Genomic DNA, 55,416 nt, shown 5'->3' with positions numbered 1-55,416 from the left:
GACCCGCGCGGCGAGCTCGTCGGCGACGGTGCCGACGACGTCGCCGTCGTAGTCGCGTGACGCCGCGGCGGGTGCCTGGCCCGAGCCGTCGAGTCGACCTCGCCAGTGCATGACCACGAAGGTGCGGCCGCTCTCGGCGGCGACCCGGGCCATGTCGACGTCGGCGAGGCCCCCCGACACGTCGTTGACGATCTCGGCACCGGCCTCGAGCGCGGCGGCGGCGGTCGACGCGTTCATCGTGTCGATGCTGACGCGCACCCCCTCGGCCGCGAGTTCTCGCACGACCGGCAGCACCCGGCGCAGCTCGTCGGCGGGCTCGACCCGAGAGGCACCGGGCCGGGTCGATTCGCCGCCCACGTCGACGATGTCGGCCCCCTGCGCGACGAGGGCGCGGGCATGGGCCAGGGCGGCGTCCATGTCGAGGTGACGACCGCCGTCGCTGAACGAGTCGGGCGTGACGTTGAGCACGCCCATCACCTGCGGGCCGGGCCGGCGAGCACCGGATCGGTCGCGCGACCGGCGGAGAACCGGTGCAGGAGGCGCGGCGTGCGACCCCGGGCCGGTCGCGACCCGGTCACGCACCGCGGGTGCCGCGTGCGAACCGGCGCGCTGCCGATCGGGTCGTGGCCGCGCCTCGAGCACGGGGTCGGCGTCGTCGAACGAGCGCTCGTGCAGCGGCCCCTCGAACCGACCGCCGGCCACGAGCCGACGTCCGGAGCGGACTGCGGGAACCGGCGCCTCGGCGGGGAGGCTCGTCGCGGACGTGGTCGCCGGCGTGTGCGTGACGGGCGGCAGCTGGGCCGGGGGACGGACGGCCGCGGTCTCGTTCTGCGCCAGGACGAGACGTCCTTGCGTGATCGGGCCCACGGCGAGCTCGTCGGCGGCTGCCCGGGCGGAGGCCGGGGGCGCGTCCACGACGACGTCGGCCGGGTAGCGCTCCCGACCGCGAGGTCGCTTCGACGGCACGGCGCCGACCTCGTGAGCCGCAGCGGGCGGACGTCCGTCGCCACCGGACGTGGCGGGGGTGCCGCGGGACGGGTCGGTCACGAAGCGGTACCTCCGTTCGGTGCTCGGGACGAGCCCTCAGGCTATCGACCGGCTGCGCCTGGGCGCAGCCGGTCGGGCCGATCGTGCGTCAGGCCGTGGCGATGCCGGGCGTCGTGCGGGGTGGGCGCGTGCGGGCCGGCTTGGTCGTCGGCTCGGAGTCGACGCCCCCGTCGACGGCTTCGGCGTCGACGGGCGACTTCGTCGGCATCGGGATCGCCGGGCGGTCGGACACCGGACGCTTGTCGCTCGAGAGCCACTGCGGGCGCTCGGGCAGCTTGCGGACGTCCTTGAAGATCTTCGCGAGCTCGTCGTGGTCGAGGGTCTCTTTCTCGAGCAACTCGCGGGCGAGGAAGTCGAGCACGTCGCGGTTGTCGTTGATGACCTCCCACGCCTCGTCGTGCGCCTGCTCGAGCAGCACGCGGACCTCGGCGTCGACCGTCTCGGCGATGTTCTCCGAGTAGTCGCGCGAGCTTCCGTCGCGGCCCATCATCATCTCGCCGGAGGCCTGGCCGAGCTTGACCGAGCCCACCTTGTTGCTCATGCCGTACTCGGTGACCATCTTGCGGGCGGTCGCCGTGGCCTTCTCGATGTCGTTCGAGGCACCGGTGGTCGGGTCGTGGAAGACCAGCTCTTCGGCGACACGGCCGCCCATGGCGTACGTGAGCTGGTCGAGCAGCTCGTTGCGGGTGACCGAGTACTTGTCCTCGAGGGGCAGGACCATCGTGTAGCCCAGGGCCCGACCGCGGGGCAGGATCGTGATCTTGGTCACGGGGTCGGTGTGGCGCATGGCCGCGGCGGCGAGGGCGTGGCCACCCTCGTGGTACGCGGTGATGAGCTTCTCGTGGTCGTTCATGATGCGGCTGCGGCGCTGCGGGCCGGCCATGACGCGGTCGACCGCCTCGTCGAGGGCACGGTTGTCGATCAGCTGCGCGTTGGAGCGGGCGGTGAGCAGGGCGGCCTCGTTGAGGACGTTGGCCAGGTCGGCACCCGTGAACCCGGGGGTCTTGCGGGCCAGCACCTCGAGGTTGACCGAGGCGGCGAGGGGCTTGCCCTTGCCGTGGACCTCGAGGATCTGCCGGCGGCCGTCGAGACCCGGAGCGTCGACGCCGATCTGGCGGTCGAAGCGGCCGGGGCGCAGCAGGGCCGGGTCGAGCACGTCGGGGCGGTTGGTCGCCGCGATCAGGATGACGTTGGTCTTGACGTCGAAGCCGTCCATCTCGACCAGCAGCTGGTTGAGGGTCTGCTCGCGCTCGTCGTTGCCGCCGCCGATGCCGGCGCCGCGGTGACGACCGACGGCGTCGATCTCGTCGACGAAGATGATCGCCGGGCTGTTCTGCTTGGCCTGCTCGAAGAGGTCGCGGACGCGGCTGGCGCCGACGCCGACGAACATCTCGACGAAGTCGGACCCCGAGATAGAGAAGAAGGGGACGCCGGCCTCGCCGGCGACGGCGCGGGCGAGCAGGGTCTTGCCGGTGCCGGGAGGGCCGTAGAGCAGCACGCCCTTCGGGATGCGGGCGCCGACGGCCTGGAACTTGGCGGGCTCTTTCAGGAACTCTTTGATCTCTTCGAGCTCTTCGATGGCCTCGTCGGCCCCGGCGACGTCGGTGAACATCACCTGCGGGGTCTCTTTCGAGGCGAGCTTGGCCTTGGACTTGCCGAACTGCATGACCTTGCTGCCGCCGCCCTGCATGGACGAGAGCAAGAACCAGAAGATGACGCCGATGATCAAGAACGGCAGCAGGATGCTGAGCAGCGACATGAACCAGCTGGTCTGCGTGACGGTGTCGTCGAAGTTCTCGAGGTTCGCGTCGGTGACGGCGTCGACGACCTCGGAGCCACGCGGCGTCGCGTAGTAGAACTGCTCGGCCTTGTCGCCGTCCTTCAGGACGAGGTCGACGCGCTGCTCGTTGCTGAAGATCGTCGCCGACTTGACCTTGTCGGCCTGGATCGCCTCGAGGCCCTTCTGGGTCGAGATCTGCGTCGTGCCCGCCCCGCTGATGAGGCTCCACCCGATGCCGATGCCGATGACCGCGATCACGATGTAGATGATCGGACCGCGGAAGAGTTTCTTGAAGTCCATGTCAGTACGGGCGACGCCCGACACCTTTCTGCAGGAAGAACGTGAGCAAAAGGGTACATCGGGGCTGCTATGCCCTGGATGGGTGTTCGCCGAGGGCTTGATCGGCCCCGCCCGGGAGCGGACCGCTAGCTGTAGACGTGCGGGGCGAGCACCCCGACACCGCGGAGGTTGCGGTACTTCTCGTCGTAGTCGAGGCCGTAGCCGATGACGAAGTCGTTCGGGATCTCGAAGCCGACGTACTTGACGTCGACGGCGACCTTGGCGGCGGCCGGCTTGCGGAAGAGCGCGAAGATCTCGACCGACGCCGCGCCGCGCTTCTGCAGGTTCTCGAGCAGCCACGACAGCGTGAGGCCCGAGTCGATGATGTCCTCGACGATGATGACGTCGCGGCCGTGCAGGTCGCTGTCGAGGTCTTTGAGGATGCGCACGACGCCCGACGACTTGGTGCCGGAGCCGTACGACGAGACGGCCATCCAGTCCATCGCCGAGGCCAGCTTGAGCTCGCGCGAGAAGTCGGCCATGACCATGACCGCGCCCTTGAGGACGCCCACCAGAAGCGGCTCGCGACCGGCGTAGTCGGCCTCGACCTGCCGGGCGACCTCGGCGATCTTGGCGTGGATCTGCTCTTCGGTGTAGAGCACGCTGGTCAGGTCGGCCTCGATGTCGCTGAGTTCCATGGTGGTGTCGTGCTCCAGGGGTCGTGGGGTGCCGAGGGGGATCTCAGGAGGCGCCGGTCGCCGAGAAGTGCAGCGCGCCTCCGGTGCGTTCCACTGTAATGCCCGGCAGCGACACCGCCCCCTGCCCGTGCCAGTCGGTCACCAGCCGGGCGACCTCGAGGGTCTGGACGCGGCTCAGCGAGACGCCGAACTCGCTCTGCACCGCGAGCCGGATCAGTCGCTGACGCAGGGCCGCCGGGTTCGCGGCGAGCCCCCGGACGTCGAGCGAGATGCCCGCCTCGGCGTGGTCGGCCAGCTCCTCGGCCAGTTCGTCGGCGAAGTGGTCGAGGGCGGACGAGTCCTCGCGCAGCGCGTCCGCCGTCCGCGCGAGCGCCTCGGTGATGCCCGGGCCCAGCTCGCGCTCGAGCATCGGCAGGACGGTCCGCCGCAGTCGCACCCGCGTGAAGGTCGGGTCGTCGTTGTGCGGATCGGCCCAGGCCTCGAGGCCGGCGTCGGTGCAGGCCGCCGCCGTGGTCGAGCGACCGACGACCAACAGGGGGCGGGCGTACAGGCCCGAGCGCGCCTCCATGCCGCTCAGGCTCGTCGCACCGCTGCCCCGGGTGAGGCCGAGCAGCACCGTCTCGGCCTGGTCGTCGCGGGTGTGGCCGAGCAGCACGGTGCGGGCACCCTGCTCGGAGGCGACGGACGAAAGCCCGTCGTAGCGGGCCGTGCGGGCCGCCGCCTCGGGACCGCCCTCGGTGCCCACCGAGACCCGGACGACGACGACGGGGTCGAGCCCCAGGCCGCGAGCCTGCTCGGCCGCGCGGGCCGCGACGCTGCGCGAGTCGCCCTGCAGGTCGTGGTCGACGACGACCGCCCCGGCGCGCAGCCCCGCACGCGGCGCCTCGAACGCGAGCCCCGCGGCGAGCGCGAGGGAGTCCGGCCCGCCGCTGAGGGCCACGAGCACGAGGTCGCCCTCGTCGTGACCGGACAAGGAGGCGCGCAGGGCTCGTCGGACGTCGGCCGTCGCGGGGGTCAGGCGGGGTCTGTCGGGCATCTTGTAACGTTAGCGACACCGCCGACCCGTCGGGTCGGACCCCCCAACGACGCATCGCAAGGAGCACACCCATGGCCGCGTACGACGCCGTGATCGAGATCCCCAAAGGCAGCCGCAACAAGTACGAGGTCGACCACGAGACCGGTCGCGTCTACCTCGACCGCGTCCTGTTCACCGGGTTCGTCTACCCGACCGACTACGGCTTCTTCGAGAACACGCTCGGCCTCGACGGCGACCCCGTCGACGTGCTCGTGCTGCTCGACTACCCGCTCTTCCCGGGCGTCGGGGTCAAGGTGCGCCCGGTCGGCGTCTTCAACATGACCGACGACGGCGGCAGCGACGCCAAGGTCATCGCCGTCCCCGCGAAGGACCCGCGCTGGGAGCACATCCAGGACGTCACCGACGTGCCCGAGTACCTCCGCCAGGAGATCGAGCACTTCTTCGAGCACTACAAGGACCTCGAGCCCGGCAAGTGGGTCAAGACCGAGGGCTGGGGCGACGCCGCCGAGGCCGAGGCCATCGTCGAGGCCGGCATCACGAAGCTGGCCGACGAGGGGCACTGACCTCCCCGGACCCCGGTACGACGAAGGGCCCGACACCACGTGGTGTCGGGCCCTTCGTCGTGCCGGGGTGCGGAGACGGCGCCTAGAGGCGGATGCCGCGGTCCGCCATGAACGGCTGCGGGTTCTGCGCGACGCCGCCGACGCGGGTCTCGAAGTGCAGGTGGCAGCCGGTCGAGTTGCCGGTCGAGCCGACGTGCCCGATCTGCTGGCCGGTGCCGACCGCCTGCCCGACGCTGACCATGATGCCGCCGTTCGGCTGGTGGCCGTACCCGGTCGTGACGCCGTTGCCGTGGTCGATCAGCACGAAGTTGCCGTAGCCGCCGTACCAGCCGGCGTAGCTGACGACGCCCGCGGTGGCGGCGTAGATGGGCGTGTTGCAGCCTGCGGCGAGGTCGGTGCCGGCGTGAAGGATGTACGCGTGCGTCACGGGGTTGACGCGCATGCCGAAGCCGCTCGAGATGTTGCCGCCGGCGGGGCGCGTCCAGCCCTGGGGCGAGACGACCCCGAGGGCCGTGCCGTTGGTCGCCGCCGCCGCGGCGGCCGCGGCGGCCCGTGACTCCTCGACGCCCTTCTGGTACTCGGCCTCGGTGTGGTCGACGTTGGTCTTCAGGGTCTCGAGCTGGGCCTGGAGCCGCGCCTGGTTCTCCTGCTGTGCGGCGAGGGCGTCGCTCGCGGCCTGGGCGGCGTCGTTCGCGTCGGCGAGGGCCTGCTGTGCCTCGTCGGCCAGCACGGCGAGGGCGGCCTCGGCGACGGCGGCCTGGTCGCTGAGCCCCTGTGCGGTGTTGCGGTCCTGCGTGGCCTGCGCGTAGATGCCGTCGGCCTGCTCGGTGAGCTTGCTCATCGCACCGAGCTTGTAGAGCAGCTGCCCGGCCTCCCCCGGGTCGGCGATCAGGGTGCCGCTGACGCCGTTGGTGCCACCGGAGCGACCGAGCTGCGCGGCGAGTTGACCCGCCCGCTCCTCGCTGGCCGCGGCCACCTGGTCGGCGGAGTCGGCCTGCGACTGCAGCTGGGCGGTCTTGTACTGGGCGTCGTCGTAGGCGGACTGGGCCTTCTGCAGCTCGTCACCGCGCTTCTCGGCCTCGGTGTTCGCGGCGTCGAGGTCGGCCTGCATCTGGGTGAGGATGCCCTCGAGGTTGGTGATCTCGGCCTGCTTCGCGGTCTCGTCGCCGCGAGCCTTCTGGACGTCCTCCCACGACGGGTAGGACGCGGCCGTGGCCGACGACGCGGGCAGTCCGACGACGCCGGCGGTGAGCAGCAGGGACGCGGCCGCCACGGTCACGACGATGCGGGCCAGGCGCGACGACGGAGCGAGCGGGCCCGAGGTGAGGCTCACGAGGCGCGGGCGCCCGGTGCGGCGGGTGGAGGTCATCGAGTGGTTCCGATTCATCGTGACGGCATCGAGCCCGGCCGGTCGCGCCGGGGTCGCCGTGCAGGACACGGTATCGCCGACGCCCGGTCCCGTACAGCGCCGCGGACGCGACGCCGCCGGACGGTCGACCGGCGGTCGACCCCGAACTCTCAAGAACGACTTGAAACTAGCCGTCGAGTCGGTGAACGCGGGGCAGCCGAGACGGAGTGGCGAGCGTGTCGCCCGACCACGACAGGGGACGAGGAGGCGCGCGCAGCACCCGCCGTCGCCCTCGTTTTGCTTTTCCCCGCGATCATCCGTATGCTCTGTGATCGGTTGCTATGACGTCCTCGGACACGGCCCCATCGTTTAGTGGCCTAGGACACCGCCCTTTCACGGCGGCAGCACGGGTTCGAATCCCGTTGGGGTCACCAGCACCACTGCAAGACAGCACCGAGGCATCACCTGCACCAATCACAACAGAACATCGAGTACGCTGTGTCACAGCAGCAAGTTTGGCCCTGTAGCGCAGTTGGTTAGCGCGCCGCCCTGTCACGGCGGAGGTCGCCGGTTCAAGTCCGGTCAGGGTCGCCAAGGCGAGTTCATCGCCTGGGGGCTTCGGGCCCTCACGGCTGGGTAGCTCAGTTGGTAGAGCGTTCGACTGAAAATCGAAAGGTCCACGGATCGATGCCGTGTCCAGCCACAGAAGGCCCCGCTCAGGCGGGGCCTGACTCGTTTAACGGCATGGCCGGTGGTGGGCACCGCGGCATGGCCGGTGATGGGCACCGCGGCATCGCCACTGGTGGGACCGTCTCGTGAGCATCGGCCACGACCCCGCGGTCGTCTCCCTCCGCAGCCGGTGGCTCGACCCGCTCGTCGCCGGACTCGCGGCCCTGCTGCTCGGGGCCGCGTTCAGCTGGGTGCCCTCGTACTGGAGCGACGAGGCCACGACGCTGCAGGTGGCGCGCCTCCCCCTCGGCGAGTTGCTGGCGTTCGTGTACCAGCGCGACGCGGTGCACACGGTCTACTACCTCTTCATGCACTTCTGGGTCGGCGCCTTCGGCGAGGCCGAGGTGGCCACGAGGTTCCCGTCGGCCGTCTTCGTCGGGGCCGGGGCGGCCGGGGTGCTCGTCCTGACGCGGATGCTGACGACCCGTCGCACCGCGCTGCTGGCCGCCGCGGTCTTCGCGGTGCTGCCCCGCTTCACGCTCGAGGCCGCCGAGGCCCGGCCCTACGCCCTGTCGGTCGCCCTGGCCGTCTGGGTCACCGTGCTGCTGCTCGTGGCCTCCCGGCGTCACCGCCGACGCTGGTGGATCGGGTACGGCGCGGTCCTCGCCGGGTCGATCGCGACCTTCGTCCCCCTCGGCCTGATCATCGTGGTGCACGGCGTGTTCCTGCTGCTGGCGCCGGCACAGCGCCGGCGACGCGGAGCCCGCCACCGCCTCCTCGGCTGGTCCGTCTCGACCGGGGCGGCGTTGTTCGTGACCTCGCCGGTCATCGGGACGGTCCTCGCCGAGCGCTCGCGCCTCCTGGGGGTGGCCGATCCGTCGACGGGAGCCGACGTCACCTGGTGGACGGTCCTGGTCGAACCGTGGTTCGTCACGGGCCTGGCCTTCGCCGTGGTCTCGGCGGTCCTGCTCATCCTGCTCGGCACCCGTCTCCGCGACCGCTCGCGGACGCCCGGCAGCGTGGTCTTGCTCGGCGCGCTCTGGGTCGCGCTGCCCGCCGGACTGCTGCTCGCACTGGGGCTCGTGCTGTCGCCCGTGTACACGTCGAGGCTGGTGACCTTCTCGGCACCCGGCATGTGCCTGCTGCTGGCCGTGGCCGTCACCGGCTTCCGACGGCGCTGGATCAGCATCGCCCTCGTCGCCCTGCTGGTGGCGGCCTCGGTGCCGACGTACGTGCTGCAGCGACTGCCCACCGGCAAGGGCGGCGGCAGCGACCTCTCGCAGCTCTCGAGCTACATCGAGAGCCAGGCGCGCCCGGGCGACGCGTTCCTGCTCGACGCGACCGGCACCGTGTCGACGCGACCCCGCCAGGCGATGTACGCCTACCCGGATCGATTCGCCGAGCTCGACGACGTGGCCTACGTCCGCTCGGGCCTGCCGTCGGGCTCGTACTCGGACGTCACCCTGCGCCTCGACGACGAGGACGACGCCGTCGAACTGGCCGACCGGCTGTCGTCGGTCGACCGCCTCTGGATCGCGCGGCTCTCCGTCGACGTCCTCAGCGAGGCCGACCTGCGGCAGCTCCGCGACCAGGGGTACGAGATCCGACAGGAGCACCGCACCGGTCGGAGCGTCGTCTACCTCTTCGCGCGACCGCCGGCCTGACGGCCAGGCCTGGTGGTCAGGCTCGACGGTCAGGCCTGGTGGTCATGCTCGACCCTCAGCGACGCAGCTCGAGGGTGCAGCACTTGACGCCGCCGCCGCCGAGCAGCAGCTCGGAGAGGTCGACGCCGATCGGGTTGTAGCCGCGCTCGCGCAGCTGACGCTCGAAGCCGGTCGCCCGGGCGGCGATCACGACGTTGTGGCCGTCCGAGTACGAGTTCAGTCCGAGGATGGCGGCGTCCTCCTCGCTGACGAGGATCGCGTCGGGGAAGCGCTGCCGCAGGATCGCGAGCGACGCGTCGTCGAAGGCGCTCTCGAGGTACGCGATGGTGTGGCGGCCGTCCACCGGCTCGGGGTCGAGCACGGCGATGGCGGTGTCGAGGTGGTAGAAGCTCGGGTTCACCAGGGTGAGGCTGACGACCTCGCGCCCGAAGACGCGACCGATCTCGTCGTGCGAACTCGAGTCGCTGCGGAAGCCCGTGCCGGCCAGGATGACGTCGCCGACCAGCAGGAAGTCCCCTTCGCCCTCGTTGGTCTCGGAGGGCTCGGCGACCTCGAAGCCCGCCGAGGCGAACCACCGCATGTAGGCCGGGCCCTCGGCCTGGCGCTCGGGGTAGGTGAAGCGCGCGCCGTAGGCGACGCCGTCGAGGACGAAGCCGCCGTTGGCCGCGTAGACCATGTCCGGCAGACCCGGTTCGGGGTCGATAAGCTCGACGTCGAACCCCAGGCCGACGTAGGTGTCGTAGAGGGTCTGCCACTGGGCCAGCGCCAGCGAGGTGTCGGTCGGCGTGGTGGGGTCCATCCACGGGTTGATCTTGTAGCTGACGGTGAAGTGCTCGGGCCGACACATCAAGATGGTGCGGTGGCTGGCCACGCGGGTCGAGTCCCCCACGGCGGTCGCATCGGGCAGGTCGGTGGGTTCGATCGTCAGGCTCACCGGATCAGTGTCACATCGTGGGCGCGCACGAGGCCGAGCTCTGACGCACTTTTCTTGCGTATTTGTCAGCCCTGGTGCAGCATTCGGGCGTACGATGCCGTGGTGGACAATCTCGACTACGGCATCATCGACCTCCTGCGCCAGAACGCCCGCGCAGGGTACGGCGACATCGGCGCCTCGGTCGGCCTCAGCGCCTCGGCGGTGAAGCGCCGCGTCGACCGCCTCGTCGCCGACGGCGTCATCAAGGGGTTCACCGTCCAGGTCGACCCCGCCGTCGACGGGCTCGGCACCGAGGCCTACGTCGAGCTGTTCTGCCGTGGCACCGTCTCGCCCCAAGAACTGCAGCGCATCCTCGGCACGGTCCCCGAGGTCGTCGACGCCGGTACGGTGACCGGCAGCGCCGACGCCATCGTCCACATGCGCAGCCGCGACATCCCGTCGCTCGAGGAGGCCCTCGAACGCGTGCGCAACGCCCCGAACGTCGACCACACCCGCAGCGCGATCGTGCTCTCGAAACTCATCAGCCGCCGCTCGGCCTGAGGCACGGCCCTGCGGTCGGAGGCTCAGGTCGGCCGGCTCGCAGGCCGGTTTGTGTCGCGGGCCGGCCCGACCCGCAGCTCGGTGCCGCAGATTGGTCCGACCCGCAGATCGGCCCGACCCGCAAGCCGGTCAGAGTCGCAGGTCGGCCAGCGTGGGGTCGAGGCGTCCGTACCGGTGTGCCGTCAGCGCGACCGACTGCTCTCGCAGGAACGTCAGCAGTTCGATCCGCCCCTCCTCGGTCACCTCGCCCGAGGAGATCGTGACGTCGGGGCTGCCCCGCAGGGCCCGGGCCAGCTCGGTGGGGTCTCCGCCGATCGTCCGGATGCGCAGGCCGCGGTAGGCCGCGACCGCCTCGGGTGACGGAGCCGGTCTCGAGTCGTCGACCCGCGCCTCCTCGGTGGAGGCCCGCTCGCCCCCGGCGGCCTCGGCCAGCAGGTCGAGCACGTCCGGGCCGGCCACCTCGGCCGTGGGGCCCTGCAGCGCCCCCGCGGCCGCCCGCGCGACGAACGCCTCGTCGCTCTCGACGACGACGTCTCGCACCCGCACCGGCGACGAGGAGGCGCGCCACAGGTGCACGAGACCCGCCGGCAGCGGCACGGCCGAACTGATGGTCAGGGTCGACCCCGCCCGTGCCCCGGCGGCGACGAGCCGGACGAGAGCCGTCGGATCGGCCCCCGCGGAGAGTCGCAGCGTGACGGGGTGCGGACGGTAGCGGAGCACGTTGCGCTGGACGACGAGGCCGGTGACGTCACGGGCCAGGCCGAACTCGGACTGCCAGGCGCGCTGGTCGCTCTCGACGGCCGTCCGCAGCGAGTCGAACTGCTCGAACGACAGGGTGGGTCGGGCCGCGTCGACGAGACGGGTGACCCCCTCGGAGACGTCGTGCAGGCGCAGGGAGGGGCGCGGCTCGTGGGGACGGTGGCGCCAGGCCCCCTGGCCGATCAGGGCGTTCGGGCCGCCGGGCTTGAGACCCCGACCGATCGCCCGTCGACCCCACCCGCCGGGGGGCCTGCGCCGGACCCGGGCGCCCGTCGTCGGACCGCCGACGACGAGGTCTCCGGCCCGCACGGTGTGCAGCCACTCGTCGATCTCGTCGACGTCGAGGGAGTGCAGACCCGCCACGTCACCGCCGTTCTCGGCGTTCTGCACCGCGATCGCCTCGGCCAGGGTCTCGACCGGGACGAGGCCGACGACGGGGACCTCGTGCGAGCGGGAGGCGAAGGCACCGCGGGCGTCGACGCCGTCGCGCACGCCCGGCGAGCAGAGGGCCCCGGTCTCGTCGAGGGGACGCGGCTCGAGCAGCCACGACTCGCCGGGGCCGAGCACGGTCAGGACGTCGAGCTCGGACCCGGTCGGGGTGGAGGCGAGCGGGCCCATCACGGTGGCGACGTCGTCGGCCGGACCCACGACGACCGCCTCGAAGGCCTCGCGCAGCAGGCGACGGAAGGCCTCACCGTGACCGACGGACCCGACGGCCAGCACCAGGTCGAGGGCTCCGTGACCACGGCCGGCGTGGTCGACGACGCTGGCGACGACGTCGGCGGCGGCGAGCTCGAGGTCGGCCGACGGGGTGACGACGAGCGAGGTGACCCCCCGGGTCCGCACGGCGAGGTCGAGGTCGGGGCGCGCTTCACGGAGGCCGACGGCCGTCTCGACCGCCCCGTGCGCGACCACCCGGTCGACCAACGGGTGCGTCAGCAGGGCGCGTTCGTGGTCGGGGTCGTCCGCGACGACGAGGGCCAGGAGCGAGTCCGGGACGCCGACCGCCCAGAGCGCCTCCGCGACGACGGCGACCGCCCGCCGCCGGCTCCGGGGCAACAAGACGACGACCGCGCTGCCGGCGCCGAACGCCGCGAGCACCCCTTCGACCGTTCCGGCGACGGGCGTGACGAGGTCGGGCACGACGACCGTCAGCCGCGGGGGCCGGTGCTCGGCCGTGTCGACCGCCGCGAGCCCTCGGGTCAGGACGGCCAGACGGTGGGCCGAGTCGACGGCCGCACCGACCTCGTGGTCGGCCTCGGACAGGGTCGAACCGGACTCGCTGACGGACACCTCGACCAGGCGCGAACGCCGCAGGGCGAGCTCGCGGCCCGCCAGGTCGAGCAGCTCGGCGCGGGTCTCGGGGTCTTGGCCGCCCCAGGCCCCGCCGGCCGAGGAGGCGCGGGTCACCATCGCCACGAGGGAGTCGTCGTCGAGGGCGCCGGCGTCCGAGGAGGCGGCCCCGAGGGAGGGGGCCGTGTCGGCGGTCTCGATGCCGGCGACCGACCGACGGGCGCGCCCGAGCACACCTCGGGCCCACCTCCGGTTGCCGTCGAGCGAAGGATCGGTGTCGGCCTCGGCCACGAAGTCGACGACGTGGTCGGGGCCCTCGTCGAGCGGGCCCGACCGGTCTCGACGGCGCCGGGGCACGGAGGGCAGATCGCCGACGGCCGCCACGGCGCGGTCGTGCCGGCGAGCCTCTCGCGCGAACGCCGCCTCGTGGTCGACGTCGAGGGCGCTCGAGAGGAATCCCTCGGGGTCGGCGAGCGCGTCGAGCCGGCCCACCAGGTGTCGCACGGCGGAGTCGAACTCGCCGGAGACGGTCACCGGCACCAGGAGGACGAGCGACCCGAGCTCGGAGCGGACGACCTCGGCGAGCCCGGGTGCGGCCCCCAGCCACATCTCGACGTCGAGCAGGTGGTCGGTGCCGTGGCGACGGGCGACCGTGACGGCATGGGCCAGGTCGAAGACGTCGTGCCCGGCGAGGCCGACCCGGGCGACCGCGGCGTTCTCGGGCCTCAGCGCGAACTCGACCAGCCGGAGGTGGCTCGCGTCGGTCTCGTGCTTGGCCTCGAAGGTGACGACGGGCCAGTCGTGCAGGCGGGCGTCGACGATCTCGTCGAGTCGCGACCCGCCCTTCACCAGCCGGACCGAGATCGGCGCGCCGCCCCGGTCGACGCGGTCACGGGCCCAGTCGGTGAGCAACCTCAGCGAGTCGAGCGCCTCGGGGACGTACGACTGGACGACGATGCCCGCCGTCACCGCCTCGAGCCCGGGTCGGTCGAGCAGTCGCGTGAAGACGTCGATCGTGAGGTCGACGTCGGCGTGCCGGTCGACGCCGAGGGTGAGGAGCGTGCCCGTCGACGCCGCCAGCTCGACCAGGGGCCGGAGCCTCGACTCGGCGAGGTCGCTCGTCTCGTCGAAGGCCCAGGGCGAGGTCGGGCCGACGAGCTCGCGGACGGTCGTCGTGACGCGCTCGACGTCGGGCCGCTCGATCAGGGCCCGGACCGCGGCGACCCGGCGCTCGGCCTGGGTCGGCCCCGACACCGTGGGCCCCCAGGCGGTGACGTCGAGCCGGACGCCGTCGCCGCGCAGACCCGTGAGGGCCTGCGCGAGCTTCTCGGGTGGCGCGTCGACGAGCAGGTGCCCGACCATGTGGCGCAGCGTCCGCCGCGCGACCGGCATGATCGGCTTGGGTGCGATCGGGCCGAAGCCCCCACCGAACGAGATGGCCGCCCGGAGGTGCCAGGGCAGCAGGGCCGGCGTGCGTCGGCTGAGCGACTCGAGGGCCGATGCGCCCGCCCGGTCGTCCCCGGGGCGGACGACGCGGTCGGCGAAGTCGCGGGCGAAGTCGAGGCCGCGGGGGTCGCGCAGCACGTCGGTCAGACGGGCGGCCGGACCCTGCACGGGGACGGCACGCGCGGCGTCCCACCAGCGGCGGGCTGTCTCGACGGTCTGCTGCGTGACTTCGTCGGCGTGCACATCGGACATGGGTCGAGGATATGCCGCGCCACCGTCCCTACACTGGGCGAATGGCCGACGAACTCACCGACGAGGAGTGGGTCGTCTGGGACTCCTTCTACGCCATGAGACGGCGCCTCGACCGGGCCCTCGAGCTCCGTCTGCAGAGCGATTCGGGCGTGTCCGCCCCCGAGTACGAGATCCTCGTCGGCCTGGGCCGGAGCAGCGACCGACGCTCGCGCGTACGGGACATCGCCGAGCAGATCGGTTGGGAGAAGAGCCGGGTCAGCCACCAGGTCACCCGCATGGAGCGCCGAGGGCTGGTGCGCCGCACCGAGTGCGCGTCCGATGCGCGGGGCACCTGGGTCGAGCTGACGACTGACGGCCGCCGGGCCATGCTCGCGGCGACCCGGGGGCACACGGCCGCCATCAAGAGGTACTTCGCGGACGTGCTCGAGACGGACGCCGAGGTCGTCCGGGCGTTCTCGGGTCGCGTGCTCGAGGCGATCGGCACGGACGCGTCGCCCGACGCCCAGGCCTGACCCGCGCCTCCTCTGCGTCCCGACGCGGACGCGCGGTCGTCGCGGCCACCTCGGCCGTGCCGGCCGTCTCGGCCGTCTCGGCCGTCTGCCGCGTCAGTGGAAGCGGTGGTCCTGGATGGTCATGCGCGGGCCGAACCTCGGCTTCGAGAAGCCGCTGCCCGTGATCAACCGCATGACGCGTTCACGGTGGCCGCGCCACGGCTCGAGCAGCTCGAGCATGCCGTCGTCGTCCACGGGACGGCCGATGAGCGCCCATCCGACCACGGCGGGCAGGTGGTAGTCGCCCACGCTGGGGCTGTCGGGGTCGCCGTGCGCACGCTGCGTCGTCTCGGCGGCGGTCCAGACGCCCACGCCGGGGATCGACCGGAGGCGCGTCGCGACCTCGTCGCCACCCCGACCGACGGCGAGCGTGCGTTCTAGTGCGGGCGCCACCGCACAAACCCTCATGACGGTCGCCGATCGCTGCGGCCCGACGCCGGCCCGGTGCCACTCCCAGCTGGGGATGCGGCGCCAGCCCTGGGCGTCCGGCGGGACGACGAGCCCCTCGGGTGCCGGACCCGGTGCCGGCGTGCCGTGTCGACGCACGAGCTGCCGCCACGCACGCCAGGCCTCGACGCTCGTGACCTTCTGCTCGAGGATCGCCGGGACGACGGCCTGCAGCACGAGGTTGGTGCGGGTCAGCCGGAGCCCCGGTTGCCGCCGGCGGGCGTCGGCCAGGAACGCGTTCGTCGTGACGTCGAGCCCCGACCAGTCGTCGCCGCGGCCCAGCAGCTCGGGCACGTGCTCGATCGCCCAGGCGGCTCCCGGCCCCCACGCGTCGGCGCGGACGGACGAGGAGGCGCGGCTCGCCGACACGCAGAGCGTCACCTCGCCCGCCGGGGTGCGCAGGGCGAGCCACGTCCGGTCGCCGTCGACCCGGAACGAGGGATCGCCCGAGCCGCGACCCAGGGGCCGCAGGGTGGCCCGGACGTCCACCGGGCGTGCCGACGAGTAGACCGTCCCGAGCCGTCGGTCGTCCGCGTCGGGAGCGGCCCCCGTGCGCTCGAGCTGATCCATGTCGCGATGGTAGACGCTCCCGCCGACAACACCTCTTGCGTCATGGTTCATGTCTGTGTGATATTTTATGCGTCGGCCATCCGCCGCCCGTGCACGAGACGAGAGACACCGAGCAGACCCGATGACGATCACCACGAGACCCCTGTCCGCACCCGCAGGTGCCCGCGTCACCTCCTCCGCGCCCGGCCGACCGAACCGCCACCACCAGGGCGATGCCCATGGTCCCGACGTCGCCCCGGCCGCTCCCCCGGTCCGGCGGGCCGCCGCCCGTCGGGCCAAGCGGGCGATCGACCTCGTCGGGGCCGTCGCCGCTCTGACCACCCTCGCTCCCGCGCTCGCCCTCGTCGCCCTGGCGGTGCGACTCGACAGCCGTGGCCCGGTCCTCTACCGCCAAGAACGCTGTGGGCTCGACGGCCGGACCTTCGAGATGCTGAAGTTCCGATCGATGGCCGACTCCGATCGGGCCGTCGCGATCATGCCCGAGGCGAACGACGCCGACGGGCCGCTCTTCAAGCTCCGCGTGGATCCGCGTGTGACCCGGGTCGGCCGCGTGCTCCGCAGGCACTCGCTCGACGAGCTGCCGCAGCTGGTGAACGTGCTGCGGGGCGAGATGAGCCTGGTCGGGCCGCGCCCGGCCCTGCCGCGAGAGGTCGCCCAGTACTGCAGCCGCGCCCGCCAGCGCTTGACGGTGCTGCCGGGGCTGACCGGCCCGTGGCAGGTGGGGGGCCGCTCCGACCTCGACTGGGACGCCGGGCTCGACCTCGACCTCGGCTACGTCCACGGCTGGACGCCGACGACCGATGCGCGGCTGCTCGTGCAGACGATCGGCGCCGTCGTCCGGCCCTCCGGCGCGTACTGAGCGAGACGCGGCACGCGTTCCCCGGACCCGACCGCCGACCAGACCCCCGAAGCGGAGCCACCATGACCGACCACCGTGTCCGCAGACGACGACGCTCGTTCTTCCGACGCCACCGTCTCGCCATGACGAGCCTGCTCGTGCTGGTCGGCGTCGTGACCACGGGGGTCGGGGCCCTGGCGATCTTCGGTCTCACCACGATCCGGTCGGCCGAGGACGCCCTCGACGACGTCGGCACCCTGACCGACTACGCGGGCCGCCCCGCCCCCGCCACCGACGGCTCCGTCAACCTGCTGCTCCTCGGGTCGGACAGCCGCGAGCCCGTCGACGAACGCGATCTCGCGGGCTCCGGGCCCCGACGGGCGGACACGATCATGGTCGCCCACATCGCCGCGGACCGTCACTCCGTCGAGCTCGTGTCGATCCCTCGCGACACCTGGGTCGAGGTGCCGGACCACGGCCAGGCCAAGGTCAACGCCGCCCTGGCCTGGGGCGGCGTCCCGCTCCAGACCCGGACGATCGAGGCGTTGACGGGCGCACGCATCGACCACGCCGTCGTCGTCGACTTCGGTGGCGTCGAGTCGATGGTCGCGACGTTAGGTGCCGTGACCGTGCAGAACGACGTCGAGTTCCGCCGAGGAGATCGCGTCTTCGCCGAGGGAGCCGTCACCCTCGACGGTCCGAGCGCTCTCGAGTACGTGCGCGAGCGCTACGCCTTCGCCGATGGCGACTTCCAGCGCATGCGCAATCAACGCGCCCTGGTGGCCGGCATCACCGACCGCCTGGTCAGCACGCGCACCCTGACCGATCCGGCGCGCGTCTCGGCGTTCGTCGAGACCACCGCCGGTCACGTCGGGGTGGACAGCTCGTGGACCACGAGCGACATGATCGGCCTCGGCCTCTCGCTGAGGCAGCTCCGACCGTCCGACGTGACATCCTTCACGATGCCCGTCTCGGGCACCGGCACGTCACCCGACGGGCAGTCGATCGTCATCGTCGACGACTCGATGCTCGACGACCTCCGCCGCGCGTTCGCCGACGACGACCTCGAGTCGCTCAGCCCCCCTGCGGGCTGAGCGAACGGATCAGAGCGGCTGCTGCCGGGCCCCAGCCCCCGCCCGTCGCGCCGGGCGACACCCGCACGGCATCCGAAAACGTCCGCCACGAGCTCGGCGGCAGTCCGAATCCGCACGAGATCACCCCGTGGGCCAGACGGGGCTCGAGGATGTCGAGTTCGCGGGACAGCGCCGGTGATCGTTCGACCGAGGCGAGTCGTCTGACCACGGTGGCCAAGCAGGTGAGGATCGTCAGGGTCGCCGGGGCCCCTTCGGACCTCGTCGCCAAGGGGAGCAGTCGGCTCGTCACCGCCGCGATCTCGGCCCGGTCGGCGCCGCCGCCCGTCGGGTGTCGATCGGCCGACCACGACACGAGCCGGGCGTACAGATCGCGGGCGGCGACGACGTCGGCGACCTCGGGGCGAGCGACCCGCGTGTAGCGGTTCGGAGCCATGTCAACGAGGCCCCTCTCGTCGAGCCGCTCGAGAGCGGAACGGACGGGAGTCCGCGAGACGCCCAGCCAGGTGGTGAGTTCGTCGTCGGCGAGCCTCTCGCCGGGCGTCAGGGTGCCCTCCAGGATCGCGACGAGGATCATCCGGTAGACGTCGTCGCTCAGGCGTGGTCGGACGAGGGTCGCGCGGGCGCCGGCCCTCGTGACGTCGTCACCCCGGGCGAGGACGCGACGGCCCTCGACGACGGCGGACGCCCCGCGCGGATCGGACGACCCGACCCGGGCGACGTCGGGCGGGTCGAGCCTCGAGGTGACCCGCTCGCACGCCTCGGCCGCGGCGTCGACCAGCCCGCCGCCGAGTGACCGACGAACCTCGACGAACACGTCGGCGACGACGTCGAGATCGTCGGCGGACAGCTCTCGGAGGTGATGGCGCAGGGGCAGCGTCAGACGTCGCGCGTGTCGGACGGCGAGGCGGCCGAACACGTGGTCGTCGACGGCCGACCACACCGCCGCCCAGGAGTCGCCGACCGCGTCGACCTCCTCGACGGAACCGTCGGCCGAGGAGGAACGGGCGCGGCAGTCGTCGACGAGGCCCGACAGGCGTCGATCGAGCCCGGTTCGTTCGTCGTGACCCGCCGACGCGACGACGGCCGCGAGCAGGGCGCACCCGACCGCCAGGAGGTCGACGGCGACCTCGCGGCGAGGGACCACGACGCTCGTCGCCCTACGGGCCGAGATCTCGGCCAGTCGCACCTGCTCGAGCTTCGCGATGGCGACCCGGATCGGCGTCCGCGAGACACCGAGCCACGTCTCGCAGTCGGCGTCTCGCAGGCGCTCGCCCGGTCGCAGCGTGCCGTCGAGGATCGCCTCGACCAGGTACTCGAAGACGGCGTCCTTCTGGAGGCGCCGAGGGATGACCGGACGGGCGGGGGTCGGGACGGGCATCGTCGCCTTTCGTCGGTGTCTGGAATTCCGGGTACCAGCATAAGGCATTTATGCCTCAGGCGTACGGCGCTCCCCCACCGGCCTGCCCCTAGGATCTCCTGGTGGCGACCCCGAAGATCGTGTTGTTCTATGCCTTCACACCGCTCGGCGATCCCGAGGCGATGCGTCTGTGGCAGCGCGACCTCGCCGAGTCCCTGAACCTGCGCGGGCGCGTCCTCGTGTCCCACCAGGGCCTCAACGGCACGCTCGGAGGCGACCTGCCCGACGTCAAGCGCTGGCTCAAGAAGACCCGGCAGCACCCGGCCCTGGCCGAGCTCGACGTCAAGTGGAGCGAGGGCACGGGCGACGACTTCCCCCGCCTGTCGATCAAGGTGCGCGACGAGATCGTGACGTTCGGCGCCCCCGACGAACTGCAGGTCGACGGGTCCGGCGTGGTGGGCACCGGTGAGCGGCTGTCCCCCGACGAACTCCACGAACTCGTCGCCCGTGAGCAGGTCACCTTCTTCGACGGTCGCAACGAGTACGAGTCACGCATCGGTCGGTTCCGAGGCGCCGTGGTGCCCGACGTGGCCACGACCCGCGACTTCGTGGCCGAACTCGACAGCGGGCGCTACGACCACCTCAAGGACGAGCCCGTCGTCACGTACTGCACGGGTGGCGTGCGCTGCGAGGTGCTGTCGTCCCTCATGACGTCGCGGGGGTTCTCGCGGGTCTACCAACTCGACGGGGGTGTCGTGCGGTACGGCGAGCGCTTCGGCGACGACGGCCTGTGGGACGGTTCGCTCTACGTCTTCGACGGTCGCGGGTCGGTCGAGTTCAGCGACCACGCGGCCGTGATCGGTCGCTGCGAGGTCTGCGGCACCGCGACCAGCCGCATGCAGAACTGCGTCGAGGTGCAGTGCCGACGGCAACTGGTCGCCTGCGACGGGTGCGGTGCACGAGGCGACGTGACCTGCGACCGGCACCGCGCCTCCTCGTCCGTGACCGGCGACGGACCTCCGGTGCTGTGACCTCGGTCGAGGCTCCGGCGTAGGGTCCCCGGCATGACTGAGACCAACGACATCAAGAAGATCGGCGAGGTCCTCGACGCGGGCCGCATCGGCATCCTCACCACGCAGAGCAGCCACGGCCACCTCGTGAGCCGACCCCTCGCGATCGTCGATCGCGACTTCGACGGCAAGGTGTACTTCTTCACGCGCGACCCCTCCCCCAAGGTCGACGACGTCAAGGCGCACCCGCAGGTGAACGTCGCCGTCGAGACCGGCAAGGGCTACCTGTCGCTCGCGGGCAAGGCCTCGATCGTCAAGGACTCCGGGCTGATCGACGAACTGTGGACGACCGGGGCCGAGGCCTGGTTCGACAAGGGCCGCGAGGACCCGACCGTCGCACTGCTCGAGGTCGACGTCGACACGGCCGAGTACTGGGTCAGCAACGAGCCCAAGGCCGTCACCCTGTTCAAGTACGCCAAGGCCGCCGTGACCGGCGGACACCCGAAGAACGTCGCCGACACCGGCACCGTCTCGCTCTAGCCGAGGAGGCGCGGCGCGGGTCGTCCTCGACGGCCCGCGCCCCCGGCGGTTCGCGTCCTGTGATGGTCCGTGCCCGCCCCGGTCACCCGCAGGTGACGGTCCGACCGTCGCCGTTCACGTAGTCGCCGGGACCGAGCTGGGCACAGGTCGTCGCGAGTTGCGAGTAGTAGTCGAGTGCCGCGATCGCGTACACGAGGCTCAGGACGATGACGATCGAGGCGACGACCATGCCGGTCAGCGCGAGGGTGGCCGGGCGGCCGGCGGCACGGGCGCGTCGCGCGGCCACGATGCCGAACACCAGGCCGAGGGGCGCGAAGAAGACGCCGAAGACGATCGAGGCGATCGCGAGACCGCGGCCCTCGTCGTCGGTGCGGGGCGGCGCCGACGACCAGTCGTCGTCGGCGGGGAAGAAGTACGAGCCGAGGCCTGCGTTCTCGGCCCGGGCGTCGGGCGCGGAGCCGGTCTCGGGCACGGGACCGGGCGGCGGCGCCCAGACCTGACGACCGTCGGAGTCCCACGTCGGCGCGGCGGCCTGCTGGCCGACGGGCTGCGACGAGGGGGGCTGCGACGCCGCGGGCTGGGGGAAGAACGGCTGCTGCTGTCGCGCGGCGGGCATCGACGATGCGCCGGAGGGGTCGAGCGGCCAACCGCGATCGGCCACGCCCGCCTCGGGGTGCACCGGGCGAGGCGGACCGAACGGGAACTCGCCCCGGTCGGGCTCGGTCGGCGCTGGCCGGGCGAACCGGGCCCACGGCGACGGCGGACGCCCCGGCTGCTCGTTGCTCATGCAGGCGAGGGTAGTACGGCCGCCTGCGCGACCGGCAGGGCGGTGACCGGGCCCGTGGACAGGTGCCGCGCCTCCTCGTGGTCCATGATGGGTCTCGACCTCGGCCCGTCGATCGGGCCCTTCGATGCGATGGAGCCCCTCGATGCGAATCGGAATCCTCACCAGCGGTGGCGACTGCCCCGGTCTCAACGCGGTCATCCGCGGTGCCGTGCTCAAGGGCACGCAGATCCACGGACAAGAATTCGTCGGCTTCCGCGACGGCTGGCGAGGCGTCGTCGACGGCGACGTGATGCCCCTCACCCGCAAAGAGATCCAGGGCATCGCGAAACAGGGCGGCACGATCCTCGGGACGAGCCGCACGAACCCGTTCGAGGGCGACGGCGGCGTCGACCGCATCGCCGAGAACATGGAGCGCTTCGGCATCGACGCCATGATCGCGATCGGCGGCGAGGGCACCCTGGCCGCGGCCAAGCGCCTGACGGACGCGGGACTCAAGATCGTCGGCGTGCCCAAGACCGTCGACAACGACCTCGGGGCGACCGACTACACCTTCGGCTTCGACACCGCGGTCCAGATCGCCACCGACGCCATGGACCGCCTGCGCACCACCGGCGACTCGCACAGCCGCTGCATGGTCGCCGAGGTCATGGGCCGACACGTGGGCTGGATCGCCCTGCACTCGGGCATGGCCGCCGGTGCCCACGCGATCCTCATCCCCGAGCAGGCGACCAGCATGGACCAGATCGTCGAATGGGTGCAGTCGGCCTACGACCGGGGTCGCGCCCCGCTGGTGGTCGTCGCCGAGGGCTTCGTGCCCGACCACGAGAGCGACGTGCACTCCGAGCGCGGCCTGGACGCCTTCGGCCGCCCGCGCCTCGGCGGGATCGGCGAGCGACTCGCCCCCGTCATCGAGGAGCGCACGGGCATCGAGACCCGCGCCACGACGTTGGGGCACATCCAACGCGGCGGCACGCCCACGTCCTACGACCGCGTGCTCGCCACACGACTCGGCATGGCGGCGAGCGACGCGGTGGTCGAGGGTCGCTGGGGGCGCATGGTCGCCCTGCGGGGCACCGAGATCGTCCACGTCTCGTTCGAGGAGGCCCTCGACAGCCTCAAGGTCGTCCCGCAGCACCGCTACGACGAGGCCGCGATCCTCTTCGGCTGAGGGGCGGCCACCGGTGGGCGGTGGCGCGGGGTCCGTCGCACAGGCGATGTGCGCCCGGCCGGAGTCTGACAGGCTCGACGCATGATCACGTTCATCGTGGTGGGGGCGATCGGACTCCTGCTCCTGCTCGTCAGCATCGTCGTGGGCGACCTGCTCGACGTCGTCGACGTCGGCGACGGGCTCGTCTCGGGCGTCGCCCTGGGCGCGGCCCTGGCCATCTTCGGGCTCGCCGGGGTCGTCACGTCGCAGACCGACCTCGCCGCGGGGTGGACCTACGCCGTCGCCGTCGGCATGGCCCTCGTCGCCCTCGTGCTGATCCAGCTCGTCGTCCGCCGCGTGACGCGCCGCGAGAGCGGGGGGCACTGGTCGCCCGTCGGGTTCGTCGGCGTCACGACCGAGGCCACCGGCCCGGCCGGCGGCGAGGTCCGGCTCGACGACGTCCGCGAGCTCGAGCGGCGGCTCGCGACCAGCGACGCGCGCATCGAGCGCGGCGTCCGCGTCCGCGTCGTGGCCGAGAACGGCCCGCGCGTGCAGGTCGAGGCGCTCGACGCCGGCGAGACCTCCGCGTCACGTGATCCCCAGACCAACTGAAAGGAAGCCCCGTGGACTTCATCTCCTCGAACGTCAGCGTCGTCGCCATCGTCGTCGCCGTCGTCATCGTGCTCGCCCTGCTGTCGTTCGTCGCCAGCCGCGTCCGTCGCGTCCCGCCGAACGAGGCCCTGATCGTGGTCGGCCGTGGCGCCGAACGGTCCGAGGGCGGGGGCATCTCCAGCCCGCAGAAGGTCATCATCGGTGGCCGCACCTTCGTCTGGCCGATCTTCCAAGAGGGCTTCAAGCTGTCGCTCGAGCAGTACCAGACCCCGGTCGAGGTGCAGGCGATCGACGCCAACTACATCCGCACCGCCGTGAAGGCCACGGTCAACTTCAAGGTGACGGGCACCGAAGACGGGGTGCGCCGCGCCGCCCAGCGCTACCTGCTGCAGCAGCAGCAGCTCCCGGTCATCGTGCAGCAGTCGCTCGAGGGGTCGATCCGCGGTCTCATCGGCGGCCAACCGGTCGACGACCTGGTCAAGAACTTCTCGCGCCTCGCGGCCGACGCCGTGAACGAGACGAAGGGCGAGCTCGCCGAGCTCGGCCTCCAGATCGAGACCATGAACATCCGCGAGATCGAGACGCCGGGCAGCACCTACCTCGCCGACCGTGGTCGCGCCGAGGCGGCCGTCGCCAAGCAGAACGCCGACGTGGCCGAGGCCGAGGCCGAGCGCATCGCCGCCCTGGCCCGCATCGGCAACACGCAGCAGACGGCCGAGCGTCAGCTGCAGCTCGACGTCCGCCAGGCCCAGATCAAGGCCGAGACCGACCGGGCCCAGGCCGAGGCCGCCGCCGCCGGTGAGCTCGCCCGGGCCATGCAAGACAAGCTGGTCGCCGAACAAGAGAGCATCGCCGTGGCCGAGCAGGCCAAGGTCAACCAGGAGCGACTCAACATCGAGGTGCGCCAGCCCGCCGAGGCCGCGGCCTACGCGTCCGTGCAGAACGCCGAGGCCGAGCGCGACGCCGCCAACGCCGCCGTCGAGGCCGAGGCGTTCCGCCGCACGCAGCTCGCCGACGCCGCCCGCAACGCGGCCGAGAACGAGGCCGCGGCCGTCGAGGCCGCCGGTCGCGCCGAGGCCGCGGCGATCAAGGCCAAGGGTCTCGCCGAGGCCGAGGCCGTGGACGCGCTGGCCGAGGCTCAGGGCAAGTTCGGCCAGGCGGCACTCGCCTCGCAAGTCATCTCGCGCCTGCCCGAGATCGCCCGCGAGATGGCGGCGCCGATGGGCAACATCGACGCCCTGACGGTGGTGTCGACCGACGGTGCCAACGAGCTGACGAAGTCGGTCGCCAACAACATGACGCAGCTGCAGGACGTCGTGAAGGCCACGACGGGGCTCGACCTCGTCAGTGCGCTGGGCGGGTTCCTCGGGGGCAAGGCGGGGGCGTCCGGCCCCGTCGATCGCGTCTGACCGCACCCGCGTAACCTCGATCGCATGCGTGCGATCGTGGTCGAGAAGGGCAGGGCCGCCGAGCTCCGAGAGCTCGACGAGCCGGTCGCCGGGCCGGGTGACGTCGTCGTCGACGTCACCTGGTCCGGCGTCAACTACAAGGACGGTCTCGCCCTGCGCGGTGACCCCGGGGTCGCCCGCGTCGATCCTCTCGTGCCCGGCATCGACCTGGTCGGCGTCGTGGCGTCCTCGGGGTCGTCACGTTTCGCACCGGGCGACGAGGTGCTGGTCAACGGTGCGGGCCACGGCGAGACGAAGGCGGGCGGCTTCGCCGAACGCGTCGTGGTCAACCCGGGCAGCGCCGTCCTGGTCCCCCCGGGCATCGACGGGCGGCGCGCCGCCGCCATCGGCACGGCGGGTTTCACGGCGATGCTGAGCGTCCTCCGGCTCGAACGCGACGTCGGCCCCGACGACGGTGACGTCGTGGTGACCGGTGCGGCCGGAGGCGTCGGGTCGGTGGCGATCGCGGTGTTGAGCCGCCTCGGGTACTCGGTCAGCGCCTCCTCGGGTCGCCTCGCCGAGCAGGGCGACTACCTCCGCTCGCTCGGGGCCTCGGCCCTGGTCGACCGCGACGAACTGTCCGGGGCGGGGAAGCCGATGCAGCGGGCCCGCTGGGCCGGCGGCGTCGACTCGGTCGGGAGCCACACCCTCGCGACCGTCCTGGCCCAGACCCGCTGGGGTGGCACCGTCACGGCCTGCGGGCTCGCCCAGGGCGCCGACCTGCCGACGACGGTGCTGCCGTTCATCCTGCGGGGCGTGACCCTGGCCGGCGTGAACTCGGTGGAGGCACCGCTCGACCTGCGCCAGCGCGCCTGGGAGCGACTGGCTCGGGACCTCGACCTCGACCTCCTCGACTCGATGACCGGCGAGGTCGCCCTGGCCGACGTGGTGGGCGCCGGCGAGGCGATCCTGGCGGGCCGGACCCGGGGGCGGACGGTCGTGCGCGTCGGCGGATCGCACATCTAGAACTCCGGATCACCCATACGTACTCAGCCCTCGGGTTTATGCTCGACATGTCGGCGACCGGTTCAGGGCCGGGTCGACGAACCGACCGACCGCGGTGCCGAGCGCCGTCGACCGTCGGCACCTGACCGCAGACACGACGGAGGCCCCCGATGCCGATCCCCCAGAACGACGACCAGACGCCCGCCCCGCGCCGCCTGTTGCGCGACGTCGTCTACGACAAGATGTTCGCCGCGATCATCGACGGCACCCTCGAGTTCGGTGAGCGCCTGAACGACGACCAGCTCGTGGCCTGGCTGGGCGTCAGCCGCACGCCCGTCCGCGAGGCGATCGCCAAGCTCGCCGACCAGGCCCTGGTCGACATCGAGGCCAACCGCTACACGCGCATCGTCGACCCGTCCTACGGCGAGTTCGTCGACACCGTCGACGTCGGTTACGCCGTCTGGTCCCTCTTCGTCGAGCGGGCCGTGCCCAAGCTCGACAAGGCTCAGCGTGCCGAGGTCGTCGGCCTCCTCGACACCCGGGCCAAGGCCTTCAAGGCGAAGAAGGAAGAAGACATCGCGGGCCTCGCGCGGGCCAACGAGATCCTGCTGGCCGCGGCCGACAGCGAGTCCCTGACGCGACTGTGGTCGAACACCGGCCCGCGCCTCCTGCTGCTCCTGCGTCGTCCGTCGGCCAACGGCATCTTCGACTTCCCGCAGGCGCACGCCTTCACCGTGGCGTTCCGCGACGCCGTGAAGGCGGACGACGCCGCGGCGGCCGCCGCCGTCGTGCGCGAGCAGCCCGCACGCCTGCAGGGCCTGTTCGACCAGGTGCGCGAGGCGGGCATCTACCGCGAGTGACCGTCGCCCCCTCCGTGGCCGCCCCGGTGCCGCCCGTGCTCGACGTCGTCGCTGCACGGGTGACCCGGGGCGGTCGTGATCTGCTGCACGACGTGTCGTTGCGCGTCGACTCCGGCCAGCACTGGGCGCTGATCGGCCCCAACGGAGCCGGCAAGACGACGCTGCTCACGTTGTGCGGTGCGCTCGGTCACCCGACCGCGGGCACGGTCGACGTCCTCGGCCGCCGCCTCGGGCGGGTCGAACTGAGCGAGCTGCGTCACCACATCGGCCACGTCGATCCCCGCCACCGCATGGTCGGCGACGCCACCGTCCGTGAGGTCGCACTGACCGGCTTCACGGGCAGCAGCGACCCGGTGCCCCGCTGGGTGCCCACCGACGAGCAGGAGGCGCGGGTCGTCGACCTCGTCGCGAGCGTCGGTCTCTCGTCCCGCCTCTCGGCACGGTGGAGCGTGCTGTCCCAGGGCGAACGCGGTCGGGCGCTGATCGCCCGTGCCCTGGTGTCGCAGCCTGCCCTGCTGCTGCTCGACGAACCGGCGACGGGACTCGACGTCGCGGCGCGGGAGCACCTGCTCGACACCGTCGACGAGCTGCGCACGACCCACCGCGCGATGTCCTCCGTGACGGTGACCCATCACCTCGAGGACCTGCCGAGCAGCACGTCGCACGCCCTGCTGCTGCGCGACGGCATGGTCTTCGCCACCGGACGGGCCGACGACGTGCTGACGTCCGACCTCGTGTCGGGCGCGTTCGACCACCCGCTCGTCGTCGATCGGGCCGACGGCCGCTGGTCGGCCCGCGCCCGCCGCCGCTGACCTCCGGCCGTGCCGGCGGGCCGGGCCGGGCCGGGCCCAGCCGGCCCGGCACTGGCGGGCCGGCACTGGCGGGCCGGCCGGGGTGGCTAGTGCGGCGCCTCGGCTGCTGCGGCAGCCTTGGCCGCGGCGGGCACGGCGTCGAGGATGCGCGACACCACGTCGTCGTCGTGGGCCGCCGTGACGAACCACGCCTCGAACACCGACGGGGGCAGGTTGACCCCGGCGTCGAGCATGGCGTGGAAGAACGGCGGGTAGCGCCAGGACTGCTGGGCGCGGACGTCGTCGTAGTCGTTCGGTGCCGTCGGCGTGAAGGCGAACGAGAAGAGCGACCCGGCGCGCTGGACGCTGTGCTCGACGCCCTCGGCGGACAGGGCGGCCGAGACGCCGGCCGACAACTGGTCGGCGACGGTGTCGAGCCGGGCGTAGACCTCGGGCGTGGCGAGCCTGAGCGTGGCGATGCCGGCGGCGACGGCCACCGGGTTGCCGCTGAGCGTGCCCGCCTGGTAGACCGGCCCCAGTGGGGCGAGGAAGTCCATCACCTCGGCGCGACCGCCCAGGGCGGCGAGCGGCATGCCCCCGCCGATGACCTTGCCGAACGTGATGAGGTCGGGCTCCCAGCCAGCGCCGTCCGGGACGACCCGAGCGGCCTCGAGACCCCACCAGCCCGCGCGTCCCACGCGGAAGCCGGTGAGCACCTCGTCGACGATCAGCAGCGAGCCGTGGCGTCGCGTGATCTCGGACAGGCTGCGGTTGAAGCCCCGCTGCGGCGCGAGCACGCCCATGTTGGCGGCGGCGGCCTCGACGATGACGGCGGCGATGCGCGGGCCGTGCTCGTCGAAGGCCGCACGCACGGCGTCGAGGTCGTTGTAGGGAAGGACGAGCGTCTGGGCGGCGGTCTCGGCCGTGATGCCGGCCGAACCGGGCATCGACAGGGTCGCGACGCCCGAGCCGGCCTCCGCCAGCAGCGAGTCGGAGTGCCCGTGGTAGTGCCCGGCGAACTTCACGAGCAGGTCGCGACCGGTGTAGCCGCGGGCGAGGCGGATGGCCGTCATGGTCGCCTCGGTGCCGGTGGACACCATGCGCAGCTTGCCGATCGGCCGCTGGTCGCCGACGGCGACGCGTTCGCGGACCAGCTCGGCGAGTTCGGTCTCGGCGGGCGTCGACGCCCCGAACGACAGACCGCGCGCGGCCGCCTGCTGGACGGCCTCGAGCACCTCGGGGTGCGTGTGCCCGAGGATCGCGGGACCCCACGAGGCGACGAGGTCGACGTAGTCGCGTCCCTCGGCGTCGGTGACGTAGGCGCCCTTGGCACCCACGAGGAACCGTGGCGTCCCGCCGACGGAGCCGTACGCACGGACGGGCGAGTTGACGCCGCCCGGGATGGACCGCTTGGCCCGGGTGAAGTAGGTGTCGTTGCTCTGCTCGGTCATCAGAACCGCTCCTTCTGGAGGCGCGTGGCCAGTTCGGTGGCCCAGTACGTCAGGATCGCGTCCGCACCCGCCCGCTTGATCGACAGGACGCTCTCGTACGAGGCCGCGTCGAGGTCGATCCAGCCGTTCGCGGCGGCCGCGTGGATCATCGCGTACTCACCGCTGATCTGGTACGCCCACACCGGGACGGTGCTCGTCGCGGCCGTCTCGGCGAGGACGTCGAGGTAGCTCATCGCCGGCTTGACCATGACGACGTCGGCACCCTCGGCGATGTCGAGGTCGACCTCGCGCAGGCCCTCGCGTCCGTTGGCGGCGTCCATCTGGTACGTCCGGCGGTCTCCGACCAGCGTCGACTGGACGGCCTCGCGGAAGGGGCCGTAGAAGGCCGACGCGTACTTGGCGGCGTAGGCGAGCAGCGCGGTGCCGCCGAAGCCGGCCGCGTCGAGGGCGTCGCGGGCCGAGCCGATCTGACCGTCCATCATGCCGCTCATGCCGATCAGCTGGGACCCGGCCTCGGCCTGGACGACCGCCATCTCGTCGTAGCGGACCAGGGTGGCGTCGTTGTCGACCGAGCCGTCGGCGGCGAGGACGCCGCAGTGGCCGTGGTCGGTGAACTCGTCGAGGCAGAGGTCGGTCTGCACGACCAGCGCGCCCTGGGCGGCGTCGACGGCCACGCGGGTGGCCACGTTGAGGATGCCCTCGGGGTCGGTCGCGCCCGACCCGACGGCGTCCTTCTCGAGGGGCACCCCGAAGAGCATGATGCCCCCCACACCGGCCTCGGCGGCCTGCTCGACGGCCCGGGGCAGGCTCGACAGGCTGTGGTGGACGACGCCCGGCATGGACGAGATCGGGGTGGGCTCGTCGATGCCCTCGCGGACGAACATCGGCAGGACGAGGTCGGCGGGGTGCAAGCGCGTCTCGGCGGTCAGACGACGCAGGGCGGGGGTGGCGCGGAGGCGGCGGGGCCGCACTCGGGGGAAATCGGACATCAGTCCTTCTCGGTGGGGGGCGTTCCGGCGGACGGGCCGTCGAGGGCGTGGTCCACCACGGCCTCGACGAGGGCGGCCGCCGATCGGGTCTCGGCGATCAGGTGCACGGGCAGCCCCGCGGCACGGGCGTCGAAGGCGGTGCGCGGGCCGATGCACGCGACGAGGGTCTGCGGGGGCAGGGGCGCCAGCTGGGCGGCGATCTGCCGGGCGACGCTGCCCGAGGTCACGAGGAGGACGCCGATCGAGCCGTCGGCGACGCCGTCGCGCACCTCGGCCGAGACGGGAACGCCCACCGTGCGGTACGCCGAGACGAACTCGGCGTCGAAACCGCGGGCCGACAGCCCGGCGACGAGGGTCGGCTCGGCGAGGTCGGACTGCGGGACGAGCACGCGACCGGTGACCTCGTCGGCCGGCCACTCCTTCACGAGTCCGCGGGCCGAGTTGTCGCCCTCGGGGACGAAGTCGACGCGGATGCCCGCCAGGCTCAGGGCGGCGGCGGTGGTCTCGCCGACCGCGGCGACCCGGGTCGAGGCAGGGGGCCGGATGCCGTTGCCGACCAGGACGTCGACCGTGGTGGCACTCGTGACGACGAGCCACTCGTAGACGCCGGACTCGAGGCGGGCCAGGGCCGCGGCGAGCAGCTCGGGCGTCTCGGCCGGGGCGAAGTTGATGAGGGGGGCGATCACCGGGGCGGCACCGCGCGACCGGAGCGAGGCCGCGACCCCGTCGCCCCACTTGCCACCGCGCGGCACCAGGACGCGCACGCCCTTGAGCGGCTTGTCGGCGGTCACGTGGCGCTGCCCAGGGGGTCACCGCCGGCCGGTCCGCCGCCCAACGGGGCGAACTCGGCCGCACCGGAGTCGAGCAGCTCGTCGACGACACGGCCGGCGACCTCGTGGACGTCGGCGAGGCGCGCGACGAGCGGACCGTCGTCGAGGGAGACGGCGTGCGACGAGCTGAGGCGTCGGCTGCCGTCGGGGCTGTAGACGGTCGCGCTGAGCAGCAGCAACCCGGCGTCGACGACGGCACTGGCACCGACGGGTGCCGCGCAACCGGCCTCGAGCCCGGCCAGCACGGCTCGCTCGGCCGTCACCACGAGGCGCGTCTCTTCGTCCTCGATGGCGGCCAGACCGCGGGCGAGTGCCTCGTCGGGGTCGCCTTCGCGGACCTCGACGGCGAGCGAGCCCTGGCCGGGCGCACTGGGCCAGAAGCCGAGCCCCAGCAGTTCGGTCGCGGCGTCGAGGCGTCCTAGACGGCCGAGACCCGCCGCGCTGAGCAGGACGGCGTCGAGGTCGACGCCGACGCGACCGAGCCGCGTGTCGACGTTGCCGCGGATGTCGACGACCTCGAGGTCGGGACGTCGCGAGAGCAGCTGGGCGGCACGACGCGGCGATCCCGTGCCGACGCGGGCACCCTGGGGCAGTCCTTCGAGGGTCAGCCCGTCGCGGGCGCAGAGGGCGTCGCGGGCATCCGCCCGACCGGGCGTCGCCCCGATGACGAGACCGGGGTGCGTGGCGGTGGGCAGGTCTTTGAGCGAGTGCACGAGCGCGTCGCACTCGTCCGCGAGGAGCGCCTCGCGCAGGGCGCTGGCGAACACGCCGGTGCCCCCGAGCGACGCCAGCGACTCGCCGGTGCCCTGCGAGCGGTCCCCCTCGGTCTTGATGCGGACGAGTTCGACGTCGTGGCCGGTCGCGGCCGCGATGCGGTCGGCGACGGTGGTCGACTGGGCGACGGCCAGCGCGCTGCCCCGAGTTCCGATGCGGATGGTCGCCACGGGGTCAGGGGACCAGGCCGGACAGGGCGGGCTTGAAGCCCAGTCGCACGTTCTCGCAGCAGCCGGGACGGCAGACGTCGTACCAGGGCCCGAGGTCGGTCACGTGGGGGCGATCCTCGGCGGGGACGCCGTCACGACGCTCGAGCACGAGGTCGACGAGCCCGGTGACGTAGTTCGGGTCGATGCCCGGCGTCGGGGTGCGCGTCGCCCAGAAACCGTTCTTCTCACTGGTCTCCATCGCCTCGTTGTCGAGGTCCCACATGACCTCCATGTGGTCGCTGACGAACCCGAGCGGCACGATGACGACGGCGCGGGTCGGACCGCCGGCCAGGTCGTCGATGGCGTCGTTGATGTCGGGCTCGAGCCACGGCATCGAGGGCGGGCCGCTGCGCGACTGGTAGACGAGCTGCCAGGGGACGGTGGTGCCGCCCCCTTCGGGCAGGTCGAGGTCGAGGGCGGCCTCGGCCGCGGCCATGACGACCTCGGCGACGGCCTTGTGCTGGGCGGCGTAGGCACCGTCGGCGTCGAAGCCGCGCGCCTGGGGGCCGCTCTTGGCCGCGTCGGTCGACGGGATCGAGTGCGTCGCGAAGAGCACCTGGACCTCGGTCGAGAGGTCGAGCCCCTCGTTCTCGGCGCGAGCCGCGACGAGCGCGTCGCGCACGCCGTCGATGAACGGCTGGACGAAACCGGGGTGGTCGAAGAACTGGCGGACCTTGTCGATCTGCATGGTGCCCTCGAGGCCGGTGGCGTCGAGCGCCATGGCGAAGTCCTCGCGGTACTGGCGGCACGAGCTGTAGGACGAGTAGGCGCTGGTCGCGACCGCGATGAGCTTGCGGAACCCGCGCTCGTCGGCCTCGCGCACGGCATCGGCCATGTAGGGCTGCCAGTTGCGGTTGCCCCAGATGACCGGCAGGTCGATGCCGCGACGCTCGAGCTCGGCCTCGAGGGCGGCCTTGAGCTCGCGGTTGTGCTCGTTGATCGGGCTGACGCCGCCGAAGTGGCGGTAGTGCGTCGCGACCTCTTCGAGCCGCTCTTCGGGGATGCCCCGACCGCGCGTGACGTTGCGCAGGAACGGGATGACGTCGTCCTGCCCCTCGGGCCCGCCGAAGCCGGCCAGCAGGATGGCGTCGTAGTCGGTCGGCTCGGAGACGTGCTCGGGGCCGGAGGCCGCGGCGGGGGTGGCGTTGCGGACGAGCTGCCCGTTGGTGATGTTGCTGGTGTCGGTCACGACAAGACCTCGATGATGTCGGTGGTGGGGATGCGTCGGCCCGTGAAGAACGGGATCTCTTCGCGGACGTGGCGGCGGGCCTCGGTGTAGCGCAGGTCGCGCATGAGGTCGACCAGTTGCACGAGCTCGGGAGCCTCGAGGGCGAGGATCCACTCGTAGTCGCCGAGCGAGAAGCTGGCGACGGTGTTCGTCAGCACCGCGCGGTGCTCGGAGCCCTGCTTGCCGTGCTCGGCGAGCATCTGACGGCGCTCGGCCTCGGGCAGCAGGTACCACTCGTAGCTGCGCACGAACGGGTACACCGTCAACCAGGTCTCGGGTGCCTTGCCCCGCATGAAGGCCGGGCTGTGGTTGCGCGAGAACTCTGCCTCGCGATGCATGCCCATGGCGTTCCAGGTGGGCAGCAGGCCGCCCAGCACGTCGGTGCGCAGCAGTTGCCGGTAGGCCGACTGGACGGCCTCGGGCACCTCGCCGTGCAGCCAGATCATGATGTCGGCGTCGGCCCGCAGGGCGCTGACGTCGTAGAAGCCACGGACGGTCACGCCGAGACCCGCCAGGGCGTCGACGACCGCGTCGAGCTGCGGGACGTCGTCGAGCTCGGGGGCATAGGGGTTCTGCGGGTCGCGTCGCAGCACGGCCCAGAGCGTGTAGCCGAGGCGTTCGACGGGTGGCGGTGTGCTCGCCGCGGCGTCGTCGGACTCGGTCTGGACGGGTGCTGCGGATGAATCGGACGTCGGCAGTACGGGCGCTGCCGCGTCGGCGCTGGAACTCATGCAGCCATTCTCCCTCTCGGCACGCTGGGAGCCCAACCAGGTTGCTCCCGGTCGAGCGAACGGCACCCGGCGCCCGCCGGCGGTCGAGTCGACCGGCGAGCCGGGCGAGCGGTCAGCGGCGCTTGACGACCGCGACGACGACGCCCGCGACGGCCAGCGCACCCGCCCCGGCGGCGGCGAGCCACGGGGTCTTGTCGCGGTCGAACGACGCCTTGGCGCGGTGCCCGGCGATGCCCAACTGCTTGGGCACGTTCAGCTTGTCCTCGAGTTCGTTGAGGGTCGCGGCGAGCTCGGCGCGCGTGCGATCGATGTGGGCCTGGATGTCGCTGCTGTCGCTCACGGTGCTCCTGTCGGGAACGGGAAGGGTGGGGGTGTCGAGGAGGCGCGTCAGCGCTCGTCGAGGCGGGCGCCGGGGATCGACCCCACGCCCTTGACGGCCTTGAGGTCGGCCTTGAGGCTCGCGATGGTCTTCTCGGGGACCGCCGGGAGCCCCTTCTTGATCGCCTTGTACCCGAGGAACGCGAGAAGGGCGGCGACGAGCAACAGCACGCCGGCGACGATGAGGGCCGACGCCCAGCCGGGAAGCCAGATGGCGAGCAGCAGGACGATGCCGGTCAGGAGGACGCCGAGCATCGCGAAGACGAAGACCAGGGCCCCGACCAGGAAGCCGGCACCGATGCCGAAGGCCTTGAGCGTGCCGATGACCTCGTACTTGAGCAGGGCCAGCTCGCCCTTGACCAGGTCGGTGACCAACGTCGGGACGTCCTGCACCAGGGCGAAGAGCGACCGCGGCCTGGTCTTGTGCCGCACCTTGTCGCTGCGCGTCGAGTCGGTCATTTCTTGCGGCCGCCGCCGAAGGCCTTGGAGATGCCGCGAGTGATGCCGGTGACGACGGCGTCCACGCCGTCGGCCGTCTTGGCACCGGCGAAGTCCTGGCCCTTGGCGACCTGGCGCTGCACGGCCCTGCTGTTCCAGACCTTGGACGCCCTCTCGGTGATCTGCTCGTACCGGTCGTGGCCGGCGCGGGCGCCCAGCACGAATCCGACAGCGGCTCCGGCGACGAAGATCAGTTTGCCTCGCACGGGGGACTCCATTCGTGGTCGTACGCGCGACGGCATGTGCCGCACACGTCCCTCCAATGTAGCCCGAGGCGGGTGCCCGACGCCCGCGCCGGACCGAAGCGGTCCGACCCCGGGGCCTCAGTCGCGGGACGGGGGCGCCGACAGCGCCGTCACCAGGGTGGCGGCCTGACGACGCGAGTGGGCGATGATCGCGGCCAGCCCGCGTCCCGCCACCGCGCCTCCTGCCTGGACGACCTCGACCACGGGCTCGGTGACGACCGCCGCCTCGGCCCGGCGCGGGGCGTCCCAGGTGGCCCGGCCGAAGCCGACCAGGTGGCGCGCGGCGAGGTCGACGCCGAGCAGGGTCGAGGCGTCGGCGAGCGCCGCGTCGCGCACCTCGGCGTCGGGTGTGTCGCGGTCGACGACGGGTGAGTCGAAGCTGAGCCGGAGCACGTGGCGTCCCCCGGCGAGCTCGGCCAGCCAGCTCCACTTGACGGTCGCGTGGGTGAGGGCCTTGGCCCGGAGTCCGGTCGAGCCGGGGGCGACGAGGACGCCCGTGCCCCGGGGCGCCGCGTCGAGCTCCGGCCGGTCGACGACGAGGGTCGCGAGGGTGATCGCTCCGGGCGGCACCGAGGAGGCGCGGGTCGTCAGGGCCACCGCGTCGTGGTCCCCGACGGCCAGCACGACCTGTCTCGCCCGGACGTGCTCACCGCCCGTGGTCTCGACGCCGGTCTCGTCGATCGAACGCACGCGGGTGCCGAGGCGGACGTCGACGCCGTGCCGCTCGAGGTCGGCGACGATCGGGTCGACCAGCCGGGCGAGGCCGCCGCGGATGCCCGCCACCGCCGAGCCGGCCGGGGCGAGGGCGCGCAGTCCGAGCACGGCGGCGGCGAGGCTGCCCTCGCGCTGGAGGGCCGAGCGCAGCCCGGGGGCCACGCGGTCGACGGCGAGCAGGTCGGGGTGGAGCGAGTGGACGCCCGAGACGATGGGGCTGACGAGCCGGTCGACGACCTCGTCGCCCATGCGCGCCCGGACGAGACCCCCCAGGGTGGCTTCTTCGGACCCGATCTCGGCGGGAAGGTCGGCGTCCGCGAGCGCGCGGGTCACGCCGGCCTCGCCGACGACGGCTCGCACGTCGGCGGCGGACGGGTCGCCGGGGATGCCGAGCAGCCCCGTGCGCGGGATGGGGAAGGACTCGCCGTCGGCCTCGTGCAGCCAGGCCCCGCGGGGATCGGGCAGGACGATGTCGTCGCCGAGGCCGAGTTCGGTGGCGAAACCGGCGACCGTGCCGCCCCGGGTCGCGAAGCTCTCGGCCCCGGCGTCGAGTGCGATGCCGGCGACCACGTGTCGCGAGACCTCGCCGCCCAGTCGGTCGGATGCCTCGAACAGCACGACGCCCAACCCGGCGGCGGCCAGGTCACGGGCGAGCACGATGCCGCCCATGCCGCCGCCCACCACGGCGACGTCGACGACGCCGCTCGGGGTGACGACGGGCGGGGTCACAGCGTGTGCGCGAGCTCGACGATGCGGGTGAGCACGTCGGGGTCGGTGTCGGGGCTGACGCCGTGGCCGAGGTTGAGCACGTGCGCCGGCGCCGCCCGACCACGCTCGACCACGTCGCGGACGTGCGCCTCGAGCACGGCCCACGGCGCCTGGAGCATGGCGGGGTCGATGTTGCCCTGCACCGGGGTGGAGCCACCGAGGCGACGCGAGGCCTCGTCGAGCGGGATGCGCCAGTCGACCCCGACGGCGTCGGTGCCGACGTCGCGCATGGCGGCCAGCACCTCGCCGCTGCCCACTCCGAAGTGGATGCGGGGCACGTCGAGGTCGGCGACGTGCGAAAGGGCACGGGCCGAGTGGCGGGCGACGTGCGCGGTGTAGTCGGCCAGCGAGAGCGACCCGACCCACGAGTCGAACAACTGGGCGGCGCTCGCCCCCGCGAGAACCTGCGCCCGCAGGAAGGCGCCGGTCACGTCCGCGGCCCAGGTGAGCAGGGCGTCCCAGGTCTCGGGATCGCCGTGCATGAGGGCCCGGGCGCGGATGTGGTCCTTCGACGGCCCGCCCTCGACGAGGTAGGCGGCGAGGGTGAAGGGGGCGCCGGCGAACCCGATCAGCGGCGTGCTGCCCAGCTGCGCGACGGTCTGGGCGACGCCCGCGGCGATCGGGGCCAGCGCCTCCGGGTCGATCGGCCGCAGGGCCGCGACGTCGGCCGCCGTGCGGATCGGCGTCTCGAGCACCGGACCACGACCCGGGACGATGTCGACCGAGACGCCGGCCAGCTTGATCGGCACGACGATGTCGCTGAAGAAGATGCCCGCGTCGACGCCGTGACGGCGGACCGGCTGCAGCGTGATCTCGCTCGCCAGGTCGGGCGTGAGGCAGGCGTCGAGCATGGCGGTGCCGACGCGCAGCTCGCGGTACTCGGGAAGCGAGCGCCCCGCCTGGCGCATGAACCACACCGGCAGCGTCTCGGGCCGGTCGCCGCGCAGGGCACGGACCAGCGGTGAACGCGTCGTGAGGCCGGCGGCCAGCGGGTGCTGCTCGGGCAGGGCGGAGGTCTGGGTCACGTGGTCGATTGTCCCATCGCCCGCTGGACGTCACGTCGAGGCGACCCGCGGCCGGCCCCGCCACGGCGGGACCGTCCCGGTCGGATCGCCTCGAACGCGCGAGCGGACGAGGAGGCGCGGGTCAGGAGACCGCGACGACCATCTTCCCGACGTTGTCGCCGCGCATCAGCCCGGTGAAGGCGTCGAACGCGTTGTCGACGCCCTCGACGACGGTCTCGTCGTACACGACGTCGCCGGCGGAGAGCCAGGGGCCCATCTCGGCCTGGAACGCGGGTGCGAGGTGGCGGTAGTCGCCCAACGTGAAGCCCTTCATCGTCAGACCGCGGGTGACCATGTTGGTCATGCCCGTGATGCCGACCGGGGCGCCGGTGGAGTTGTAGTTCGCGATCGAGCCGCAGAGTGCGGCACGACCGCCGGTGCGGAACGAGGCGAGGGCGGCCGACAGGTGGTCGCCGCCGACGTTGTCGAAGTAGAGGTCGATGCCGTCGGGCGCGGCCTCGGCGAGCAGCTCGGAGACGTCGCCGTCCTTGTAGTCGAACGCGGCGTCGAAGCCGTACTTCGAGGTCAGCAGCTCGACCTTCTCGGCCGAACCGGCGCTGCCGATCACGCGCGAGGCTCCCTTGAGGCGCGCGATCTGGCCGACCATGGTGCCGACGGCCCCGGCGGCACCCGACACGAAGACGACGTCGCCCTCGCGGATGCCGGCGATCTCGGTCAGGCCGACGTACGCCGTCAGGCCGGTGAGGCCGAGCACGCCCAGGTACGCCGACAGGGGCACGCCGTCGACGGGCTGCACGGCACGGAACGTGGCCGCGCCTCCCTGGGCCACGTCGCGCCAGCCCTGCTCGTGCAGCACGACGGTGCCGACCGGAAGGTCGTCCGAACGCGACTCGACGACGCGGCCGACGGCCCCGCCGGTCATGGTCTCGCCGAGGGCGAAGGGCGGGACGTACGACTTCACGTCGTTCATGCGACCGCGCATGTAGGGGTCGACGGACAGGAACTCGTTCTGCACGCGGACCTCGCCGTCGCCGAGCTCGGGCAGGGTCACCTCGACGCGGGCGACGTCGTCGGGGGTGGGCTCGCCGTGCGGGCGGGCGACGAGCTGCCACTGGATGCTGGTGGTCGAGGTCATGGTGTCTCCTTGGTTCGATGCGGTGCGGGCCGGCGGCCGGAATGCGGCCCCGGGCTCCGTTGTTGCAAGCTGCAACCGTCGTGTGGCATTCCCGGCCACTCGACGTCGAGTCAACGCCCAGCCGAAAACGCCGATCAGAGTTAGGATCACTCAGTGCTCATCTGCCTCACGGCGTCCCACCAGAACGCCAGCTTCGACCTCCTCGAGAGGCTGAGCATCGGCGCACCCTCGGCGGCGGGCACCCTGGTCGACGGCAGCGACTTCGTCAGCGGCGCGGTCGTGCTCGCGACCTGCAACCGGTTCGAGGCCTACCTCGACGTCGACGAGCCCCTCACCGCCGGCAGCGCCCTGGCCGTCGAGGCCACGATCGAGACCATGAGCACCGCCAGCGGCGTCGAGCCCGACGACCTGCGCGACAGCGTCCGGGTCATCACGGGCGACGAGGTCGTCGAGCACCTGTTCGCCGTCAGCTCGGGCCTCGAGTCCGTCGTCGTCGGCGAGGACGAGATCTCGGGCCAGGTGCGCCGTTCGCTCGAGCGCGCCCGCCACGACGGCACCACCTCGCGCGACCTCGAGCGCCTCTTCCAGAAGGCGTCGCAGACCTCCCGGGGCATCAAGAACCAGACCAACGTCGGAGGCGCGGGCCGGTCACTCGTGCGCCTCGCGCTCGAGCTGGCGTCCTCACGGGTGACCGACTGGTCCGAGGCGCGCGTCCTCATCGTGGGCACCGGCCAGTACGCGGCCACCACCGTCGCGGCTCTCCGCGACCGCGGCGCCGACCAGCTCGCCGTCTACTCGGGTTCGGGCCGCGCCGAGTGGTTCGGCCTCAAGCACGCCGCGACGCCGTACGACGACCTCGCCACCGCCGTCGCCTGGAGCGACGTGCTGATCACCTGCACCTCGACCACCGAGCCGGTCGTCACCCGCGACGTCGTCCTCCCCGGCGGCCGCCGCCTCGTGATCGACCTCGGTCTGCCCCGCAACGTCGACCCGCTCGTCGCCGGCGTCGAGGGCGTCGAGCTGCTCGACCTCGAGACCATCAGCCTGCACGCGCCGCTGCCCCAGCTCAGCGCGGCCGACGACGCCCGCGCCCTCGTCTCGTCCGCGGCCGCGGAGTTCCAGGCCGTCGCCGCCGAACAGTCGCTCACGCCGTCCGTCGTCGCGCTGCGCAAGCACGTCTTCGACCTGCTCGACGCCGAGATCGAGCGCGCGCGGTCGCGCGGGGACTCGTCCGACCGCACCGAATCGGCCCTGCGACACCTCGCCGGCGTGCTGCTGCACACCCCATCCGTCCGGGCGCGCGAGCTCGCCCGTGAGGGCCGGGGCGACGAGTTCCGCGACGGCCTCGAGGCGCTCTTCGGCGTGACCGACGGGCGTCGCGCCTCCTCGTCGTCGCCGTTGCGCGCGGTCGACGACGAGCGTCAGGCCTCGGCGGGCTGATCGCCCCCGGACGCCGGTGCGCCGGGCCGACGTCGTCGTGCCCGAGGATGGCCTGATGGACACCATCGTCGTCAGCGCGCTCGCCCTCGTCCGTGACCGTCGGATGCTGATGGTGACCGCCCGCGGCCGTGACGTGCTGTACCTGCCCGGCGGCAAGCTCGAGGCCGGTGAGACCGCGGCCGAGGCGCTGGTCCGGGAGTCGCGCGAGGAGGTCGGCGTCGAACTGGACCCCACGACCGTGGCCGAGCTCTTCACCGTCGTGACGCAGGCGCACGGCGAGCCCGAGGGTCGGCAGGTCGCCATGACGGTCTTCGCGGCCGAGCTCTCGGCGACGAGCCCCGAGCCGGCGCCCGCCGCCGAGGTCGGCGCGGTCCACTGGGTCACCTCGGCCGACGCGGGCCGGTGCCCGCCGGCCGGTGTCGCGACGCTCGAGCGCCTCCGGGGGCTCGACCTGGTCGACTGAGTCGGCGCGGGGGCACGGCCGGACCGCGGCTCGGTGCGGCGCGCGGCTCGGTGCGGCAGCCAGCTCGGTGCGGCACCCGGCTCAGTGCACGTACTCGAGGGCGTCGGTGCCCACGGCCCGTAGGGCTTCGAGCGCCCGGAGGCGGTGGGCGAGGGTCAGGTCGTCGAACGTGACGATCACGCAGTACGCGACGCTGCGGCGCGGCCCGCGGAGCACCCCGAGCTCGGAGCGCACCCCCGGGTCGCCACCGGTCGTGTGGACGATCTGCAGGTCGTGGTCGAGCCGCCGGTGCCCGAGCGGATCGAGACCGAACGGCGCCGCGACGAGCGACGTGTCGGCGCCCAGCGACAGCCAGCCGAGCACCCGGTTCGACACGGCCCGGTCGACGACCTCGCCGCGGGCGAGGGACACCATGAGGCCGCCGAGTTCGTGAGCCGTGCCCACGGCGAGCGCAGGCGCGTCGTCGGGGCCGCGGGACGACCGGGTGACGTCGAGGAGGGCCGTCTTCGTGAGACCGAGCGACTCGCCTCGTGCCCGCACGGCGGCCAGGCCCACCCGACCGATGAGCGCGTCGATCGCCGCCCCGTCGCGGAAGGCCCCGACGAGCGTCGCCGCGTCGGTCACCGGGAGGCTCGTCCGGCGGAGGTAGGGCCAGAGGCCACCGGGCCCCTGGTCACCGGGGTCGCCCGGCCGGTCGAGTTCGTCGAGGGGGCGGAGCGTGCCGTCCTCGATGCGGGCCGACACCTCGACCAGGAGCAGGACGGCACCGAGCTGCCCCACCGGCAGCGCCACGTGCTCGTCGACGCTCAGCAGGTCGGCCCCCGCGTCGAGGTCCCTGACCGAGGCCGAGACCTGCCCACCCGCGAGCGCCAGGTCGCCCAGGGCGGCGAAGGACGCCGAGAACGACTCGAGCGCGCGCCCGCCACCGTGGCGCGGCTCGTGGTCGGCGCCGTCGCCGTTCTCCCGTCGGGCCCGACGGCCGGGCACCTGACCTACCAAATGGTGACGCGCTCCTCGGCCGGCAGCCACAGCGCGTCGCTCTCGGTGACGCCGAACGTCTCGTAGAACTCGTCGATGTTGCGCACGATCTGGTTGCACCGGAACTCGTTCGGCGAGTGCGGGTCGATCGAGACGAGACGGATCGCCTCTTCGTCGCGCAGCTTGATCTGCCAAGCCTGGGCCCAGCTCAGGAAGAACCGCTCGGCGCCGGTCAGGCCGTCGATCACGGGGGGCTCGCTGCCGTCGAGCGAGATGAGGTAGGCCTTCCAGGCGATCGAGAGCCCGCCGAGGTCGCCGATGTTCTCGCCGATGGTGAGGGCGCCGTTGACGTGGTGGTCGGGCACCTGCTTCGGGGCGAGGGCGTCGTACTGCGCGATGAGCGACGAGGTCAGCTCCTCGAACGCCTCGCGGTCGGCGGGGGTCCACCAGTCGGTCAGCTTGCCGTCGCCGTCGTACTTCGAGCCCTGGTCGTCGAAGCCGTGGCCGATCTCGTGGCCGATGACGGCGCCGATGGCTCCGTAGTTGGCGGCGGCGTCGCGCGTCTCGTCGAAGAACGGGAACTGCAGGATCGCCGCGGGGAACACGATCTCGTTCATGCCCGGGTTGTAGTACGCGTTGATGGTCTGCGGCGTCATGAACCACTCGTCGCGGTCGAGCGGCTGGCCGATCTTGCCCAGCTCGCGGTCGAAGCCGAAGGCGGCGGTGGCCCGCACGTTGCCGACCAGGTCGGCGGGGTCGATCGACAGGGCCGAGTAGTCGCGCCATTTCTCGGGGAAACCGATCTTGGGCGTGAACTTCTCGAGCTTGTCGAGGGCCCGGGCTCGGGTCTCGTCGGTCATCCACTCGAGGCCCGTGATGCTCTGTCGGTAGGCCTCGACCAGGTGGCCGACGAGGACGTCCATCGCGGTCTTTGCCTCGGGCGCGAAGTGCCGCTCGACGTAGATGCGCCCGACGGCCTCGCCGAGGGCGCCCTCGACCAGCGAGACGCCGCGCTTCCAGCGGGCGCGCTGCACGGGGGTGCCGGTGAGGGTACGACCGTAGAAGCCGAAGTTCGCCTCGACGAAGGGCGTCGACAGGTAGGCGGCCATGGAGCGGACGATCTGCCAGCGCAGCCAGTCGCTCCAGGCGTCGAGGCGGTCGTCGGTCAGCAGCGAGGCCAGTCCGGTCACGAACGACGGCTCGCGCACGACGAGCTCGTCGAAGACGCCGGCCGGGCCGCCCACGGCGTCCCGCCAGGCCGTGAGGTCGACACCCTCGGCGAGCGCGTCGAACTCGGCCCAGGGCAGCAGGTTGTAGGTCTTGTCGCTGTCGCGGGTGGCGACGTTGCTCCACTGGTGCGTGGCGAGGGCGGTCTCGAGCCCGACCACGCGGTCGGCGCGGGCCGAGGCGTCGTCGAGGCCGGCGAGCCCGAGCATCTGCTCGACGAACGCCCGGTAGGCGGTCCGCACCGACTCGAACTTCTCGTCGCGGTAGTAGGACTCGTCGGGCAGGCCGAGGCCGCCCTGCTCGACGAACACGACGTACCGCTCGGGGTCGCCCGGGTCGTTGTCGACGAAGAGCTGGACGAAGCTCGGCATGCCCTGCTTCTCGAGCGAGCCCAGGAGGCGCGTGAACGAGGTCACGTCGGTGACCGTCTCGACCTCGGCCAGGAGCGGTTCGAGGGGTGCGGCGCCGAGCGCCTCGATGCGCTCCTCGTCGGTGAAGCTGGTGAAGAGGTCGCCGACCTTGCGGGCCTCGGTGCCGGGTTCGGCGGACTGGGACTCGACCACGATCTCGCGGACGGCCTTCTCGGCCTCCTCGGCGAGCAGGTAGAAGGAGCCGTAGCGCGCCTTGTCGTCGGGGATCTCGGTGCGGTCGATCCACGCGCCGTTGACGTGCCGGAAGAGGTCGTCCTGCGGGCGGACCGCCGGGTCGAGTTCGTCGGTCTGGATTCCGCTGCTCAGTGCGTCGCTGGTCATGCCCGTCAGCCTAGGTGAGGCCCCCGACGACGGGCCGGGCCGGACCCGCTGCGGCCCGGGCTGACGAGGCCGTCCCAGGAAACACGGAGGAAACGGCACCCCCAGTACAGTTCTCGACATGGCACTCCCCTGGGCACTGCACGGCGACGGCAAGACGGTCGACCCGACCGAGATCGTGGCCCCGGAGGAGCGGCTCAGCTGGCCGCGCACCATCGGCCTCGGCGGCCAGCACGTCGTCGCGATGTTCGGCGCGACCTTCCTCGTGCCGATCATCACCGGGTTCCCGCCGAGTACGACGCTGTTCTTCTCCGGCATCGGCACCCTGCTCTTCCTCATCATCACGAAGAACCGCCTGCCCAGCTACCTGGGCTCGTCGTTCGCCTTCCTCGCCCCGATCGCGGCCGCCACCGACGTGGGCGGCATCCCCCTCGCGCTCAGCGGCATCATCGTCGTCGGCGCCCTGCTCGCGGTGATCGGCCTGGTCGTGAACCTCGCGGGCACCCGCTGGATCGACGCCCTGCTGCCCCCGGTGGTCAGCGGCTCGATCGTCGCCCTCATCGGCTTCAACCTGGCCCCGGCCGCCCGCGACAACTTCGCGCTCTCGCCGGGCATCGCCCTGATCACGCTCGCCGCGGTCGTGCTGAGCGCCGTGCTCTTCAAGGGCCTGCTCGGCCGCCTGTCTATCTTCGTCGGCGTCGTCGTCGGCTACGTCGCCGCCGTGATCGCGGGCGCCGTCGACTACAGCGCCGTCGCGGCCGCGCCGTGGGTGGGCCTGCCGACATTCACTTCCCCCGCCTTCGACCTCGGACAGCTGCCGATCTACCTCGGCTTCCTGCCCGTCGTGCTCGCCCTGATCGCCGAGAACGTCGGCCACGTCAAGGGCGTCGGCCAACTCACGAAGCGCAACCTCGACCCGTTGACCGGCCGGGCACTCTTCGCCGACGGCCTCAGCACGGTGCTCGCCGGCCTCGGCGGCGGCTCGGCGACGACCACCTACGGCGAGAACATCGGCGTGATGAGCGCCACCCGCATCTTCTCGACGGCCGCGTACTGGGTCGCCGGCGTCGTGGCGATCCTGCTCGGGCTGTCGCCCAAGATCGGCGCCGTCATCTTCACCATCCCACCGGGGGTGCTCGGCGGCGTCACGACGGCGCTCTACGGACTCATCGGCGTGATCGGCATCCGCATCTGGGTCGAGAACAGGGTCGACTTCAGCCGCCCGAAGAACCAGCTGACCGCCGGCGTCGCGCTCATCATGGGCATCGCCGACTTCACCCTGGCGCTCGGGGGCGCGAGCTTCGGCGGCATCATCCTCGGCACGGTCGCGGCCATCGTCGTGTACCACCTCATGTCGGCCGTGGGTCGGGCCCGGGGCACCGACTGACGGTGGGACGCCGCCGCGGCGAGCCGTCCCCGGTGACGACCTCGCGCCTCCGTTCGCCCTGGGACCGACGCATCGTCGCCCTCGCGGCGCCGGCGCTCGGCGCGCTGATCGCCGAACCGCTCTTCCTGCTGACCGACACCGCGATGGTCGGGCACCTGGGCACGGTGCCCCTCGCCGGGCTCGGCATCGCGAGCGTCGTGCTGCAGACCGCCCTCGGCCTGCTGATCTTCCTGGCCTACGCCACGACGCCGACCGTGGCCCGACGGCTCGGCGCGGGTGACCGGCCCGGAGCGATCCGCGCCGGCGTCGACGGGCTCTGGTTCGCGCTGCTGGTCGGGGTGGTGCTCGCCGGGGTCGGGGCACTCGTCGCCCGCCCCCTCGTCGGCCTGTTCGGCACCGACCCGGCCGTCGTCGACGCCGCGGCGACCTACCTGACCGTGTCGATGCTCGGCCTGCCCGGCATGCTGCTCGTGATCGCGGCGACCGGACTGCTGCGCGGCCTGCAGGACACCAGGACGCCACTGGTCGTCGCGACGGTCGGCTTCGCGGCGAACGCGGGCCTGAACGCGCTCTTCCTCTACGGCTTCGGCTGGGGCATCGCCGGCTCGGCCGCAGGGACCGTCGTCGCGCAGTGGGGCATGGCCGCCGTGTACGTGGTGATCGCCGTCCGTGCCGCGCGGGCCGTCGGGGCTCCGCTGCGTCCGGGGCTGGCCGGCGTCGGTCGCACGGCACGCTCCGGCGCGTGGCTGCTCGTGCGCAACGCGTCCCTGCGGATCGCGATGATCGCGACCGTCTGGGCCGCCGCCTCCTCGGGGGTGACCGGGCTCGCGACGATCCAGGTCGCGCTCACCCTGTTCAGCACGCTGGCGTTCGCCCTCGACGCGCTGGCCATCGCCGGCCAGGCCCTCGTCGGCCACGCGCTCGGTCAGGGCGATCGCGAGGCGGTGCGCGCCGTCACCCGCCGGCTGATGCTGTTCGGGGTCGGCGGCGGTCTGCTTCTCGGCGTGCTGCTGGCCGCGGTCTCGCCGCTGCTCGCACCCGTCTTCAGCGGCGACGACGCGGTGCGCGACCTGCTGCCCCGGGTCGTGCTGGCGATGGCCGTGGGCATCCCGCTGGCCGGTTTCGTCTTCGTGCTCGACGGCGTGCTCCTCGGCGCCGGCGACGCCCGCTACCTCGCCCTCGCCGGCGTGGTCAACACGGTCGTCTACCTCGCGATCCTGATCCCGCTGGAGGCGCGGGTCGGGCCGGACGCGCGGGGCACGGTCGCCCTGTGGCTGGCCTTCGGCCTGGGCTACATCGGCATCCGCGCCGTGACGCTGGGCCTCCGGGCGCGGTCGGACCGCTGGATGGTCGTCGGCGCCGGCTGAACCCGGGGTCGTGGGTCGGCGTCGGCGAGGAGGCGTCGGGGTCGGGCGTCAGCGCGCGGGCGGACCCGTGGTCGCCCCCGGCCGGAAGACGCTCGTGAACGTCGTGCCCTCGACGGGGTCGCCGGCGAGGAGTGCGAGCACTGCGCGACCGGCCGCGCGGCCCTTCTCGACGGCGGGCTGGACGACCGTCGTGAGGTCGGCGGCGCGCGGGTCGTCGAGGCGCACGCCGTCGTAGCCGACGACGCTCAGGTCGCCCGGCACCGACAGCCCCAGGTCGTCCGCCGCCGCGATGACGCCCGACGCGAGCAGGTCGCTCTGGGCGACGATCGCCGTCGGCCGCTCGGCCTCGGGCACGTCGAGCAGGCGCAGGCCGGCGCGGTGCCCCTCGCTCGTCCAGCTGCCGCGGGTGGCCAGGCCGCCCACGCCCGGGAAGACCTGGCGGGTGCCGCGCAGCCGCTCGAGGGTCGGCCAGGAGGTGCCCCGGGCCACGCGCGCGTCGGTGAGCTCGTCGTCCCTGTCGCCGCTCGACCTGCCCGGGCCGAGCTCGAGCGCGACGACGGCGACCCGTCGGTGGCCGAGGTCGTGCAGGTGCTGCGCCAACAGGCGGGACGAGCCCACGTTGTCCTCGGCGATGTCGAGCACGCCCTCGGTCGGCGGGGCCTCGATCGAGACCACCGGGATGCCGCGCCGACGCATGATCGACACGGACTCGTCGAGGCGGGTGCTGCAACCGAACAGCACGACGGCGTCCACGGGGGCGTCGAGCAGACGGGAACGCTCGCCCGCGCTCTCGGTCAGCAACAGCAGCGAGTTGTCGGCCGGCCCCGTGACGTCGGCGATGCCGTCGAGCATGGCCACGTTGATCGGGTCGCGGAAGGCCGTGCTGAGGGTGGACTCGAGGACGGCGCCGACGATGCCGGAACGCCCACGCCGCAGCGACCTCGCGCGGGGGTCGGGCCCGGCGTAGCCGAGTTCGTCGGCGGCGGCGAGCACCCGCGCGCGGGTCTCGTCCGAGACGGGGCCGGTCCCGCTGAAGGCCAAGGAGGCGGTGCTCGCGCTCACCCCGGCGACCCGCGCCACCGACGCGAGGGTCGGCCTCGCGGCGACGTCGCCCTCTGCCCGGCTCATGCTGCCGCAGCCTAGCCGACGGGGCCGGACGGCCTCCGGTTGAGCGGTGACGGTCGGTGCGGCGTCAGTCGACGGGTCGCACGGGCGGTTCGTCGACGCCCAGGGCCGTGACGTAGTCGGACGCGAGGCCGGGCAGCTGTGTCCAGTCGCCGTAGTGAGCGGCGGCCTCCATCAGGTCGACGATCGCACCGCGGACGGTCTCGCCGAGGGCGGGCCGCATGTCGTGCACCGCGACGGCCCTCGCGCTGCAGAGGATCTCGAGCGGCAGCAGCAGGTCGTCGCGCACGTGCTGACGGGCCGACGGCGAGAGCACCTGCACGATCGCCCGGACGAGGTCGAGGAAGTGGGCGACGTCCGCGGGCAGGGCCAGCCCGTGGGCCGTGCAGGCCGGTCGGCGCACGGCGGGCTCGGGGACGTCCTCGAGCGACGTCGCCGTCGTCGACGCCACGGAGACCATGCGGACCAGGTCGCGCAGCAGCACCTCGTTGAACCGCCGGTGCCAGACGACGACGTGGGCACCGCTGAACGGGGCGCGCACCACGACCTTCATGCGCCTCAGCTCGAAGAGGGCGAGGTGCACCTCGCCGGGGGTGACCCGGTGCTCGCGCACGATGGTGTCGACGTCGAGGGAGTCGCCGGGCGCGTAGCGCGCCGTCGCCAGGTCGACGAGCAGCAGCTCGGCCGTGTCGTGGGTCGTCGTCCGCAGCGGCCGGGTCGTGGCGGGCATCGGGTGGGGCATCGTTCCTCCTGGAGGCGTCTCGGTGGCCGTCCTGCCGACCATCTGTCATGAATGTATTTCACATATGCATACTTGTCAACGAGGGGCCCGTGCCGCGTTCGCGCCGCCCCGTAGGATCGTCGGGTGCGCCTCGTCATTGCCCGTTGCTCGGTCGACTACGCCGGTCGACTGTCCGCCCACCTGCCCCTGGCCACGCGCCTCCTGATGGTCAAGAGCGACGGCAGCCTGCTCGTCCACTCCGACGGGGGCAGCTACAAGCCCCTGAACTGGATGAGCCCGCCCTGCACCATCCGCACGGTCGAACCCGACGACGACCAACGCGAGGCCGGCGTCGTCGAGCTGTGGAAGGTGACCCAGGCCAAGACGGCCGACCTCCTGGTGGTGTCGATCCACGAGGTGCTGCACGACTCGTCCCACGAGATGGGCGTCGACCCGGGGTTGACCAAGGACGGCGTCGAGGCCGACCTGCAGAAGTTGCTGGCCGAACAGATCGAGCTGCTCGGCGAGGGCCACACCCTCGTCCGCCGCGAGTACATGACCGCCATCGGGCCGGTCGACATCCTGGCCCGCGACGCGAAGGGCGCCGCGGTGGCCGTCGAACTGAAGCGGCGAGGCGACATCGACGGGGTCGAGCAGCTCACGAGGTACCTCGAGCTGATGAACCGCGACCCACACCTGGCCCCCGTGACCGGGGTGTTCGCCGCGCAAGAGATCAAACCCCAGGCCCGCACGCTGGCCCACGACCGGGGCATCCGCACCCTCCTGCTCGACTACGACGCCATGCGCGGGCTGGACGACTCGCACTCCCGCCTCTTCTGACGCCGGGCCCACCCGGGTGCGGGCCCACGCGGGTGCGGGGCCGCGCAGGTGCGGGCCCACGCGGGCGCAGGGCCACGAACCCTTGTGATACTCACATTTCAGGGTTATATTTCTGCTTCGACCCCCCTCGACCGCAGGAGCAACCCGTGACCTCACCAATCTTCGACACCCTGGCCGCCGAACGCGAGGCGACCCCCGTCTTCCGGTCCCTCGCGAGCAGGCCCGACGCCCCCCACCGCCCGTTCGACGCGACGCGACGGAGCCCGACCCCGCACGCGACCGCGACCGCGAAGACGAGCACGACGAGTGCGGGTGCGAACGCGACGGCGATCCGGGACGCCGTGTCGGCCGTCGCGACCTGGCCGCTCCGAGCGGTCCCCTGCTGACCCCCGATCCGTAAGCTGGGGGTGATGACTCTCCCCTACACGGCCGTCCTCTACGACCTCGACGGCACCATCGCCGACTCGGCGCCCGCGATCACCGCCAGCCTCGCCCACACGATCGGCGAACTCGGCCTGCCGGTGCCCTCGCCCGCCGACCTCATGGCCTGGGTCGGACCGCCCCTGCCGCAGAGCTTCGAGGTGCGCCTCGGCCTCGACGGCCAGCGCCTCGCCGACGCCATGCGGCTCTACCGCGCGCACTACCTGGCCCACGGCGCCCTCGAGGGCGAGGTGTTCCCGGGCGTGCCCGACCTCATGGCGGCCGTGCACGCGGCCGGCATCCCCACCTCGACCGCGACCTCGAAGCCCGAGACCCCGGCCACGGCCATCCTCCGGGCCCACGGCCTCGACCGCTACCTCGACGTCATCACCGGCGCGTCCGACGACGAGGTGCGCAACACCAAGGCCGACGTCGTCGAAGAGGCCCTGAAGCGCCTGCGGGCCCGCGGGGCCGACCTCTCGCGGCCCGTCCTGCTCGGCGACCGCCACCACGACGTCGAGGGTGCGGCCGTGCACGGCGTGCCCACAATCCTCGTCGGCTGGGGCTACGGCGAGCCCGAGGAGTACGTCGGCGCGGTCGCCGTGGCGGCGGACGTCGACGAGGTGGCCGACCTGTTGGGCGTCTCCCTGCTGCGCGGCGCCGCGTGACCCGGGCCGCGGCCGCGGTGCGGTCGCCCGCCGCCTGGTTGCTCACCCTCGCGATCGTGCTGATCGCCCTCAACATGCGCGGCCCGATCGTGGCCCCGGCCCCCGTGCTCGACCAGATGAGCGCCGACCTCGGCCTCACGGCGGTCGTCGCCGGGCTGCTCACCAGCATCCCCGTGCTCTGCTTCGCCGTGGCGAGCCCGTTCGCCTCGGCCCTGATCGGCCGGATCGGCGCCGAGCGCGCCGTCACGCTGGGGCTCGCCGGCGTGCTCCTCGGCACGCTGCTGCGCACGGCCGGCGGCACGGTCTGGCTCTACGTGGGCACGATCGTGATCGGCGTCGCCATCACGATCGGCAACGTCGTGCTGCCCGTCGTCATCCGTCGTGACTTCAGCCCCGAGCGGGCCGGCTTCGTGACCGGCATCTACACCTCGGCCCTCAACGTCGGGTCGATGATCACCTCGCTCGCGACGGCCCCGATCGCATCGGTCGTCGGCTGGCCCCTCGCCCTCGTCACCTGGGGGCTGCTCGCCGTCCTGGCCGCCGTCGTCTGGTCGATCGCCGTCGGCCCCCGCGTCGCGGTGCGGGGCGGCAGCGTGGCCGTGGTGCCGGGGTCGCAGGCCGACGTCGACGACCGGCACCGCGCCTCCTCGGCGACCGACGTCTTCACGGGCGGCATCGACGTCGTCGAGCCCGGCGAGGCCGAGGTCGACGCGCGCGAGCGCCGACGCAGCGCGACCCCGCTGCTGCGTCGGTGGACGACCTGGGGCCTGACGCTGGCCTTCTCGGGGCAGGCGTTCGGCTACTACGGGCTCACGGCCTGGATGCCCACGCTGCTGCGCGACGAGGTCGGCCTCACCCGCGAGGCGGCCGGGGCGAGTTCGTCGGTCTTCCAGATCCTCGCGGTCGTGGGTGCGCTCGGGGTGCCCTTCCTCGCCCTGCGCGTGCGGCCGGCGGTCGTCATCGGGCTGATCGCCGTCTTCTGGTCGGCCATGCCGCTCGGCCTGCTCTTCGCTCCCGAGCACTGGCTGCTCTGGTCGATCTTCGGTGGGGCCGCGCAGGGCGGCGGCATCACGATCATCTTCATCGTCATCGTGCGCATGGCGTCGACCGACGTCGAGGCACGACGACTGTCGGCCCTGGTGCAGGGCGGCGGTTACGCGATCGCCGCGCTCGGGCCGCTCGCGATCGGCGGACTGCACGACGTCAGCGGCAACTGGCAGATCCCGATGATCGGCGTCGCCGCGGCGGTCGTCGTGCTCGGCGTCAGCGGCGTGCTGTCGTCGCGACGCGTGCCCTGAGCCGGCCGGGCCGACGACCGGGCCGACGACCGGGCGGCCTCCCGGGCCGGGTCAGTGCTGGACGCCTCCGGCGAAGAGCACCTCGAGCGTCAACGGGTCGCGTCCGGTCAGGTCGCGCACGGACGACGTCACCTGCGCCACCTCGCCCGAGGCCATGGACGTGTACGTGCTGACCCAGGCGTCCGCCTGGAAGGGCTCGGGTTCGAAGACGCGGCGGGACTCGTAGGCCTCGTCGACCGTCTCGTCCACGAACGTGAACGACCGCCCGCCGAGGGCGGTGAGGCGTGCAGCCGCCTCGGTCAGGGTGAACGCCTCCGACCCGGTGAGGTCGTAGGTCGCCCCGCCGTGCGACTCGTGGTCGAGCAGCACGACGGCCGCCACCGCCGCGACGTCGGCCCGGGCCACCGCCGCCACGCGCCCGTCACCGGCCGGGCCGCGGATCACGCCCTGCTCGTCCGCGAACAGCGGGATGAAGTCCAGGTAGAAGTTGTCACGCAGGAACGTGAAGGCCAGCCCCGACTCGCGGATGTGCTGCTCGGTCGCGAAGTGGTCCCGCCCGAGCGTGAAGACCGAGTCCGCCGACGCACCGGCGAACGACGTGTAGACCACGTGCCGCACGCCCGCCTCGACGGCGGCGTCGACGAACGAGCGGTGCTGGTCGACGCGGTCGGGGGCCTCCGCCGCCGACACCATGAACAGCGTCTCGACCCCGCGCAGCGCCTCGACGGAGGCCGCCCGGTCGCCGTACGTGGCGACGGCGACCTCGGCCTCGGCCCCGTCGAGTCGGGGTGCCCGGGTGGCGTCACGCACGACGAGCCGCAGCGGGACGCCCCGCTCGGACAGGTGCGCGGCCACGATGCCGCCCACGGCGCCCGTCGCACCCGTCACGGCGACGAGGGACGAGGAGGCGCGGGCGGGTTCCCCGAGGGAGGCGGAGGAGGTCTCGGTCGAGTCGGTCATGCCTCACTGAACCATGCGCGGTGGGGGCGGCTCCCAGGCGGGGCCGACCCGCGCCTCCTCGTCCGCCCGGTGGGCCCCGATCGGCGTCGTTGCAGGGATCGAGACTCGTTATCGACTGCCCGGATCGGTGGCCGTCGCCGACGGGCGCCGGTAGATTCGACGCCGGCCCGGAACGCCGGCGGACCGACCCGCCGGGCCGATCGCCATCCCGATCCCCCACCCCACCCCACCCCACCCCACCCCGACGAGAGGCGCCCATGGGCCACGACCACGGACACGGACACGTCGCCGCCGACGGACGACGGCTCCGCCTCGCGATCGCGATCATCGCCCTCGGTCTCGTCGCCCAGCTGGTCGGCGCCGGGCTCTCGGGCTCCCTGGCGCTGTTGGCCGACTCGGGGCACATGCTCTCCGACCTGGCCGGGTTGGTCATCGCCCTCGTGGCCACGATCGTCGCCGCCCGACCCGCGAGCGGCCGACAGACCTACGGCTACCGCCGGGCCGAGGTCTTCGCCGCCTTCGTCAACGGCCTCGTGCTGCTCGCCGTGTCGCTCTCGGTCGCCGTCGCCGCCGTCTCCCGTCTCGTGGCGGTCGACGGGCACGAGGTGCTCGGACTGCCGATGCTGGTCGTCGGCCTGGTCGGCGGGGCGACGAACGTCGCGGCACTGCTCGTGCTGCGGGGCGGGGCGACGCACTCGATCAACATGCGCGGCGCCTACCTCGAGGTGCTCGGCGACCTGCTCGGCTCGGCGGCCGTCGTCGTGGCCGCCGTCGTCGTGCTGACCACGGGCTTCACGCAGGCCGACTCGGTCGGGTCGCTGATCATCGCGGCGATGATCGTGCCGAGGGCCTGGTCGCTGCTGCGCGAGGCGATCCGGGTGCTGTTCGGCTCGGCTCCGGGCGACATCGACCTCGAGTCGGTCCGCACGCACATCGGCGACACCCCGGGCGTCGTCTCGGCACACGACGTCCACGCCTGGCAGATCACGAGCGGAGCGACCGTGTTCTCGGCGCACGTCGTCGTCGAGCGCGAGGTGTTCTGCGACATGAAGGTCGACGAGACCCTGGACGCCCTCGACCGGTGCCTCGCCGCCCACTTCTCGGTCGAGCACGCGACGTTCCAGCTCGAGCCGGCCGACCACGCCGGGCACGAGCGCGAGACGCACGCCTGACCGGGCCCCCTTCCCCCGGAGGCGCGGGGCGAGTGGGCAGAACGGTCCCTCACCAGCCGCGGAAGGACATGATCTGCCCACTCGGCGCGACTGAGGGCCGGGCGACGAGCCCGTCAGGCGAGCGAGCCGAGCCACAGCCCGAGGGAGGCGGCGCCCACGCACGCGACGAGCATGCCGAGGCCGTTCGCGACCGCGGCTCCGCGTCGCCCGGCCGCCAGCAGTCGCACCGTCTCGACGCTCGCGGTGCTGAACGTCGTGTACCCGCCGAGCAGCCCGGTGCCGAGCACGGCCTTCCACTCGGGCGCGACGACCGCCTGCAGGGCGAGGCCGGTCAGCAGCCCCAGCGCGAACGAGCCCGACACGTTGATGACGGTCGTGCCCCACGGGTAGGCGGAGCCGAGGCGGTCCTTCACGAGCCCGTCGACGACGAACCGGGTGGCGGCACCGACCCCGCCGGCCACCGCGACGGCGACGACGAGCAACGGGCTCACGAGGCGCGCCCCGCGAGACGTGCGCCGACCCGGATGCCGGCCGCCGCGGCGAGGACCCCGAGCACCAGGCTCAGCAGCCCGTAGAGCCCGGCGACGGCGAGGTCGCCCCCACCCGCCCCGGCGAGCGCCGCGGTCTCGGTCGCGAGCGAGCTGTAGGTCGTGAACCCCCCGAGGACGCCCGTCCCCACGAGGAGTCGCAGCCTTTGACGCCCGCCCTCGTCGGGCCCGGAGCGCAGCAACCGCTCGAGCAGGACGCCGAGCACGAACGCCCCGACCACGTTGATCGCGAAGATCGCCGTGTCGAACGCCCCCCACGACGGCACCACGAGCGTGATCCCGACCCGTGCGGCCGTCCCGAGGGCGCCGCCCAGCGCGACGAGGGCGATCAGGGACGGACGGAGGTGCGGGGCACGAGGGCGCGCGGCACCCGTCACCGGCGGCCTCGCGTCACAGTTCGTCCTCCCACGGCAGCGTCTGGCTGCGGGGGACGGGGGCGAGCGGCACGACGACGACCGGCCGGTGCTGACGGTGGCTGAGGTGCAGCGCGACCGAGCCGGCGAAGAACTCACGGACGCTGCCCCGCAGGCCGGCCTCGCGGCTGCCGACGACGATGAGCGGGGCGTCGAGCTGCTCGGCCAGGTGCGACAGGCACCGGGCGGGGTCGCCGGCGACGATCGAGGTGCGCAGCTCGACGCCGCGAGCCGAGGCGATCGGCCGCAGCCGCGCCTCCAGGTCGGCGTCGAAGGACAGCGTCTCGGTGTAGTCGTCGGGGTCGAGGGGGTACGACAGGACGGTGCCGTCGATGCCCTCGGCGAAGGCGAGCCGGTCGGGCTCGACCGAGACGCAGAGCAGACCGGTGCCGAAACGTGCCGCCAGGTCGGCCGCGGTCGCCACGACGGCCTCACCCGAGTTGGGCACGACGCCCGCGACGACGAAGCCGCGCGCGGGGTTCTGCTCGTCGGACATGGTCACCACCCTCTCACCGTGTCGCCGTCCCACGCGGCGCCACGGCCACAGTGAACCACCGTCACGCCCCTCCGCGGAAGAGCAGATCCGAGGTGGTCTCGTCAGGACCCCACGGTTAGGATGGGAGAACAAATGGATCGGGAATGCTCGATCGGCGTCTGGCCCCGACGATGTCGGGGCCAGACGCTTGTGACCTCCGCTCACGGGTAGACCTTGAGTCCCCAGCCGCGGGTCTCGCCTGCAGGTGACCGGACGATCTTGGGGTCGATGCGGTCCCATGCCGCGTTGGCCTGACCCGGCCGGATCACCTGGAGTCCGATCGGCCTCGCCACCATGTCCGCGATCTGGAGCCCCGTGCTGTTGGCGCTCTTGGCCGCACAACGGAACGTCAGCGTGGTCCCCAGGCCCCGCAGTCGAGTCGACGACCGTACCCGCTCGAACTCGCGCTCGAGATCGGCGTCCTCTGCCTTCCCACGGCTCTCGAAGACCATGCAGGTGGGACGGTCTCGCTGACCACGGCGCTGCAGGTGCAGGAAGACACGTTCCATTCCGTACTCGAGGGCCACATGGTACGGATTGGCCGCGTGGCCTCTTTCGTCACGGAAGGCTCTCTTGTCGATGACACAGGCGACGACGTCGAAGGGGGCGTCGTCGACGAGGCTCGAGACGCGGCTCATGAAGGTCCTCCTGACCGCCCCGTTCTGCAGGATGTCGAAAGGGGGCAAGGCCTTCCTCATCTCACGCTCGTGGAGAACGATCATGTCGTGGCCGAAGAAGTCGAACTTCAGGCGCTGGGTCGACGGGACGATGCGCCGGACGTAGTCGTCGACCCGGAAGATGCAGAACACGAGGACGAAGACGGGG

At 72.6% G+C, this 55,416-nt stretch carries 54 protein-coding genes and 3 tRNA genes (2 of these 57 running past the window's edge); 26 read left to right on the top strand and 31 right to left on the bottom strand.

What is annotated here, in order from left to right:
* The 4 genes from folP to tilS all read right to left on the bottom strand — a co-directional run.
* On the bottom strand, positions 1-474 hold the 5' portion of the coding sequence (gene folP / locus ACVJ1F_RS07530; RefSeq protein ID WP_456885527.1) for a dihydropteroate synthase. It extends 360 nt beyond the left edge of the window; 474 of the gene's 834 nt are visible here — the first part of the coding sequence; its start codon is at positions 472-474; its stop codon lies off the left edge, out of view.
* A gap of 661 nt (positions 475-1,135) precedes the next feature.
* Entirely contained in the window at positions 1,136-3,127 is a 1,992-nt protein-coding gene (ftsH, locus tag ACVJ1F_RS07525) for an ATP-dependent zinc metalloprotease FtsH (RefSeq protein WP_456885497.1), read from the bottom strand.
* A 125-nt stretch (positions 3,128-3,252) separates the two neighbouring features.
* Positions 3,253-3,804: a hypoxanthine phosphoribosyltransferase gene (hpt, locus tag ACVJ1F_RS07520; protein WP_056044086.1), complete on the bottom strand. Its 552-nt coding sequence runs from the start codon at positions 3,802-3,804 to the stop codon at positions 3,253-3,255.
* Between the two features lie 43 nt (positions 3,805-3,847).
* A complete protein-coding gene (gene tilS, locus ACVJ1F_RS07515) occupies positions 3,848-4,840 on the bottom strand; it encodes a tRNA lysidine(34) synthetase TilS (protein ID WP_456885496.1) in 993 nt (330 codons plus the stop codon).
* Between the two features lie 71 nt (positions 4,841-4,911).
* On the opposite strand from tilS, the gene ppa reads away from it, so the two are divergent.
* The gene (gene ppa, locus ACVJ1F_RS07510) at positions 4,912-5,403 is read left to right on the top strand and encodes an inorganic diphosphatase (RefSeq protein ID WP_456885495.1); all 492 of its coding nucleotides are present in this window, start codon (positions 4,912-4,914) and stop codon (positions 5,401-5,403) included.
* Between the two features lie 82 nt (positions 5,404-5,485).
* Here the strand turns inward: ppa and ACVJ1F_RS07505 are convergent, their stop codons facing one another.
* The gene (locus ACVJ1F_RS07505; RefSeq protein WP_056044090.1) at positions 5,486-6,772 is read right to left on the bottom strand and encodes a M23 family metallopeptidase; all 1,287 of its coding nucleotides are present in this window, start codon (positions 6,770-6,772) and stop codon (positions 5,486-5,488) included.
* A gap of 337 nt (positions 6,773-7,109) precedes the next feature.
* Between ACVJ1F_RS07505 and ACVJ1F_RS07500 the strand changes: the two genes are divergently transcribed.
* The 4 genes from ACVJ1F_RS07500 (at position 7,110) to ACVJ1F_RS07485 (ending at position 9,084) form a co-directional block, all read left to right on the top strand.
* A tRNA-Glu gene (locus ACVJ1F_RS07500) sits at positions 7,110-7,185 on the top strand.
* Between the two features lie 83 nt (positions 7,186-7,268).
* Positions 7,269-7,345: transfer RNA gene (locus ACVJ1F_RS07495), tRNA-Asp, on the top strand.
* Between the two features lie 36 nt (positions 7,346-7,381).
* A tRNA-Phe gene (locus ACVJ1F_RS07490) sits at positions 7,382-7,454 on the top strand.
* Between the two features lie 112 nt (positions 7,455-7,566).
* Positions 7,567-9,084 carry a glycosyltransferase family 39 protein gene (locus ACVJ1F_RS07485; RefSeq protein WP_456885494.1) on the top strand — a complete coding sequence of 506 codons (1,518 nt, stop codon included), beginning with the start codon at positions 7,567-7,569 and terminating at the stop codon, positions 9,082-9,084.
* A 55-nt stretch (positions 9,085-9,139) separates the two neighbouring features.
* On the opposite strand, the gene ddaH is transcribed toward ACVJ1F_RS07485, so the two are convergent.
* Positions 9,140-10,018, bottom strand: coding sequence for a dimethylargininase (ddaH, locus tag ACVJ1F_RS07480; protein ID WP_347342526.1), 879 nt, complete (start codon positions 10,016-10,018; stop codon positions 9,140-9,142).
* Between the two features lie 102 nt (positions 10,019-10,120).
* On the opposite strand from ddaH, the gene ACVJ1F_RS07475 reads away from it, so the two are divergent.
* Positions 10,121-10,558 carry an Lrp/AsnC family transcriptional regulator gene (locus ACVJ1F_RS07475; RefSeq protein WP_043593232.1) on the top strand — a complete coding sequence of 146 codons (438 nt, stop codon included), beginning with the start codon at positions 10,121-10,123 and terminating at the stop codon, positions 10,556-10,558.
* 129 nt (positions 10,559-10,687) lie between these two features.
* Here ACVJ1F_RS07475 and ACVJ1F_RS07470 read toward each other — a convergent pair whose 3' ends face one another.
* Positions 10,688-14,308, bottom strand: a complete 3,621-nt coding sequence (locus tag ACVJ1F_RS07470; protein ID WP_456885493.1) for a proline dehydrogenase family protein — start codon at positions 14,306-14,308, stop codon at positions 10,688-10,690.
* A gap of 41 nt (positions 14,309-14,349) precedes the next feature.
* On the opposite strand from ACVJ1F_RS07470, the gene ACVJ1F_RS07465 reads away from it, so the two are divergent.
* A complete protein-coding gene (locus tag ACVJ1F_RS07465) occupies positions 14,350-14,820 on the top strand; it encodes a MarR family winged helix-turn-helix transcriptional regulator (protein WP_456885492.1) in 471 nt (156 codons plus the stop codon).
* A gap of 93 nt (positions 14,821-14,913) precedes the next feature.
* On the opposite strand, the gene ACVJ1F_RS07460 is transcribed toward ACVJ1F_RS07465, so the two are convergent.
* Positions 14,914-15,876, bottom strand: a complete 963-nt coding sequence (locus tag ACVJ1F_RS07460; RefSeq protein ID WP_456885491.1) for a DNA-3-methyladenine glycosylase family protein — start codon at positions 15,874-15,876, stop codon at positions 14,914-14,916.
* A 121-nt stretch (positions 15,877-15,997) separates the two neighbouring features.
* Between ACVJ1F_RS07460 and ACVJ1F_RS07455 the strand changes: the two genes are divergently transcribed.
* Positions 15,998-16,735: a sugar transferase gene (locus tag ACVJ1F_RS07455; protein ID WP_456885490.1), complete on the top strand. Its 738-nt coding sequence runs from the start codon at positions 15,998-16,000 to the stop codon at positions 16,733-16,735.
* Between the two features lie 62 nt (positions 16,736-16,797).
* Entirely contained in the window at positions 16,798-17,808 is a 1,011-nt protein-coding gene (locus tag ACVJ1F_RS07450; protein ID WP_456885489.1) for an LCP family protein, read from the top strand.
* Here ACVJ1F_RS07450 and ACVJ1F_RS07445 read toward each other — a convergent pair.
* Positions 17,789-19,186 carry a GntR family transcriptional regulator gene (locus tag ACVJ1F_RS07445; RefSeq protein ID WP_456885488.1) on the bottom strand — a complete coding sequence of 466 codons (1,398 nt, stop codon included), beginning with the start codon at positions 19,184-19,186 and terminating at the stop codon, positions 17,789-17,791. The genes ACVJ1F_RS07450 and ACVJ1F_RS07445 overlap by 20 nt on opposite strands.
* 101 nt (positions 19,187-19,287) lie before the next feature.
* Here ACVJ1F_RS07445 and trhO point away from each other — a divergent pair, with 101 nt between their 5' ends.
* Both trhO and ACVJ1F_RS07435 read left to right on the top strand, forming a co-directional pair.
* Positions 19,288-20,196 (top strand): oxygen-dependent tRNA uridine(34) hydroxylase TrhO, encoded by a 909-nt coding sequence (gene trhO / locus ACVJ1F_RS07440; RefSeq protein WP_456885487.1) that lies wholly within the window; start codon positions 19,288-19,290, stop codon positions 20,194-20,196.
* A gap of 33 nt (positions 20,197-20,229) precedes the next feature.
* Positions 20,230-20,715 carry a pyridoxamine 5'-phosphate oxidase family protein gene (locus ACVJ1F_RS07435; protein WP_056044110.1) on the top strand — a complete coding sequence of 162 codons (486 nt, stop codon included), beginning with the start codon at positions 20,230-20,232 and terminating at the stop codon, positions 20,713-20,715.
* An 82-nt stretch (positions 20,716-20,797) separates the two neighbouring features.
* Here the strand turns inward: ACVJ1F_RS07435 and ACVJ1F_RS07430 are convergent, their stop codons facing one another.
* Positions 20,798-21,502: a hypothetical protein gene (locus ACVJ1F_RS07430; RefSeq protein WP_456885486.1), complete on the bottom strand. Its 705-nt coding sequence runs from the start codon at positions 21,500-21,502 to the stop codon at positions 20,798-20,800.
* Positions 21,503-21,644: 142 nt separating this feature from the next.
* Here ACVJ1F_RS07430 and ACVJ1F_RS07425 point away from each other — a divergent pair, with 142 nt between their 5' ends.
* From ACVJ1F_RS07425 to ACVJ1F_RS07400, 6 genes are all read left to right on the top strand, one after another.
* Positions 21,645-22,670: a 6-phosphofructokinase gene (locus ACVJ1F_RS07425; protein ID WP_056044114.1), complete on the top strand. Its 1,026-nt coding sequence runs from the start codon at positions 21,645-21,647 to the stop codon at positions 22,668-22,670.
* Positions 22,671-22,751: 81 nt separating this feature from the next.
* The gene (locus ACVJ1F_RS07420) at positions 22,752-23,261 is read left to right on the top strand and encodes a hypothetical protein (protein ID WP_159824867.1); all 510 of its coding nucleotides are present in this window, start codon (positions 22,752-22,754) and stop codon (positions 23,259-23,261) included.
* An 11-nt stretch (positions 23,262-23,272) separates the two neighbouring features.
* Positions 23,273-24,670, top strand: coding sequence for an SPFH domain-containing protein (locus ACVJ1F_RS07415; protein WP_056044120.1), 1,398 nt, complete (start codon positions 23,273-23,275; stop codon positions 24,668-24,670).
* A gap of 24 nt (positions 24,671-24,694) precedes the next feature.
* Entirely contained in the window at positions 24,695-25,675 is a 981-nt protein-coding gene (locus ACVJ1F_RS07410) for an MDR family oxidoreductase (RefSeq protein WP_456885485.1), read from the top strand.
* Positions 25,676-25,824: 149 nt separating this feature from the next.
* Positions 25,825-26,514 carry a GntR family transcriptional regulator gene (locus tag ACVJ1F_RS07405; RefSeq protein WP_456885484.1) on the top strand — a complete coding sequence of 230 codons (690 nt, stop codon included), beginning with the start codon at positions 25,825-25,827 and terminating at the stop codon, positions 26,512-26,514.
* Positions 26,511-27,326, top strand: coding sequence for an ABC transporter ATP-binding protein (locus ACVJ1F_RS07400; RefSeq protein ID WP_456885483.1), 816 nt, complete (start codon positions 26,511-26,513; stop codon positions 27,324-27,326). Before ACVJ1F_RS07405 ends, ACVJ1F_RS07400 begins: the two co-directional genes overlap by 4 nt.
* 86 nt (positions 27,327-27,412) lie before the next feature.
* Here the strand turns inward: ACVJ1F_RS07400 and hemL are convergent, their stop codons facing one another.
* From hemL to ACVJ1F_RS07340, 12 genes are all read right to left on the bottom strand, one after another.
* Complete coding sequence (gene hemL, locus ACVJ1F_RS07395; protein ID WP_173153953.1) at positions 27,413-28,756, bottom strand: glutamate-1-semialdehyde 2,1-aminomutase; 1,344 nt, start codon at positions 28,754-28,756, stop codon at positions 27,413-27,415.
* Positions 28,756-29,745, bottom strand: a complete 990-nt coding sequence (gene hemB / locus ACVJ1F_RS07390; RefSeq protein WP_456885482.1) for a porphobilinogen synthase — start codon at positions 29,743-29,745, stop codon at positions 28,756-28,758. Before hemB ends, hemL begins: the two co-directional genes overlap by 1 nt.
* A complete protein-coding gene (locus ACVJ1F_RS07385) occupies positions 29,745-30,536 on the bottom strand; it encodes a uroporphyrinogen-III synthase (RefSeq protein WP_043595220.1) in 792 nt (263 codons plus the stop codon). The genes hemB and ACVJ1F_RS07385 overlap by 1 nt, the downstream gene beginning before the upstream one ends.
* On the bottom strand, positions 30,533-31,519 hold the full coding sequence (gene hemC, locus ACVJ1F_RS07380; protein ID WP_456885481.1) for a hydroxymethylbilane synthase: 987 nt from the start codon (positions 31,517-31,519) through the stop codon (positions 30,533-30,535). Before hemC ends, ACVJ1F_RS07385 begins: the two co-directional genes overlap by 4 nt.
* Positions 31,520-31,523: 4 nt before the next feature.
* Positions 31,524-32,747, bottom strand: a complete 1,224-nt coding sequence (locus ACVJ1F_RS07375) for a ferrochelatase (protein WP_123571139.1) — start codon at positions 32,745-32,747, stop codon at positions 31,524-31,526.
* Positions 32,744-33,517, bottom strand: coding sequence for a hydrogen peroxide-dependent heme synthase (hemQ, locus tag ACVJ1F_RS07370; protein ID WP_082460100.1), 774 nt, complete (start codon positions 33,515-33,517; stop codon positions 32,744-32,746). The genes ACVJ1F_RS07375 and hemQ overlap by 4 nt, the downstream gene beginning before the upstream one ends.
* A 112-nt stretch (positions 33,518-33,629) precedes the next feature.
* The gene (locus ACVJ1F_RS07365) at positions 33,630-33,857 is read right to left on the bottom strand and encodes a DUF3618 domain-containing protein (RefSeq protein WP_043595223.1); all 228 of its coding nucleotides are present in this window, start codon (positions 33,855-33,857) and stop codon (positions 33,630-33,632) included.
* 47 nt (positions 33,858-33,904) lie between these two features.
* Positions 33,905-34,354, bottom strand: a complete 450-nt coding sequence (locus tag ACVJ1F_RS07360; protein WP_054147459.1) for a phage holin family protein — start codon at positions 34,352-34,354, stop codon at positions 33,905-33,907.
* Positions 34,351-34,599 (bottom strand): hypothetical protein, encoded by a 249-nt coding sequence (locus ACVJ1F_RS07355; protein ID WP_043595360.1) that lies wholly within the window; start codon positions 34,597-34,599, stop codon positions 34,351-34,353. Before ACVJ1F_RS07355 ends, ACVJ1F_RS07360 begins: the two co-directional genes overlap by 4 nt.
* A gap of 117 nt (positions 34,600-34,716) precedes the next feature.
* The gene (locus ACVJ1F_RS07350) at positions 34,717-36,081 is read right to left on the bottom strand and encodes a protoporphyrinogen/coproporphyrinogen oxidase (RefSeq protein ID WP_456885480.1); all 1,365 of its coding nucleotides are present in this window, start codon (positions 36,079-36,081) and stop codon (positions 34,717-34,719) included.
* Positions 36,078-37,145: a uroporphyrinogen decarboxylase gene (hemE, locus tag ACVJ1F_RS07345; RefSeq protein ID WP_056044132.1), complete on the bottom strand. Its 1,068-nt coding sequence runs from the start codon at positions 37,143-37,145 to the stop codon at positions 36,078-36,080. The genes ACVJ1F_RS07350 and hemE overlap by 4 nt, the downstream gene beginning before the upstream one ends.
* 121 nt (positions 37,146-37,266) lie before the next feature.
* Positions 37,267-38,280, bottom strand: coding sequence for an NADP-dependent oxidoreductase (locus tag ACVJ1F_RS07340; RefSeq protein ID WP_200413266.1), 1,014 nt, complete (start codon positions 38,278-38,280; stop codon positions 37,267-37,269).
* A 153-nt stretch (positions 38,281-38,433) separates the two neighbouring features.
* On the opposite strand from ACVJ1F_RS07340, the gene ACVJ1F_RS07335 reads away from it, so the two are divergent.
* Both ACVJ1F_RS07335 and ACVJ1F_RS07330 read left to right on the top strand, forming a co-directional pair.
* Positions 38,434-39,720 carry a glutamyl-tRNA reductase gene (locus ACVJ1F_RS07335; RefSeq protein WP_056044137.1) on the top strand — a complete coding sequence of 429 codons (1,287 nt, stop codon included), beginning with the start codon at positions 38,434-38,436 and terminating at the stop codon, positions 39,718-39,720.
* 55 nt (positions 39,721-39,775) lie between these two features.
* The gene (locus ACVJ1F_RS07330) at positions 39,776-40,183 is read left to right on the top strand and encodes an NUDIX hydrolase (RefSeq protein WP_056044139.1); all 408 of its coding nucleotides are present in this window, start codon (positions 39,776-39,778) and stop codon (positions 40,181-40,183) included.
* A gap of 81 nt (positions 40,184-40,264) precedes the next feature.
* Here the strand turns inward: ACVJ1F_RS07330 and ACVJ1F_RS07325 are convergent, their stop codons facing one another.
* Positions 40,265-41,170, bottom strand: a complete 906-nt coding sequence (locus ACVJ1F_RS07325; RefSeq protein WP_456885479.1) for a serine hydrolase — start codon at positions 41,168-41,170, stop codon at positions 40,265-40,267.
* 5 nt (positions 41,171-41,175) lie between these two features.
* Positions 41,176-43,140: a M13 family metallopeptidase gene (locus ACVJ1F_RS07320; protein WP_456885478.1), complete on the bottom strand. Its 1,965-nt coding sequence runs from the start codon at positions 43,138-43,140 to the stop codon at positions 41,176-41,178.
* A gap of 118 nt (positions 43,141-43,258) precedes the next feature.
* On the opposite strand from ACVJ1F_RS07320, the gene ACVJ1F_RS07315 reads away from it, so the two are divergent.
* Together ACVJ1F_RS07315 and ACVJ1F_RS07310 are read left to right on the top strand one after the other, a co-directional pair.
* Positions 43,259-44,524, top strand: coding sequence for a uracil-xanthine permease family protein (locus tag ACVJ1F_RS07315; RefSeq protein ID WP_456885477.1), 1,266 nt, complete (start codon positions 43,259-43,261; stop codon positions 44,522-44,524).
* A 32-nt stretch (positions 44,525-44,556) separates the two neighbouring features.
* Complete coding sequence (locus ACVJ1F_RS07310; RefSeq protein WP_285062052.1) at positions 44,557-45,891, top strand: MATE family efflux transporter; 1,335 nt, start codon at positions 44,557-44,559, stop codon at positions 45,889-45,891.
* A gap of 48 nt (positions 45,892-45,939) precedes the next feature.
* On the opposite strand, the gene ACVJ1F_RS07305 is transcribed toward ACVJ1F_RS07310, so the two are convergent.
* Both ACVJ1F_RS07305 and ACVJ1F_RS07300 read right to left on the bottom strand, forming a co-directional pair.
* Positions 45,940-47,019, bottom strand: a complete 1,080-nt coding sequence (locus ACVJ1F_RS07305) for a LacI family DNA-binding transcriptional regulator (protein WP_456885476.1) — start codon at positions 47,017-47,019, stop codon at positions 45,940-45,942.
* A 64-nt stretch (positions 47,020-47,083) separates the two neighbouring features.
* Positions 47,084-47,746, bottom strand: a complete 663-nt coding sequence (locus ACVJ1F_RS07300; protein WP_277960280.1) for a hypothetical protein — start codon at positions 47,744-47,746, stop codon at positions 47,084-47,086.
* A 135-nt stretch (positions 47,747-47,881) separates the two neighbouring features.
* On the opposite strand from ACVJ1F_RS07300, the gene nucS reads away from it, so the two are divergent.
* The 4 genes from nucS (at position 47,882) to ACVJ1F_RS07280 (ending at position 50,963) form a co-directional block, all read left to right on the top strand.
* Positions 47,882-48,577 (top strand): endonuclease NucS, encoded by a 696-nt coding sequence (gene nucS, locus ACVJ1F_RS07295; protein ID WP_056044151.1) that lies wholly within the window; start codon positions 47,882-47,884, stop codon positions 48,575-48,577.
* 146 nt (positions 48,578-48,723) lie between these two features.
* The gene (locus ACVJ1F_RS07290) at positions 48,724-48,963 is read left to right on the top strand and encodes a hypothetical protein (protein ID WP_456885475.1); all 240 of its coding nucleotides are present in this window, start codon (positions 48,724-48,726) and stop codon (positions 48,961-48,963) included.
* A gap of 24 nt (positions 48,964-48,987) precedes the next feature.
* Complete coding sequence (locus ACVJ1F_RS07285; protein WP_456885474.1) at positions 48,988-49,665, top strand: HAD hydrolase-like protein; 678 nt, start codon at positions 48,988-48,990, stop codon at positions 49,663-49,665.
* Positions 49,662-50,963, top strand: a complete 1,302-nt coding sequence (locus ACVJ1F_RS07280; RefSeq protein WP_233568433.1) for an MFS transporter — start codon at positions 49,662-49,664, stop codon at positions 50,961-50,963. The genes ACVJ1F_RS07285 and ACVJ1F_RS07280 overlap by 4 nt, the downstream gene beginning before the upstream one ends.
* Positions 50,964-51,014: 51 nt before the next feature.
* On the opposite strand, the gene ACVJ1F_RS07275 is transcribed toward ACVJ1F_RS07280, so the two are convergent.
* The gene (locus ACVJ1F_RS07275) at positions 51,015-51,923 is read right to left on the bottom strand and encodes an SDR family oxidoreductase (protein WP_456885473.1); all 909 of its coding nucleotides are present in this window, start codon (positions 51,921-51,923) and stop codon (positions 51,015-51,017) included.
* A gap of 257 nt (positions 51,924-52,180) precedes the next feature.
* On the opposite strand from ACVJ1F_RS07275, the gene ACVJ1F_RS07270 reads away from it, so the two are divergent.
* Positions 52,181-53,095, top strand: a complete 915-nt coding sequence (locus ACVJ1F_RS07270) for a cation diffusion facilitator family transporter (RefSeq protein WP_456885472.1) — start codon at positions 52,181-52,183, stop codon at positions 53,093-53,095.
* A gap of 113 nt (positions 53,096-53,208) precedes the next feature.
* On the opposite strand, the gene crcB is transcribed toward ACVJ1F_RS07270, so the two are convergent.
* The 4 genes from crcB to ACVJ1F_RS07250 form a co-directional block, all read right to left on the bottom strand.
* Positions 53,209-53,586: a fluoride efflux transporter CrcB gene (gene crcB / locus ACVJ1F_RS07265; protein WP_456885471.1), complete on the bottom strand. Its 378-nt coding sequence runs from the start codon at positions 53,584-53,586 to the stop codon at positions 53,209-53,211.
* The gene (locus ACVJ1F_RS07260; protein WP_456885470.1) at positions 53,583-54,020 is read right to left on the bottom strand and encodes a fluoride efflux transporter FluC; all 438 of its coding nucleotides are present in this window, start codon (positions 54,018-54,020) and stop codon (positions 53,583-53,585) included. The genes crcB and ACVJ1F_RS07260 overlap by 4 nt, the downstream gene beginning before the upstream one ends.
* Before the next feature lie 13 nt (positions 54,021-54,033).
* Positions 54,034-54,552: a universal stress protein gene (locus tag ACVJ1F_RS07255; RefSeq protein WP_456885469.1), complete on the bottom strand. Its 519-nt coding sequence runs from the start codon at positions 54,550-54,552 to the stop codon at positions 54,034-54,036.
* A 200-nt stretch (positions 54,553-54,752) separates the two neighbouring features.
* Positions 54,753-55,416: the 3' portion of a DUF3800 domain-containing protein gene (locus ACVJ1F_RS07250; protein WP_456885468.1), read on the bottom strand. 74 nt of this gene lie beyond the right edge of the window; the window shows 664 of its 738 coding nt (coding positions 75-738); its start codon lies beyond the right edge, outside the window; its stop codon occupies positions 54,753-54,755.

The sequence above is a fragment of the Frigoribacterium sp. 2355 genome (genome assembly GCF_054060695.1).
This window is presented reverse-complemented; position numbering and strand designations above follow the sequence as displayed.

Excerpts from the sequence above, each read along its gene's own strand:
- ACVJ1F_RS07450 (WP_456885489.1), top strand. The coding sequence starts at position 16,798 with ATGACCGACCACCGTGTCCGCAGACGACGACGCTCGTTCTTCCGACGC.
- ACVJ1F_RS07465 (WP_456885492.1), top strand. The coding sequence starts at position 14,350 with ATGGCCGACGAACTCACCGACGAGGAGTGGGTCGTCTGGGACTCCTTC.
- hemL (WP_173153953.1), bottom strand. The coding sequence starts at position 28,756 with ATGACCGAGCAGAGCAACGACACCTACTTCACCCGGGCCAAGCGGTCC.
- ACVJ1F_RS07435 (WP_056044110.1), top strand. The coding sequence starts at position 20,230 with ATGACTGAGACCAACGACATCAAGAAGATCGGCGAGGTCCTCGACGCG.
- ACVJ1F_RS07425 (WP_056044114.1), top strand. The coding sequence starts at position 21,645 with ATGCGAATCGGAATCCTCACCAGCGGTGGCGACTGCCCCGGTCTCAAC.
- ACVJ1F_RS07340 (WP_200413266.1), bottom strand. The coding sequence starts at position 38,280 with ATGACCTCGACCACCAGCATCCAGTGGCAGCTCGTCGCCCGCCCGCAC.
- ACVJ1F_RS07470 (WP_456885493.1), bottom strand. The coding sequence starts at position 14,308 with ATGTCCGATGTGCACGCCGACGAAGTCACGCAGCAGACCGTCGAGACA.
- hemQ (WP_082460100.1), bottom strand. The coding sequence starts at position 33,517 with ATGAGTTCCAGCGCCGACGCGGCAGCGCCCGTACTGCCGACGTCCGAT.
- ACVJ1F_RS07285 (WP_456885474.1), top strand. The coding sequence starts at position 48,988 with ATGACTCTCCCCTACACGGCCGTCCTCTACGACCTCGACGGCACCATC.
- ACVJ1F_RS07455 (WP_456885490.1), top strand. The coding sequence starts at position 15,998 with ATGACGATCACCACGAGACCCCTGTCCGCACCCGCAGGTGCCCGCGTC.
- ACVJ1F_RS07360 (WP_054147459.1), bottom strand. The coding sequence starts at position 34,354 with ATGACCGACTCGACGCGCAGCGACAAGGTGCGGCACAAGACCAGGCCG.
- ACVJ1F_RS07315 (WP_456885477.1), top strand. The coding sequence starts at position 43,259 with ATGGCACTCCCCTGGGCACTGCACGGCGACGGCAAGACGGTCGACCCG.
- ACVJ1F_RS07410 (WP_456885485.1), top strand. The coding sequence starts at position 24,695 with ATGCGTGCGATCGTGGTCGAGAAGGGCAGGGCCGCCGAGCTCCGAGAG.
- tilS (WP_456885496.1), bottom strand. The coding sequence starts at position 4,840 with ATGCCCGACAGACCCCGCCTGACCCCCGCGACGGCCGACGTCCGACGA.
- ACVJ1F_RS07255 (WP_456885469.1), bottom strand. The coding sequence starts at position 54,552 with ATGTCCGACGAGCAGAACCCCGCGCGCGGCTTCGTCGTCGCGGGCGTC.
- ACVJ1F_RS07320 (WP_456885478.1), bottom strand. The coding sequence starts at position 43,140 with ATGACCAGCGACGCACTGAGCAGCGGAATCCAGACCGACGAACTCGAC.
- ppa (WP_456885495.1), top strand. The coding sequence starts at position 4,912 with ATGGCCGCGTACGACGCCGTGATCGAGATCCCCAAAGGCAGCCGCAAC.
- ACVJ1F_RS07330 (WP_056044139.1), top strand. The coding sequence starts at position 39,776 with ATGGACACCATCGTCGTCAGCGCGCTCGCCCTCGTCCGTGACCGTCGG.
- ftsH (WP_456885497.1), bottom strand. The coding sequence starts at position 3,127 with ATGGACTTCAAGAAACTCTTCCGCGGTCCGATCATCTACATCGTGATC.
- ACVJ1F_RS07420 (WP_159824867.1), top strand. The coding sequence starts at position 22,752 with ATGATCACGTTCATCGTGGTGGGGGCGATCGGACTCCTGCTCCTGCTC.
- ACVJ1F_RS07460 (WP_456885491.1), bottom strand. The coding sequence starts at position 15,876 with ATGGATCAGCTCGAGCGCACGGGGGCCGCTCCCGACGCGGACGACCGA.
- hpt (WP_056044086.1), bottom strand. The coding sequence starts at position 3,804 with ATGGAACTCAGCGACATCGAGGCCGACCTGACCAGCGTGCTCTACACC.
- ACVJ1F_RS07445 (WP_456885488.1), bottom strand. The coding sequence starts at position 19,186 with ATGCCCGTCCCGACCCCCGCCCGTCCGGTCATCCCTCGGCGCCTCCAG.
- ACVJ1F_RS07405 (WP_456885484.1), top strand. The coding sequence starts at position 25,825 with ATGCCGATCCCCCAGAACGACGACCAGACGCCCGCCCCGCGCCGCCTG.
- ACVJ1F_RS07305 (WP_456885476.1), bottom strand. The coding sequence starts at position 47,019 with ATGAGCCGGGCAGAGGGCGACGTCGCCGCGAGGCCGACCCTCGCGTCG.
- hemB (WP_456885482.1), bottom strand. The coding sequence starts at position 29,745 with ATGTCCGATTTCCCCCGAGTGCGGCCCCGCCGCCTCCGCGCCACCCCC.
- ACVJ1F_RS07300 (WP_277960280.1), bottom strand. The coding sequence starts at position 47,746 with ATGCCCGCCACGACCCGGCCGCTGCGGACGACGACCCACGACACGGCC.
- ACVJ1F_RS07505 (WP_056044090.1), bottom strand. The coding sequence starts at position 6,772 with ATGACCTCCACCCGCCGCACCGGGCGCCCGCGCCTCGTGAGCCTCACC.
- ACVJ1F_RS07270 (WP_456885472.1), top strand. The coding sequence starts at position 52,181 with ATGGGCCACGACCACGGACACGGACACGTCGCCGCCGACGGACGACGG.
- ACVJ1F_RS07430 (WP_456885486.1), bottom strand. The coding sequence starts at position 21,502 with ATGAGCAACGAGCAGCCGGGGCGTCCGCCGTCGCCGTGGGCCCGGTTC.
- ACVJ1F_RS07275 (WP_456885473.1), bottom strand. The coding sequence starts at position 51,923 with ATGACCGACTCGACCGAGACCTCCTCCGCCTCCCTCGGGGAACCCGCC.